Source organism: Phocaeicola paurosaccharolyticus JCM 15092 (assembly GCF_000613805.1).
Lineage (GTDB): Bacteria > Bacteroidota > Bacteroidia > Bacteroidales > Bacteroidaceae > Phocaeicola > Phocaeicola paurosaccharolyticus.
Window position 1 is genome coordinate 1 of sequence record NZ_BAJR01000016.1, and the last position, 57,671, is coordinate 57,671.

A 57,671-nucleotide genomic window follows, 5' to 3' on the forward strand; every position below is an offset into this window, starting at 1 on the left:
CAGGAAGCATCTCACCATTTATATTTTGCATTGTAATACCACAATCACCTATCACCTCCCCTGAACTCTTAAGCACAACTGGCCATAATCCAAATCCATCGTCATCATAACGCTTTATATTGCGATTAATCCAATTAATAGTCTCCTCTTTAGAAAAAGCATGAGGATAATGCTTCATTGTATCAGGATTAGAAAAAATACTGTATACAGCCTTAAAATCATCAATCTCATATCTTTTAAGTCTCAATCGTTCACTTTCAAGAAGAACCATTGGTGTATACTTAATTCCATTGGTTATTCTCTCAGCAGAGATAGGCATAAAACCTAAACGTTTATATATATCAACAGCGTATGGCGATGAGTTTACAGTGAATATCTGTTTCTCATAATCCTCTCTCACTCTATTAAAGATTAATCGACCTATTCCCTTGCGCTGATAAGCAGTTTTTATAAAGAAAAGAGAAATGTGCTGATAATCACGTATAGCAATCATGCCAACTAATTCGGCAACCTCATAAGCTCCATAGAAAGAGAGCTTACTGTTAACTCTATTGGCATCAATAAATGATTTGAACTCATCTATACCCTCTTGTGAGTAAACAGGAGCCTCGTACTCCATAAATACTTCCAAAGCTAGATCAAGGGCGATAGAGATACAATCTGAACTTATCCTCACTACTTCCATAATAGTTTATTATTATTTAAAACAGAAAAAGGCGATACTAAGTATCGCCTTAAAATATCTTCAGAAAATCGTTTTGTTATTTTGCAGGAGCGCTCTGTTGAACTGGTGTCTGAGCAGGAGCTTGTTGAGCAGGTGCTTGTGCAGGAGTTTCAGTTGCTTTAGGAGTCGCAAAACCAGCAGGTGTGTTCAATGGGTTTGTTGTACTCTCCTTAAGAGCCTCATCCATTATAGCAGATGAGCTTGTTTGAGCAGTTGGCACTACATAAGCAGTAGCGATAGAAAGAACTACCAAGAACAAAGCCAAACCCCAAGTCAATTTTTCTATAAAGTCGGTTGTCTTACGTACACCCATTATCTGATTTGAAGAAGCAAAACTAGATGATAATCCGCCACCTTTTGAATTTTGAATCAGAACAACGAAACACATCAAAAGAGATGCTAATACGATTAATCCAATTAATAATAAATACATTTTTATTTTGATTTAGTGTTAATAATCAATTTTTCAAGAAATCTTATTTGGTCGACAAAGTAAACATTTTTTTTTGGATATTTCAAATTTAATTTTTTAATAATTTCAATAGCTTTAGAATACTTTCCTTGTTTAACATATATCTTTGCCAAAGTCTCTGTAAAATAGCTTTCTTCGTCATCATCGTACTCACTTTGAGCACTATCCAAATTATTATCTAAATCATTATCACTATCTACTTCACTTACTATTTCATGAGCTTTATCCTCCTCTACAATGACGCTCTCACTTTCGATTTTGTTATCCTTTCTTACAAAATCGTCAATCAGTTTCTGTCCTCTCATCTCTAACTGTTCTATATCCGAATCTTTTAGCAGTAACGATGTATAGTCAGTAGTCGCCTCGATAGACAACCTTATCTTCTCAACATCTTCCTCATTTGTAGATAAGAATGCATCAATAAGAGACTCTGTTCTGTCTTGTGAAATATTCTCATCTTTATGCTTTATCTCTTTTACAGAATCATCATAATATTTATTGCCTTCAATAATAGAAAAAAGCACTTTTCGCTCGTTCAAATATATAGCAGACTTATGAAGTTCTTCATCAAAATCCTTATCACCCAATATATAAAGATTATTAAGGTATAGTAATCTCAGAGTCTGGAAATAAGGATATCGTATCAATAAACTTCTAATCTCGTACAAGCTCTCTTTGTCAAGAAGCTCCGGATGTTCCATATATTTGTATATACTATTTATCATATCACCAGTTTGCCACTGTTGCATTGAATACCTGATCTACAATTTCCTTAACCATCTGCTTAACCAGCTCATCCTGTACCGATGATAGAGGCTGACTTGAATCATATTCTCTACTAGCCGAGAAAGTTTTCTCGAAATCCTCTGTATGATTTGAATTATTAACGAAACGTACATTTACTGTCATCCTCAATTCAGCCATATTAGAGTAACCATCCGATCCTACTCCTTTGTTTATAGCATCATAATTTGTTATCTCCCCCGAAAGTTGCAGGTCACCATTACGTTTTAACTGTTTCAAACGAGTCTGCTGTACATATATATCCTGAAGTTCTGAATTGAACATACCCTCCATAGGACCATAAACAAAACCTACTGATCTGTTTGCAAAGTTTTCAAAAGAGATGGTTTTTGTCTTGGTATAGTCTATTGAAGATCCATTGAATTTGTAAGATATGGAACACGAAGTGATAACCATTATCAATGTTGCCAATAGCAGTTTTATTTTAAATTGTTTATTCAAGATCATATTCTTTAATTTTTCTGTATAATGTTCGCTCTGATATATTTAAATCTTTCGCAGCTAGTTTTCTTCGTCCGTGATGGCGTTCAAGTGCTTTCTTGATCATCTCTTTTTCTACCTCATCCAAAGAGAGAGATTCCTCTTCTACATACTCGTCAGTATCCTGAATATACTCATTCACAGTTTTTTTAGGAGTGAGATTTATTGTAGGAAGTTGATTAACTGGTGATGGCACAATACTTCTTTCAGGCTCATGATAATAGCCCACAGCATTATTAGGTTTATGCAGAGATGTATCATCTTCCTTTTCTTTCATAAGATGGTTGACCAGTTTTTTCAACTCTGTCACATCACGTCGCATATCGAAAAGAACCTGATATAATATCTCCCTCTCATTATGGAACTGTTGACTATCCATCTTATCCCCATAAATCATAGGCATACCTGATGAATTGGGTACTTTAGGAAGATAATTATTTAGTATATCTAATGATATTTCTCTATTTGGCTCAATTATAGATATCTGCTCTGTTATATTTTTTAACTGACGTACATTACCTGGCCAAGGATAGCTCACTAAAACATGACGTGCATCAGCTGTAAGTTGGATTGATGGCATGTGATATTTTTCTGCAAAATCGGAAGCAAATTTTCTGAAAAGCAACAATATATCACCACCTCTCTCTCTCAATGGTGGCACAAAAATAGGCACTGTATTTAATCTGTAGTATAAATCTTCTCTAAACTTGCCTTTTGCTATTGCATCAGTAAGGTTCACATTTGTAGCAGCAACAATACGTACATCTGTTTTCTGTACCTTAGATGAACCTACCTTAATATACTCTCCACTTTCGAGTACACGTAGCAAGCGAGCCTGTGTTGCAAGAGGTAACTCTCCTACTTCATCCAGAAAAATTGTTCCGCCGTCAGCTTCTGCAAAATATCCGTTTCTGTCGCTTATAGCTCCTGTAAAAGCACCTTTTTCATGACCAAACAGTTCAGAATCAATAGTACCCTCAGGAATTGCACCACAGTTTACTGCAATATATTGGTTATGCTTCCTTCTACTGAAGCTATGAATAATTTTTGGAAAAGTCTCCTTACCAACACCACTCTCACCAGTAATAAGTACCGATAAATCAGTAGGAGAAACCTGAAGTGCTACATCAATAGCTCTGTTAAGTCCTTCATAGTTTCCAATAATTCCAAATCTTAACTTAATATTTTGAATATCTATCTTACTCATAAATAGTACACATTATATGACAAATTTACAAAATAGTAACCATAAGACAAGTAATAATGGCAGAAAAAATAAGGCATACACCGCACTGATGTATGCCTTATAATATGTATAAAAATATTAATCTATTTCTTCGTCAGCTTCATAACCACCCATTTCACGGATAGCATTCTTAAGAATTACATACTGCTGGAAAAGATGATTTATAGGAACCTCATTTTCAGTATAGTCATGCATAGGACTCTTCAAGAAGAAGCTCAAGAATCTCTGTATACCAAAACGTCCTGCTCTTGCTGCAAGGTCACTCAATAATACCAAGTCAAGTAAAAGAGGTGCTGCAAGAATTGAATCACGGCAAAGGAAGTTGATCTTTATCTGCATAGGATAACCCATCCATCCAAAGATGTCAATGTTGTCCCAACCCTCTTTATTATCATTGCGAGGAGGATAGTAGTTAATACGTACTTTGTGATAATAGTCTGTATAGAGATCAGGCTGATCTTCTGGGACAAGGATAGACTCAAGAGTAGAGAGTTTGCTCACCTCTTTTGTGTGGAAGTTTGCTGGCTCATCAAGAACAAGTCCGTCACGATTACCTAAGATATTTGTTGAGAACCAACCAGAAAGACCAAGGCAACGAGTGCCGATAATTGGAGCAAAACCTGATTTAACAAGTGTCTGACCAGTTTTGAAGTCCTTACCTGCTATAGGCATTTTTGTAATTTCTGCCAACTCCCACATAGCTGGTATGTCTACTGTTGTATTAGGAGCACCCATAATGAAAGGAGCACCTTCAGTAAGAGCAGCATATGCATAGCACATAGATGGAGCTACATTTTTTGTGTCGTTTGATTTCATGGCATTCTCTAATGCCTTAAGTGAGCCATGTACTTCTTCGTTTACAGGAACATAAATCTCAGTTGATGCTGCCCAAATAACTACTATACGATCACAGTTGTTCTTCTCCTTGAAGCTTTTGATGTCCTCACGAATCTGCAAAACCATATCCCAACGTGTTTTACAATCCTTTACGTTATTTCCATCAAGACGGTTTGCATAATTGTGATCGAACGCTGCCTTCATTGGGACAATCTGTTCAAGCTCGTCTTTTACAGGATTAATATCCTTTTCTTTGAGAACTTCACAATTAATAGCAGACTCATAAGCATTAGCAGGAAAGACATCCCAGGCTCCAAAAACAATATTCTTAAGATCTGCTAAAGGAACAATCTCACCATAATGTTTGTATTGCTTTTTTACACCTTTACCAACTCTTATCTTATCATATTGAGTCATTGAACCTACAGGTTTTGCCAATCCTTTGCGAGCCATTAGGACACCTGTAATAAAAGTAGAAGTGACAGCGCCTAAGCCAACGCATAGTACGCCCAATTTGCCGGTTGCCGGTCTTACACTAATTTTTTCCATTCGAGTTTTTTTGTTTTTATAGTATTATCTAAATTTTTATTTTAAGACAATATATTCAAAGTTACATCTTCTTTTGAAAACTGCGACAATTTTATTAGTTTTTTTGCTACTTTTGCCCTTAAATTAGAGAAATCGATAAAATGAACGATATTTGTTGCATTGGTCACATAACACTTGACAAGATAGTAACGCCGGAAAAGACAACTTATATGCCTGGAGGAACATCGTATTATTTTTCTCATGGCATAAGCCATTTGAATAATACTCAGCACTATAAGCTTGTCACTTCGATAGCAAACACAGAGATACAGGCGGTAGAGGAGATTAGGTCAAAAGGAATTAATGTAAAAGTTATTCCAACTAATAAGACAGTATATTTTGAAAATATATATGGCCATAATCAGGATGAGCGTACTCAAAGAGTATTGGCAAAAGCTGATCCTTTTACTGTAGAAGGTTTAAAGAATGTTGAGGCTCATATATTCCATCTAGGTAGTTTACTGGCTGATGACTTCTCTCTGGATGTTGTTAAATATCTATCTGGAAAAGGAATTCTTGCAGTAGATGCTCAAGGATATCTTAGAGAAGTTAGAGGCGAGAATGTATATGCTGTTGACTGGACTGATAAGATTGAGGCCCTTAAATATGTTGATATTTTAAAGGTCAACGAACATGAGATGGAAGTTCTCACCGGTTCTGAGGATGTAAAAGAGGCCGCCAAGATTTTGGCAGGATGGGGGGTAAAAGAGGTACTTATAACCCTAGGTAGTCTAGGTTCTGTGGTTTATGCAGAAGGTAAATTCTATGAGATTCCGGCATATCCGCCAAAGAAGGTTGTTGATGCAACAGGATGTGGAGACACATATGCTACGGGGTATCTATACCTTAGAAATCAAGGAGCTCCTTATGATGAAGCCGGTTGCTTTGCTGCAGCAATGTCTACACTAAAGTTAGAACATCACGGGCCTTCTCGGGGACAGAAGAAGATATATGGAAGATTATCAGAAATAGCAATTTTCATCCAAAACAGCTCTAAATTAGAGCTGTTTTTTATTACTGTAAAGGCATAAGCCATAACTACACAAAAACCGAGAAATGGAATCATGAATGAGAATGACATAGATGTATTGTCAGCAACATAGCCCATTAAAAGCGGACCTACTGCTCCACCTATAGGAGTCATCATAAGATATGAAGATGCCTTCTTAGTCAAATTACCTAGGTTTCTCAATGATAGAGCAAAGATTGTAGGAAACATTATTGATTCGAAAATATAAACTCCAATAAGTCCTACCTTAGATATATTACCCAAGTTCAACACAATAGCCAGAGTAGAAACTACAGTCATGATACCACATACAAATAGTACTTTTTGTGCATCTATGCGACTCATTATCCAGCTTCCCGCAAAACGTCCAAGCATAAACAGGCCTAATCCACCGAAAGAGAGTAACACAGAAGCATCTTTTGCATTCATACTGTTATCTTCAACTACATAGTTTATAAAGAAGCTGTTTATAGATATTTCAGCAATTTCATAAGCAAAAAGAGCTGTGATACCGAAAAGAAACATCCTGTCTTTCCATACATTAGTAACCTCTATATGCTTCACATCATCATCATCCTCATGATTAATCTCAGGCAACTTAATCTTAGAGAATATAAAAGCAACTATCAATACTATTGCCCCCATTACTGTATAAGGCAGAGCTATTGATGGTTCTTTATCGCCAGAGAAAAGTAATGCACCTCCAATAAGTGGACCACAGATACAACCCAGACCATTAAAAGATTGAGCAAGATTAAGACGACTGGCAGCAGTAGATTTATGACCAAGTTCAGTCATATATGGATTAGCAGCTGTCTCAAGGAATACAAGTCCACAAGCTATTACAAAGAGTGAAAAGAGGAAGAAGTTAAACGACATCATCCTTTCTCCCGGTATGAATAAAAATGCCCCAAGTGCATATAGTAGCAGACCGGCAACTACCCCTTTTCTGTATCCATGTTTTGTTATGAACAGTCCGGCAGGTATAGCCATGATGAAATATCCAAGGTAGAACATCACCTGTATCATTGCAGAGTGTGTTCTTGTAATTTCTAAATTTTCCTGGAAATGTTTGTTGAGTACATCTAAGATGGAGTGAGCAAATCCCCACAAGAAAAACAGAGATGTAACTAATATAAATGGTAGTAAATATTTACGTGCGACTAAAGAATGATTTTCTTCTTTCATGTTATTTTTCTAATAATATAGCAGATAATTGTTTAAAATCGGTTATTATGAAATCAGGCAAAGAGTTATCAATCTCCTCATTTCCCCATCCTTTACCTTGGAGCCATACAACCTTGCAGCCTACTTTTTTTGCAGGAACAACATCCTTTGAGAATGAGTCGCCTACAACCAAAACCTCATCAACTTTAAGACCTATTGCATCGACTCCCAACTGATATATTGCAGGATCCGGTTTGCGAACTCCTACTACTGATGACTCAACTATAGATTTAAAGTAACTGTCAAGTTTAAAATCCGCAAGGATAGTCTCTATATTTCCATAGAAATTGGAAACTAGAACCAAAGGATAGCGATGCGATAGCTCATCTATAATAGGACGAGTAACCGCAAGCACATCTAGTACAAAACCATAGCATCCTTCAGCTATATTAATTGCCAATTGCTGCAGTTCGATAACATCCATATCAATTATGTGCTCAGTTAGCAGATATTCTAACTCAAGATTTACCTTTATCTTAAGTAAATCGAGGAAATTATGATAAGGCTGGATATATGGATATTTTGCTAAAGCTCTCTCTGCAAATACATAAGCATCACGAAAATCCTGATACTCCACAGGAGCTTTGCACTCCTTATAATATCTCCACAACACCTCAGCCCAATGGATACTGTTTGTATCTATAGTGCCTCCGAAATCAAAAATGATTCCTTTTACTTCTATGTTATTCATTTATTTGAATCTTTATTACCTACACCAGTTCCTACCTTCATCAGAGTAACTCCTATGCATATCCAGACCAATTCGCGCACTCTTGTGATAAGCCCGGTGTATATTCCGAAAGCACCTGGTATAGCTAATCCACCTGTAGCAAGAGCAAAACCTCCTTCACGTGCCCCAAGTTGCATAGGAGAGAAAAAGAACAAATTAGCAAAGAGTGATGTAAATGCCATGATAAGTATACATGATGCAAAGCTTACATCCGAAGTCAATATATTAAGTATGAAATAGACCTCCAGACATCCAAGTATACGAGCTATAAATTCGAATGAAAGAGAGGCATAGAATGTAGATTTTCTCTGTTTATGCAGTTCTGCTATCTGAGAGTCTATTCTTTTTAAAGTATCGTACTTCTTCTCCAAAAAATTTGCTGCCCATCGCTTTACAAAAGGCATTCTACACAATATTCTAAGAGTCTTTACAGTCATTCCATTCCTATATCCCTTTACAAAGAAGTAAATTGCAATAAGACATAATGACCCTATTATGGTAAGCAGTACTCCCATGAAGAGACTGACAGGACAAATCACTATATATAGGAATATCGATGCAAACCAAAAACAGAAATGAGAGAAGATATGCATCATAACATAGAGAATTACTGATGAAGTAGCCTTACTTGCTCCTGTATAAGGAGTAAGTTCCATTATCCTATATGGTTCACCACCCATAAGACCACACGGGGTAGCATAGTTGAGTGCAAAACCGGAGACTGTTAGCTTGTATACTTTCCAAAAAGGAATAGGAGAACCTTTCTCACCATCACGAATAATAAAGTACCAAGAGAAGGTATTTAAAAGATATATTATTACCCACAATGCCAACACTGCCGGCAACCACATTCCTGCTCTCTTCAGGTTATTCCAAAGCTCCTCATACTCCATGTCGAATGTTAGGAACATGATAACTATTGCAGCAATTCCAAAAAGGATGAATATATTTCTATATTTATTTTTCACCTCTGAAATATTTATGATATAATGTGATACTCAATTTTTCATGTTTGAAGTGCATATATACAAAGATAGCACTCATTACAATAATTTCGAATACAAAGTAAAGCCATGGTTCACCAATAAGCATACTTATATATAATGCAATTGCACGAGTATTAAATGTAAGTATGTTAGTATATTTCATCAATGGACGACTACCGGCAAGGAACTCCTCTTTGAAATCTGCAGGAATATTATCTCCATATCCTTTTACCTTTAAATAAAGTTTCTGAAAATAAGGGGTCATCTGTTCCTGCTGACGGGTGTAATTTCCGTAAAAATATAAGAATAACTTCCACCATAAGTTCTTTTTCCATGGCAAAGAAGAAAATATTTCTCTTTGTTGTTTGAAGTTATCCAGTTCACTTCCGGAAGTTCCTTTGAGAAAAAATAGATGTATATTCCTGTAATAGTCAGCAAGTGTGCTCTGCTTGCTATGACAAAGTGTCCCAGCCAAAAAAGCTAAAAGCCATATATATACTCCCCATTTCACATCACCTTCAATAAATGGTATATTCTGGTTCATAAGACGAAGAGAGATAGCAGCATAAATGGTTATGAACCACAAATCTCCGGCAAAGCCATCAAGCATACGTCCCCATCTTGTCTTCTTACCTGTCATACGAGCAAGTTGCCCATCGCAACTATCATAATGATTAGCCCAAATAAGGAAGAATATACCCAATAAGGTATGTTTCATGTCAGGGAAATAGAACATTATACCTGCTGCAACCCCAAGTATTATTGAAAATATAGTAACAACGTTAGGGTGAACATTCAGTTTCTGAAAGAAAAGTGCCCAAACATATCCTATCGGGCGATTAAAATATATATCAAGGAATTCTTCTGTATCCATTGACTTAAATGATGCCTTTAAGCCACTCTTTGTTTTATCATCACTCATCTTACGAATTCTTTATCTCATTTATCTTATGTAAAATGTACTCTGCAATCTTCGCTCCAGCCTCTTCACGACAACGAGCAAAACTAGGCCAGTCATTGAAATCAATAATCTTTATATCACCGTTCTCGGAAACGACACAGTCGCCTCCATAAATAGGGACATTAAGAACTTGCGCAGCCAAATCGCTATATTTCTTCAAATCGGATAGAGAAAACTCAAATCCTTTTGAAACACCATTTATTTTCTCGAGTCCGAACTTACTATGTGAACATGGAGATGGATAGAACCAATAGAAGAAATCAGTATCCTTAACACCATAAAATTTAATCAGATCACCTTGCAGATGCTCGTTTATAACAGCAGAATGAATACCGCGTGAGCGAAAGTCCTCAAATACTCTATCAAACTGAGCTTGGTCCTTTGCATACGACACATCATCTTTTACCATTGCATGAGAATCTCCCCTCTTTATCCAGCAAGGAAAGACATCCTGTAGAATATTCTCGTCTGTACTTACAATAGAACTTTTTGGATGAGGTATATTGTTATCCAGTAATAGCCTTGTCATTTCACTGCGACTACAGTTTTCAATGCCAAAAGCTGAATTGACAACTGTTATACCGCTGTTCTCAAGTTCTTTAAGACGTTTCAAACTACTCTTGTCACGAGCCATATCAAAAATAAAATCGCACTCTATCTCTTCAGCAACAAACTCCTTCTCACTTATAACTCTACTCTTAATTCCATTTTTCTTGAGGTTATTAACTACCTCGGTTAGAATTGCCGCGTCATTATTTATATGATTTGGAGAAAACTCACTTCCTCGCTTACTGCCACCACATTAAGTGGAGTTACCTCTCTCTTATCTTTCTCCATATCTTTAATTTTTCTCTGCTATGAATTGTTCAGCCTTAAAAATATCTTCTGCATGGTCAACATCAATAATCTTTGTAAAAGGCCATGCTTGAAGAGAGAGCCCATGTTCAACAAGGGCACGTTGGAAGTTTCTCATTCTTGATACTCCCTTGTCCATACACTCAGTTAACACATCTATGGCTTTAGGTCCCAAACAATATATTCCTCCAGAGATATATTTGCATCCTCCTTCATTTTTATCGAAGAATCCAGTAATATTCATCTGCTCGTTTGTACAAACGTACAGCGGCTTCTCATCATCAATATAGTCAGTTACTCCCATCATACCATCTGATTCTGACTTTTTGAAATCAGATATATATTTCGCGAACTCTTTCTCCCTGAAAATTGTATCAACAGTTGTAAGACAGAACTTATCCCCTTTAAGATATTTGCTCAATTCAAAGAAGCTGTGCATTGAACTTGGTGTACTCTTAACCAACAGAGTAAATGGCACCTCTATCTTATCACTAAGTTCTTCAAGAAAATTCTTAGTCAATACATTCTCTTCATTAACAATTACAACTATCTCATCAGCACCATTATCTACAAAGATGCGTATAAGTCGTTCAATCATAGCTGTTCCAGCAAGAAGAGTTAATGGCTTTGGCAGTTTTGCACCCTCTTGTGATAATCTCGATCCCTCTCCTGCCGCAATAATAGCAAATTTCATTATTCTATTCTTCTTCTATTGTATCCAACTTAAGTTTATCGCTGTCATCACGCTTTTCGTAATACTGTTTTCTAAGTGGATGAGCAGAAATTTCTTTCTCTATTATTCTATTTCTAAATACATCAAGAGCAATATAGATTGCTTGACGGAATGAGCTTTCAGAAGCTTCTCCGGTTCCGGCAATATCGTATGCTGTACCATGTGCAGGTGAAGTGCGGACAATAGGTAATCCAGCTGTATAGTTGACGCCATCATCCATAGACAACGTTTTGAATGGAGCAAGTCCCTGATCGTGATACATTGCTAATATTCCATCGAAATGAGTATAGTTTCCAGACCCCATAAATCCATCTGCCGGATATGGTCCGAAGCATAAAACACCCTTTTGAGCCATATCTTCTATTGCTGGTTTTATAACCTCTTCTTCTTCATTACCAATAAGTCCATTGTCACCGGCATGAGGATTTAGAGAGAAGAGTGCAATTCTTGGAGCATCTATTCCAAAGTCTACCTTTAAAGATCTATTGAATATATCAAGTTTCTGCTTAATCAAATCTATTGTAATGGTAGAAGAAATATCTCTTACAGGTATATGTCCTGTAACCAGAGCTACTCTAAAATCATCCTTAAGCAAAATCATCAATGACTTTGCACCGTCACCCACTCTGTTCTCTATATACTCAGTATGACCTGGGAAATTAAACTCGTCAGACTGTATAGTATTTTTGTTTATCGGTGCAGTGACTATTACGTCAATCATACCATTTCGATAATCAGCAAGCGCCATCTCAAGGGCATCTAGAGCAGCCTTTCCCGATTCAGTTGTAGGTTTGCCGATTTCAACTTTAAGTTCATCATCGCAACAGTTTATAATATTCAATCTATCATCCTGAATCTCATTAGCCGAAGTTATAATGCTAAAGTTTGTCTCTATGTCCATACTCTTTCTATAGTATGCAGCAACCTTTGGGGAGCCATATATTACAGGTGTACAGAGTTCAAACATAGAAGAGTCCGAAAAAGTTTTCAGAATCACTTCATATCCTATACCATTGATATCACCATGAGTAATACCAACTATTACTTTTTTATTTTCCATTATATAGATTTTATCTATTTTCAGTTATTTGTCTATCTATTCTTCTCTTCTGTGACATTGTCATCCACAGGTATCTCATGTGAAGGCTTTTCATCAGATAATTGAAGTGTATATAGTGAAGCTTCCAACTGGCGCATTATATTTCTCTTAAGCTTCTCAGGAGAATATATAAACCCTTCCACAACAATTATTCTGCCATTAGCTCTATCTACTCGTGCATGAGCTACAAACGGACCACCCATCATGTCATTTTCCATTTGCCATAAGCCACGAGCTTCAAAGCCATAATCACCTTTTACCACTATATCCTTAACATCAACAAAGTCCTTGTCGGTTGCCATGTACATTCCCTCACGTTCACCTGGAATATTAATCTTCATAACAGAGTCACGCTTATTAATAAAATATTCCTTGGTAAAAGTCTTTTTGTCTGTATAAGGGTAAGAATATATTACGAAATTCATATCTCCAGAAGCACGATTGGTAGATGCCCATAGGAAATCCTTGCCAACCTTATATTTATCCAGTTCAACAGGAACCCATACATCAACGTCGAAGAGGCTCTTTATCCTTGCTGATACTGCTTTATTATGTTTTTCTTTGAGGTTATTTATCTGACGATTCATCTCACTCTTTACAAAGAAGTCGATGATAACTTGTGAATTCTTCTGAACATAGTTCTGAAAACTCTCCTCATTTGGTGCCTGAATCCTCATGATAATCTGAGGAGATGAATATACATCTCGTGAGAATTTAAACTTAGGCTGAGAGTAAATATCTTGAATGTCAACAATGATTATATTGCGGAAAATCTTGAAAGTCCTGTCGAAACGATCAGGAGCAACTGTAGATATGCGAAAAGACCTCTCAGATTGAGGAAGTCCCGGAACATCTTTGTCGAGTACATTGAATAAAGCTCTGCCAACCGGTTTTTCCCATTGAGTCTTATCAACAACTACAAGCACTTCGTATGGACGGCCACTTGATGCTGGTGTAAAGAGACTTTTACCATCTTTTTTACACGACATCATAAGCGCCATGACCATAAGTATAGATAAATATAGGCCTACTTTTTTCATATAATCTCTTGTTAATTTTCAGTTATTAATCTCTATTTTCTTTTGATTGTTCAGCAGTAGAGAGCATGCCACAAGCAGCAAAGATATCCTCACCTCGTGATGCTCTGATGGTAGTGAATACTCCATGTTGTGTCATATAATCACGGAAAGCTACTACCCTATCCATCTCAGAAGGAGCAAACTCAGAGTCAGGAATTTCATGGAATCGAATCAAGTTTACTCTACAATCTAATCCCTTCAACAATTTCACAATCTCTTTTGCATAAACAAGCGAATCATTCATTTTGTCAAAGATGATATACTCAAAGGAGAGACGTCTTTGCTTACTGAAGTCATACTTTTTGAGTACCTCTACAATATCTTTTATAGAGAACGCAGTCTCAGCAGGCATCCACTCCTTCCTCTGTGAAGGGATAGGAGAATGCATACTTACAGCAAGATGACATTCACTCTCATTAAGGAATCTTTCAAGTCCTTTTTGCAATCCTACTGTAGACACTGTAATACGCTTAGGACTCCAAGCACAACCATAATCCGATGTCAATATCTCAAGAGACTTGAGAACTTCATCAAGATTATCAAAAGGTTCTCCCATACCCATATATACAACATTTGTAAGTGTATCACTCTCTGGAATTGAGAAAATCTGATTTAAAATCTGATTTGCTGATAGACTTGCAGTATATCCTTGACGTCCGGTCATACAGAACTTACATCCCATTTTACAACCTACTTGAGATGACACACAAAGTGTAGCTCGTTCTTTGTCCGGAATATAAACTGCTTCAATGAAGTGATTTTGTGGAGTTTTAAAGAGATATTTCACCGTTCCATCAATAGACCTCATCTCCTCTACAGGGGCTGACAAGCCCACTTGATAACTCTCATTGAGGGCATCTCTTGTCTTCAATGAAAGATTTGTCATCTCATCTATTGACTTTACCCTCTTTACATATAGCCATGAAGCAATCTGCTTTGCTGCAAACTTAGGCAAACCAAGATTTTCAGCTATTATCTGAAGTTCAGATAAAGTCTTACCAACTAATGATGTTTTAGATGTATCCATTAAAAATTCTATAGAAAATTAGGTACAAATATATATAAAACAGATTAGTTATAAAAAAAATTAACCAATAATAGGTCTAATAACCGCAAGATTTAACCACTCAATATTGAGTTTATTTGTTTCCCATATGACTTTTTTTTTATTTACCTTTGTTTTTCTAAAAAAATATATAAATGGAAGGCATAGTAAATTGTTTCATTTTATACAGCGATAAGACAACTATTGGCATTGCAAATGAGCTACTTAATGAAGTAAGCGTCAATAAAGTATTCATACTGTCGTCACACGATATTATTGATTGCGACTCATTGAAAGGTTGTGAGATTATCAGATGCAATAATCCATTCTCAGGAGAAACTCTTAGAAAAATAGCCCAATTATCAAATACTCCATACTCTCTAATCCAAACCCGAAACGTTCCAATAAGCATTGGGTATAAAGGGATAAAGAGAATGACTGATTACTTACAAGAGAGAAATGCCGGATTTGTATATTCCGATTATTTCGAAATAAAAGAATCTCAGACTAAAAAACATCCTGTTATTGATTATCAGATTGGAAGTGTAAGAGACGATTTCGATTTCGGCTCTCTTATAATGGTTAAGAGCAGTCTGATTGCTGAATGTGTTGAAAAGATGGACGATAATTACGATTATCCATACTCTTCTCTCTACTATTTGAGGCTATATGCATCAAGAGTTTCCAAAATCATCCATATAAATGAATATCTGTATACAGAGCATGAATTGGACAACCGCGCATCAGGTGAAAAACAATTTGACTATGTAAATCCACGAAACCGTGAAGTACAGATAGATATGGAGAGAGTCTTTACAGATTATCTGAATGACATTGACGCAAAACTCTATCCATTCTACCAAGAGGTTGATTTTATAGATGGTGAATTCCCGGTAAAAGCCTCGGTTATAATTCCTGTAAGAAATAGAGAGAGGACTATAAAAGATGCTATTGAGTCGGCTATAAATCAGAATACAGAATTCAGATATAATATTATCATAGTTGATAACCACTCAACGGATAATACTACAGAGATAATTGACTGTTTCAAAAATGATAAAGTAATCCATATCATTCCTGAAAGAAACGACCTTGGAATAGGTGGTTGCTGGGATCTTGCTGTAAACGACAAGAGATGTGGACGATTTGCTGTACAACTTGACAGTGACGACTTATATAGTTCTGAAAACACTCTACAAAAAATAGTTGACTGCTTTTATCAAGAGAAATGTGCCATGGTTATTGGTACATACAATATGACAGATTTCAAGCTGAATACTATTCCTCCAGGTATAATTGATCACAAAGAGTGGAGTGAAGATAACGGAAGAAATAACGCGCTTAGAATAAATGGTCTCGGCGCTCCAAGAGCCTTTCTAACATCACTTCTTCGTAATATCGGTGTTCCAAATGTGAGTTATGGTGAAGATTATGCTTTGGGATTGAGAATTTCCAGAGAGTATAGAATAGGACGAATCTATGAAATACTATACCAATGCAGAAGATGGGAAGGGAACTCCGACTCCGCGCTATCGGTAGAACAGATAAACATCAACAACAGATACAAAGATGGCATTCGTTCACTTGAATTATCTTCAAGAATTGAATTGAATAAAAAGCATCACTCTATAAAAAATAATGATAATCCTGACAAATTTGATATTGACAGTTTCATTAAGAGACAAATGCAACAATGGCCACTTGCTAAGGAGAACCATGAAGCATTATCAATGATTGATGTGAAAGAGTTCACTCTTAACGGATTCAACATATCTGTTGAACATAACCCCAAAAGGATTATCTCCTCTGGAGCAAAGCTTGACAAAGATAGCATAAGTAAAAGAGCTTGCTTTCTTTGTGAAAAGAATCAACCTGAAGAGCAGATGCATTACTATATAAACGGTAATAGACCCTACAATATATGTATCAATCCATATCCTATATCACAAGGGCATATCACTATACCGGCAAAATCACATTCAGACCAATATATTCAGGAAAACGAGTATCGTGATATGCTAGCAATGAGTGAGATAATACCTCAATATGTAATCTTCTACAATGGTCCTCAATGTGGAGCTTCTGCACCTGATCATTTCCATTTCCAAGGTGCACCTCTGAAAGATATCGACTTATGCAGAAATATCCAGGGTTATTCACAAAGAGACAATTTAAAAAGAGTAAAGAATATATATAGAGGCGAAGAGAGAGAAGAGTTCTCGTCACTATTTCTTTGTGAATCATATATTACTCCTCTATTTTTATCTGTAGGCAACTCCATTGACCTAATGGCAAGCACATTTGTGACTTTCCAGAAGGTTGTAAATAAGAATTTGGGCAGAGACATGTTCAACATATTTACATGGAGTAGTACAATAACAAAAGACAACACAAAGAGATATTTTTCTCTTTTAATACCAAGAAGCAAGCACAGACCAAATTGTTACTTCGCCAGTGGAGAGAAAAATATGCTGATAAGTCCGGGAGCTCTTGATATGGCAGGACTAATTATTACTCCAAGAAAAGAGGATTTTGATAAAATAGACTCAGAAGAGATTAAGAATATTATTAATGAAGTTGGAATAGACAACAAAACACTAAAAATAATTATCGATGAACTTAAATAGTTATAACCAAAATAGCATTACAAAATGAAAGAGCCAGATATTAGTATAGGAATAGTTAACGCCCAGAAAATACATTTTTCTTTAAATGGACAATTTTCTGCTAAAGGTGAGACTGTTTGCGGCAACCAAGTAGTGTCATTCAGTGAAGGAGGCATTCTTTGGAACAATACTCTATATAAAGAACTGACTTTTACTCCTCAAGAAGGGAAATCATTTTTTTCTTTATATGATGTTACTATAGGAATTAATTTTCATTGGGAAAGACAGGAGACACAAAGTTTCATGGGTACATTGAAACTTGTTGTCGATGAAGGTAAGATAACAGCTATCAACATATTGCCGGCAGAAGATTACCTTATAAGTGTCATCTCCTCTGAGATGAACGCTACATCTTCTATAGAGTTTCTGAAAGCTCATGCAGTAATATCCAGAAGCTGGCTTTTTGCTCAGATAAAGAAAAGGAAAGCTTTGGAGAAGAAAGACAGCGGATTCTTCTCAATTACTAAGACAGATACTGAATATATCAGATGGTACGACAGAGAAGACCATACCATCTTTGATGTCTGTGCAGATGACCACTGCCAGAGATACCAGGGAATAACTAAGGCATCTAATGAATCGGTAGTAAAAGCTGTTGAACAGACCAGAGGCCAGTTGCTAATGCAGGGAGATGGAATATGTGATGCACGATTCTCTAAATGTTGCGGAGGAATAAGCGAAGAATTCGAATACTGCTGGGAGGATAAGAAATATCCATACCTAGCCGCTATCCGAGATATTAACCATGAGAGCGGAGAAACAATGCCTGATCTTACAAATGAGCAGGAGGCAGAGAAATGGATAAGAAATTCACCAGCTGCATTCTGTAACACACACAACAAAAGGATTATATCACAGATACTGAATAACTACGATCAAGAAACTACCGACTTCTATCGTTGGAAGATGGAATATTCACAGGAGGAAATCTCAGAACTGATACGCGATAATACAAAAGCCGATTACGGAGATATCATTGACCTGATACCTATTGAAAGAGGTAAATCAGGCAGAATCTGCAAACTCAAGATTGTAGGAACTAAGAAGACTCTTATCATAGGAAAAGAGCTTGAGATACGACGTACTCTATCAAAGACTCATCTGTTCAGCTCTGCTTTTGTTGTTGACAAAGGGGAGGCACAGAATGGCATACCAAGCAGCTTCATACTTACAGGTGCCGGATGGGGTCATGGAGTAGGCCTTTGCCAGATTGGCGCTGCAGTAATGGGTGAGAAAGGCTATACATATGATCATATACTGTTACACTATTATAAAGGAGCAGAAATAAAATCACTATATTGATTATAAAATTGATTGATTTTTAAGAGAATTATTTGCTTAACTTTTAAATAAAAAGAGTCCGAAATTTATGATAAATTTCGGACTCTTTCAATATTATAATATCTTATTAAAGTGCTGTAAGCTTAAGTACTCTACTTGAGTATTCGCTGTTTAGAGGAAGCTCAACTCCCTGATTCATAAGTATAGAACCTTTAATCTTCTTTCCATCTAAAAAGACCGGTTTACCGTCAACATTCATCTCAGTAATCATGTATGTCTTATCTGGATTTAGTCCTTTCATTGTAAATCTTGGAATAGACTGATTACAGAAGTGTTCTAGTTTATAAGCAAAGAACACCGCCTGACTCTTGTCTTCAGTAGTATACATAAGTGATGATACACCCTTCTTATCATATGGTGAAATCAGACGATAAAGTTCGCCTTGCTGTACGATAGGACGAATCTGCTTATATCCTTCAATAGCTTTTTTAGAGAACTCTTTCTCCTTATCTGTCATATTCTTAGGCTGTATCTCCATTCCAAGACGTGCTGTCATAGCAACATCAAAACGGAATTTTATAGGAATAATCCTTCCTGTCTGATGGTTTGGCGCAGCGCTTACATGACTTGCCATTGCATTAGATGGGAAGAAATATGAAGTACCCCACTGCATGTATATTCTCTGAAGTGCATCAGTATCATCACTAACCCAAAACTCATCGAAATATGGAAGGACTCCATATGTAGCTCTACCGCCTCCGCTGGCACATGCCTGAATTACAAGATCAGGATATTTAGCACGTATTCTCTCAAGAACTTTTCTCAATCCTCTATGATAATCTATCATAAGATGTGACTGTTTGTCGGCAGTAAGATATGAGGAACCCCAGTTTGCTACACTCATATTAGCATCCCATTTTATATAATATAGATCAGGATTCTCTTTCATCAGGTTATCTACAATACTGAAAATAAAATCCTGTACTTTTGGATTTGACACATCAAGAACTAGCTGGCTTCCTCCTCTACCCGTACGCAGTGGACGGTTACTCTGATGAATTACCCAGTCAGGATGTTTCTCATAAAGTTCACTTACAGTATTTGTCATTTCAGGCTCAATCCATATACCGAATTTTATGCCATGCTTTTTTGCAGCTTCAACAAGTCCCGGGACTCCGTTAGGAAGTTTGTTTTTATCCACACTCCAGTCGCCCAATGAACTTCTGTCATCTTTTCTTGGATACTTTACTCCAAACCATCCATCATCCATAACGAATAATTCACCACCCATAGATGATATATCACCCATCATCTGGTCCATGCCCTTCTCATTGATATCGAAGTATACACCTTCCCAGCTGTTCAGCAGAATATCACGTAACTTCTTTCCATTGTGAAGTTTGTTTTCTACCCTTGCCCATCTGTGGAAGTTACGGCTAACTCCGCTTAAACCTTCATTACTGAATGTAAGAGCAAGTTCAGGAGTTACAAAAGTCTCTTTTGATGTAAGCTTGTATTCCGAATTTTCCTCGTTTATACCAGCCATGAATTGATGCTCTCTGTTATTGTCGGTATCAATACTGAGTTTATAGTTTCCGCTCCAACAAAGGGCCGCACCTATAACTCTTCCGCTATTTTCCTGAGGTTTTCCATCCAATGAAAACATAATCTCACCATGGTCAGTTGTTGAATTTCTTACGCCATCCTTATTCTTTATGACCTTCATTCCTGGAGTCAATTCTTCCTGCACCAGCCTGCCTTCGTCTGCCCAAGAGCCATAAAGATGAGAAAGCCAGACATCTCCTTTTCTTATAGGAAGATATCCAGATGCAAATTTCCTCAGCAGAACCGGCTTTTTCTCATTATTGGTTATTTCACTCCATGTCTCAATAATATCTGTATTATTGTATGCTTTGTAGTTTATCTTAACAATAAATGGATAAACTTTATCCTTCATGGTTACAGTAGTAATAGTAGCATTTGTCTCTTTAGCAGTAGTGACATCGCTAATTTCCAGATCAAGCGACATATTTCCATCAGGATGTGTTACAGAAAGAGCAGGTTCCGTTTGGCAATCTATGCCAAATACAGGATATGCTGCACGATGACTGGCTATTCCACTATCGTAAATCTGAGAAATCTCAGAATTATCGATCTTTTCACCAAAATAAACGATTTTCAACTCTCCACCTTTTGGTGCATTAAGCAGCAGAGATGTATTAGGGGTAGATACTATTATGTCATTATTCCAAGCAAACAGTGATGATGCTGAAAAAAGTAACAGTACCGAAAGAAGTGATTTGATTTTCATCTGCATTAGTATTAAATTAGTTACCACAAAGATAAACAATTTCGTTTTTTAAACATAACATTTGCTTTTTTTATAAATTTGTAAATAAATATAATCCTAAAATAATGATACTGATAGCCGATAGTGGTTCAACAAAAATAGATTGGTGCTTTAAAAGCAGCAAAGAAGATTATAGAATCGTAAATACAAAAGGTATAAATCCGTTCTACCAAAACAAAGAAGAGATAAGTCATACAATAGAAGAGGTATTGAATATGTGCCCCTCACCTGAAAAGATATATTTCTATGGTGCTGGTTGTACAAAGGAGAAATCTTCTATTATTTATGATATATTTTCAACATTAGTTCCATCATGCAAAACAATAGAAGTTGATAGCGACCTGCTTGGAGCAGCTAAAGCAGCATGCGGATTAAAAGCAGGTATAGCCGCTATACTTGGTACAGGATCCAATTCATGTGAATATGATGGTAACAGTATAGTAAAAAATATACCACCATTAGGGTTTATACTTGGAGACGAAGGCAGCGGTGCTGTGTTGGGAAAAAAATTCGTCGCAGATGGAATGAAATCAATACTTTCAAAAGATATATTCGATAAGTTCCTCGATGAGTATGGACTATCTGTCTCTGTAATAATGGATAAGGTGTACAGAGAACCATTTCCTAACAGATTCCTGGCATCTTTATGCCCCTTTCTAAATAAGAACAGAGACAATGAAGAGATACACAATCTGTTGGTTAATAGTTTCAGAGAGTTCTTCAACAGAAACATTAAAAAATATAATTACTCTGAATATGATGTAAATTTTGTAGGTTCAATTGGCTACCACTTTAAAGATGAGGTAAAAGAGGCCGCAGAGATTGAATCAATTAAAACAGGCTCTTTTATAAAGTCGCCTATGGAGGGACTTATTGATTTTTGTTCTTAATGTAAAACTTATTTAAAACTGTTTGAATATGAAGAATTTGAAATTTGAAGCCGTTATATTGGCTGTAGGTTTTGTACTATTAGGCCTTTTTATTAAGTCAGGGCTTAATAATGTATCCGGTAACGACAGAGTTGTGAACGTTAAAGGATTAGCAGAGATGGAAGTTGAAGCCAATAAGGTGATATGGCCGCTCATGTATAAAGATTTGGGAGACAACCTTATCACACTCTACGATAATATAAATTCAAAGAATAAGACTATTGTAGGATTTCTGAATTCTAAAGGCATTACCAATGAAGAGATAACTATCAATGCACCTGAAATTATAGATATGCAGGCAGAAAGATATAACAGCAATCCTGCCCCATACAGATATAATATTACATCTGTAATAACAGTCACATCAAAAAAGGTATCACTTGTCAGGAAACTTATCAGTGAGCAAAGTGAACTTTTGAAACAAGGGATAGCAATTACCGGTGGAGACTATAGATATAATGTAGTTTACGAGTTTACAGGCCTTAACTCCATAAAACCCGGAATGATAGAAGAAGCTACAAAAAATGCCCGCAGTGCAGCAGAGAAATTTGCCAAGGATTCTGAAAGTGAACTTGGTAAAATAAAATCAGCATATCAGGGACAGTTCAGCATTGAAGATAGAGATGCAAACACCCCTTATATAAAGAGAGTAAGAGTCGTAACCACAATAGATTACTCATTGGAGGAATAAATATATTTTTCTCCTGCTTATATTGCACTTTTTTATAATAATTTTCATAAAACTATTTATGATTCAGTTATTTATTGTATCTTTGCGCCCGAAATTGATACAATCAATATAATGTCTAACATAATTAATTTAGTATTAACAATTTATTAATGGAAAATTTAAAGAACATTGCCCCTATTGATGATTTCAACTGGGATGCTTATGAAAATGGTGAAGCTGTAACAAGTGTTAGCCAGGAAGAACTTGAAAAAGCTTATGATGGTACTCTTAACAAGGTAAACGACCGTGAAGTCGTTGACGGTACTGTAATCTCAATGAACAAACGTGAAGTTGTTGTAAACATTGGTTACAAGTCAGACGGTATCATTCCATTGAGCGAATTCCGTTACAATCCAGAACTTGCTATCGGTGATACAGTTGAGGTATACATCGAGAATCAGGAAGACAAAAAAGGACAATTGATCCTTTCACACAAGAAAGCTCGTGCTACCCGTTCTTGGGATAGAGTTAACGCAGCTCTTGAATCAGAAGAAATTATCAAAGGTTTCATTAAGTGTCGTACTAAGGGCGGTATGATCGTTGACGTATTCGGCATCGAGGCATTCCTTCCAGGTTCACAAATTGATGTTAAGCCTATCCGTGACTACGACGTATTCGTAGGAAAAACTATGGAATTCAAGGTTGTTAAGATCAACCAAGAATTCAAAAATGTCGTTGTTTCTCACAAGGCTCTTATCGAAGCTGAGCTTGAACAACAGAAGAAAGACATTATCGGTAAACTTGAAAAAGGACAGGTACTTGAAGGTACTGTTAAAAATATCACATCTTACGGTGTATTCATCGACCTTGGTGGCGTAGATGGTTTGGTACATATCACAGATCTTTCTTGGGGACGTGTTAGCGATCCTAAAGAGGTTGTTGAACTTGACCAAAAACTTAACGTTGTTATCCTTGACTTCGATGATGACAAGAAACGTATCGCACTTGGTTTGAAACAGCTTACTCCACATCCATGGGATGCTCTTGATCCAAACTTGAAAGTTGGTGACACTGTTAAGGGTAAAGTTGTTGTTATGGCTGACTACGGAGCATTCATTGAAATCGCTACTGGTGTAGAAGGTCTTATCCACGTATCTGAAATGTCTTGGTCACAGCACTTACGCGTTGCTCAGGACTTCATGAAAGTTGGTGACGAAGTAGAAGCTGTAATCCTTACACTTGACCGTGACGAACGTAAGATGTCTCTTGGTATCAAACAACTTCGTCAGGATCCATGGGAAACTATCGAAGAGAAATACCCAATCGGTTCTAAGCACACTGCAAAAGTTCGTAACTTCACAAACTTCGGTGTATTTGTAGAGATTGAAGAAGGTGTTGACGGATTAATCCACATCTCTGACCTTTCTTGGACTAAGAAAGTTAAACACCCATCAGAGTTCACTCAGATTGGTGGTGACATTCCAGTAATTGTTCTTGAGATAGACAAAGAGAACCGTCGTTTGAGCCTTGGCCACAAGCAACTTGAAGAAAATCCTTGGGATGTATTCGAAACTGTATTCACAGTAGGTTCAATACACGAAGGAACTATCATCGAAATGCTTGATAAGGGTGCAGTTATCGCTCTTCCTTATGGCGTTGAAGGTTTCGCTACTCCTAAACATCTTGTAAAAGAAGATGGTTCACAGGCTCATTTGGATGAGAAACTTGACTTCAAGGTAATCGAGTTCAACAAAGACGCTAAGAGAATCATCCTTTCTCACAGCCGTATATTCGAAGATGCTGTAAAGGCAGAAAAGAAGGCTGAGAAGAAAGCTTCTTCAAAGAAAACTACTAAGAAAGAAGATTCAGCAAATATCCAGAACCAGGCAGCTTCTACAACTCTTGGTGATATTGATGCACTTGCTGCTTTGAAAGAACAGATGGAAAACGGTAAATAATCAATTTACATATACCAAAACTCAAAAGGATGCATAATATTATGCATCCTTTTTTTTTAATTCACTGATAATTAGGATAAGAATTATTTTATACCTATATTTGCGCAGAACATTAGAGTTATTTTGACTATCCTTTATGTCAGTCTATTCCACTCCCGCCCTATTCGGAATAATCATCCATGAAAAGAAATCATACTAATTCACTTGTTTAATACATCTATTCCTAATAAATGATGTATTCTTGTTGGAAACATAATGGTAGATTATAATATACAGAACATCAATCCCAATACCGGCAATTGATATATAATCAACAGACAGATTTTTTTCGATAAGTCAGTTTAAATACATTATTTTTCACAAGATAAGGATGAAATCGTTAACAAAATGAATGATGCTCATATTTTATGTTCATCTATTCAAAGGAGAAATATATAAATGGCAATAACAACAGGAAAAAGAGAAAGAGAAAAATTAAAGCAACAGAAACGTCTTGAAAAACAGAAAAAAAAAGATGAGCGCCAAAGCAAAGGGTCAGATTCTTTTGAAGATATGATTGCTTATGTAGATGAAAACGGACAACTATCTTCAACACCACCAGACCGTCCTTCAGCAAAGATTGATGCTTCTCAAATTGAGATATCAGTACCAAAACTTGTAGCAGAGGAAGTGGAGCCAGAGAATGGAATAGTAGACTTCTATAATAGCTCTAAGGGATTTGGCTTTATTAAAAGTAGTGACAATAGAAATAAATATTTCTTTCACATATCATCAGCTCCTGAAAATATCAAAGAGGGTGATAAAGTTTCATATGAATTAGAAAAAAATGCGCGCGGAATAAATGCTGTACGTATATCAATAATTAACAAATAATATTTAGAACAAATGAACATTTATGTTTCACATTTAAGCTGGAATACACAGAATGACAGCTTACAAAATTTATTTTCTCAGTTTGGAGAAGTTACTTCTGCAAATATCATTACAGACAGAGAGACTGGTAGATCACGTGGCTTCGGTTTCGTTGAAATGGTTAATGATAACGAAGGACAAGAAGCTATCAACAGCCTTAATGAGACTGAATTCGAAGGGAAAGTAATCAATGTAAGCGTTGCTCGCCAAAGGGAAGAAAGAAGCTCTAATGGTGGTGGCTTCAACAGAAACAACAACGGATATAATAGCAGAAGATATTAATATATAGCTCGCTGTATTATTACGGAACAGTATTGACCTGCTAAATGTTTAAGCATTTAGCAGGTCTTTTTTTGTTAATAGTTTAAATAATGATTCCTTATCAAAAGATATAACATTACTATTCATTAATAATACTTTGAATCGTTGGTTGGTATAAATAAATAATGGCACAATTTATTTATCCAAAGCTTTAGGATATTAATCCTAAAGCTTTGGATAAAGATTTAATCACTAAATAATTCATTATTCATAGTAACATATCATTTATAATATATTAAGTAAGATCATTTGAGATTCTGGATTACGAAATTGTTTATATATTTGCTTAATAAAAACACGCTGGATCCTTTAAAAAACAAAAGCTAATATTATTTGAATCCGGTTTTCATTATATTTGTAATAATTATGGAAAAATTCGAGATAAATATATTAGGATGCGGATCAGCTCTTCCAACTACAAGACATTTTCCATCGAGTCAGGTCATCAACTTCCGAGACAAGTTGTTTATGATAGATTGCGGTGAAGGATCCCAACTTCAGTTCAGAAAATCTAAAATAAAGTTTAGTCGTCTGAATCATATATTTATTTCTCATCTACATGGAGACCACTGTTTCGGCCTTATTGGCTGATATCCACTTTCAGTCTTCTTGGTCGTACAGCAACACTGCATATATACGCTCATAAAGACCTTAAAATGATACTTCAGCCTCAACTGGACTATTTCTGCAAAGGAATGACATACGAAGTAGAGTTTCATGATATAAACACGAACTCTTCTGATGTGATATATGAAGACAGATCTCTGTCTGTATCAACAATTCCACTTAAACATAGGATTCCTACATGTGGTTTCCTCTTCCAGGAGAAGCCTGCATTAAGACATATAAAGAGAGAAATGATTGATAGGTATAGTATACCAATAGCATATATTAATTGTATAAAGAACGGCTATGACTTCATAACAGAAGATGGTGAGACAATACCAAATGACGTTCTTACCTCTGATCCAGAACCAACTAGAAAATATGCATATTGCTCGGATACAAAATACAATCCATCTATTATTGATCAGATAAGAGGATGCAATCTTCTTTTTCATGAAGCAACATTTGCAGAAAGTGATAAGAAGCGTGCAGAAGAGACTTTCCATACAACAACTAAACAGGCAGCATCTATTGCAAATGATGCTAATGTAAAAAGATTGATTATAGGCCATTTCTCTGCAAGATATGAACAGGAAGAGCTTCTGTTAGATGAGGCAAAGACAATATTTGAAGAGACTATCTTAGCAAAAGAAAACTTAAAAATTAATTTATAAATTAAACCAATGATTCTTTTTAATATCTAAACTTAAAATCCAGATATCGACCTAATGGGGAAAAACAAAGAAAAAGAAATAGCACAATTGTTGCAAGAGCCCGATCGACAGAAAGAAGCCTTTGAATGTATTGTAAACGAATATAAAGAACAATTATATTGGCAAATAAGAAGACTTGTCTTCTCGCATGAAGATGCAGATGACGTACTTCAAAATACATTCATAAAGGCATGGATGAACTTAGAATATTTCAGAGGCGATGCAAAAATCTCAACATGGCTATACAGAATAGCTTTTAATGAGAGTATTGCTTTTTTAAATAAACAGAGAGCAACAGAAGCAATATCTATAGATGATGCTGAAACAACTTTGATTAATAAGCTAGAGAGTGACACATACTTTGACGCAGATGAGTCACAGCTTGAGTTTCAAAAAGCTATAAACTCTCTTCCGGAAAAACAGAAGATTATCTTCAATCTGAAATATTTTCAAGAGATGAAATACGATGAGATGTCTGAGATATTGGGGACTACTGTAGGGGCTTTGAAAGCATCTTATCACCATGCAGTAAAAAAAATCGAGAACCTTTTAAAAGATTCTCTTTAAACCTTTTATGAAAATTGTTGTCTAAAGAAAAGAAAGGAACTTAAAGTTATGAAAGAAGAAGATAAATTAATTGAGAAATTTGGTAAGAAAAACCAATTTAAGGTTCCTGAAGGCTATTTTGAGAATTTCACTAATAATCTCATGGATAAGCTTCCACCGAAAGAAATTGGACCTGAACCAAAGATCACTACATGGCAACGAATCAAGCCATGGATTTATATGACTGCAATGTTTTGCGGGTTGATGTTAAGTGTAAAAGTTATATTGGAAAAGCCAGAGAACGAAAATTCAACATTGACAGAAAAAAGTACTGACGAATTTTCGGATGCTGAGTTAGAGATTATGATTGATAATACAATGACCGATGATTATTCGTTGTATACATACATAACTGGAGCAGATAATAATATTTCAAATAAGCAAGAATAAAAAATTATGCAAAAACTATTTACAATCTTTTTCATGGCAATCATTACCCTATGCACTGCAAATGCACAATGGCAGGGTAATAATCTCTCTAAAGAAGATTTCAGAGAGAGACAGCAAAGATATTTTATGGAAAAGAGTGGTATAACTGAAGATGAAGCAAGCAAATTCTTCCCGTTATATTACGAGCTACAGGATAAAAAGGCTGATATCAACAATAAAGTATGGGGAAGAGCCAGAAATATGAGAAATCAGAACTTATCTGAAAAAGAGTGTTCAGACATGATACAAAATTTTGCTGAAGCAAAAATAGCTTCAGACAAGCTTGATTTAGAATACATTCATAAATTTAAAAAAATAATATCTGCTAAGAAACTTCTGAATTTGCAGATAGCAGAGATGAAATTTCATAAGGATATGCTCAAGATAATGCATCGCCCCCCGATGAAGAGAGACTAATTCAGATACAAAAAGCAACATCAATTATGATGTTGCTTTTTGTATTGAATAATCAAATTGGTTTTTTATTCATTCGCCTTTGCCTCATTCCATATCTCATCCATCTCAGAAAGAGACATATCAGTAAGGCTCCTACCCTTTTTAATTGTTTGATCTTCCAGATAGTTGAAACGCTTAATAAATTTCAGATTTGTTCTTTCTAATGCATTATCTGGATTAATTTTATATAAACGGGCAGCATTTATAAGACTAAATAGAACATCTCCGAACTCAGCCTCAGCCTTATCCTTATCCATTTTATATATTTCGGCTTCAAACTCACCTATCTCCTCTTTTACCTTATTCCAGACCTGGCTTCTATCTTCCCAGTCAAATCCAACACTTCTTGCCTTATCTTGAATTCTATATGCTTTGATTAATGAAGGCAAAGAATCCGGAACTCCACTTAAAACTCGTTTATTTCCATCTTTTTCATTCATTTTAAGAAGTTCCCAATTTTTAATCACAGTCTCTGCACTATCGGCTTTAACTTCACCAAAGACATGAGGATGACGATAAATAAGTTTGTCGCATAACTGGTCACAAACATCTTTTATATCAAAATCTCCTGTTTCACTACCAATCTTAGCATAAAAGCAAACATGTAAAAGAACATCCCCTAACTCTTTACAGATATTCTTCTTATCATCTTTCATTATAGCATCACAAAGTTCATATGTCTCCTCAATGGTATTTGGCCTTAGTGACTGGTTAGTTTGTTTTTTATCCCATGGGCATTTCACTCTGAGTTCATCCAATATATCAAGAAAGCGTCCGAAGGCTTCTATCTTTTCTTCTCTTGTATGCATTACAGTATTTTTTTTTAAACAAAAAATATAATATTATTATAAGAAACACTACATTTGTTACAAATATTAAAAATATAAATTTAAATATACTGAATCAAGACACAAGTAAGAAACATCTTTGCTATACAATTAATATTATTATGAATATAATATTTCATATCGCATTTAACTGATAGCTATACCCAAAGCTTCATTATATAATAAAACATTTTCAGACACATCTTTAGTCATATATTTTAACACAGACTAAACAAAATATTAATCAGATTAATCAACAAAAAAAACATAGAAATCATTATTAGACTAATTAAAATTTGTACCATTTCAGCCATCTTATATGCTGCATATTATTTCTTAATCAGAGAAGATTCTCAAGACAAACCTACTGTATACAATATAGACTCAGGAACACCGGAAAGAGTTATAGAATCACCAAAATCTATAGTTGGAATGACCTTCACATCTGATGAGGGTATTGAAGTCTATTTTGAAAAGGATAAACGATGCAAAGTATATGGTACAAATGAAGAGAATGGTTTTAAAATCAAAGGCACTCCAAATTACAATTACAAGAAGAAAAATAAGACTGAAGCTGACCTTAGAGTAAATTTCACTGTATCCAGAGAAAAAGGAAGAGAAATAATAGAAACTGAATATCGATATAATTATGAAATCGATTTCACTAAGCCTTCAGGTGGAAAGGCACATTGTAACTATGTTTTTACCCATAAAATGGGAGCTGGTGACAAAGTAAAATCTTTTGTTGAAGCAGATACACGTCCTACATGGTTTGAACTAAAATAGTTGTTAGTTAATTTGTATAGGTTTATAACTTTTTTCTATATTACTGATTGCAAAATAGACTATTTTCCCGCTACTTTTATTAATTTTGCACCTAATTATGTGATAATAAATTAATAAATGATATAATATAATGGAATTAGCAAGTAAGTATAATCCCACAGATGTTGAGGGAAAATGGTATCAGTACTGGCTGGATAATAAACTATTCAGTTCAAAACCTGATGGTCGTGAACCATATACCATAGTTATCCCTCCTCCAAATGTTACAGGTGTTCTGCACATGGGGCACATGCTTAACAATACTATTCAGGATATTCTTGTACGTCGTGCAAGAATGCAAGGGAAAAATGCTTGCTGGGTACCAGGTACTGACCACGCTTCTATAGCTACTGAAGCAAAGGTAGTAAACAGACTTGCTCAGCAAGGGATAAAGAAGACAGATCTTACACGCGATGAATTTCTTAAACATGCATGGGACTGGACTGATGAACATGGAGGTATTATCCTTAAGCAGTTACGTAGACTAGGTGCTTCTTGTGATTGGGATCGCACAGCATTTACTATGGATGAAGAACGTTCTGAGAGCGTTATAAAAGTCTTTGTTGACCTATTCAACAAAGGACTTATATACCGTGGCGTACGTATGGTAAACTGGGATCCAAAGGCTCTTACAGCTCTTAGCGACGAAGAGGTAATCTACAAAGAAGAGAATAGCAAACTTTTCTATCTTAAATATAAAGTTGAAGGAGACAAAGAAGGACGTTACGCTGTAGTGGCTACTACCCGTCCAGAGACAATCATGGGTGATACAGCTATGTGCATCAATCCTAATGACCCTAAGAACAAATGGTTGAAAGGTAAGAATGTTATCGTTCCATTGGTAGGAAGAGTTATTCCTGTTATAGAAGATGACTATGTAGACATTGAGTTTGGTACTGGATGTCTTAAAGTTACTCCGGCTCATGATGTAAACGACTATATGCTGGGTGAGAAATACAACCTTAAGACCATTGACATCTTTAATGATAATGGAACAATAAGCGAGGCTGCAGGACTTTATGTCGGAATGGACAGATTCGATGTCCGTGAGCAGATTGAGAAAGATCTTGATAAAGCAGGACTACTTGAAAAAGTTGAAGCTTATACAAACAAGGTAGGTTTCTCTGAGAGAACAAATGTTGCAATAGAGCCTAAATTGTCTATGCAGTGGTTCCTAAAGATGGAACATCTTGCAAAACCTGCTTTGGAAGCTGTAATGAATGATGACATAAAATTCTATCCTTCAAAATATAAGAATACATACAATCATTGGATGGAGAACATAAAAGACTGGTGTATTAGCCGTCAGTTATGGTGGGGACATAGAATCCCTGCATATTTCCTTCCAGAGGGTGGATATGTTGTTGCAGAGAATGCTGAGGAGGCTCTACAATTGGCTAAGGATAAGACCGGTAATTCATCTCTTACTATAGATGACTTGCGACAAGATGAAGATTGTCTTGATACCTGGTTCTCATCATGGCTATGGCCTATCTCTCTGTTCGATGGTATAAACAATCCTAATAATGAAGAGATAAAATATTACTACCCTACTAGTGATCTTGTAACAGGTCCGGATATAATATTCTTCTGGGTAGCACGTATGATCATGGCTGGTTACGAATATGAAGCGAGATGCCATTCAAAAATGTATACTTTACAGGCATTGTACGCGACAAACTTGGACGTAAAATGTCTAAATCTCTTGGTAACTCTCCAGATCCATTAGAACTTATTGATAAGTATGGAGCCGACGGAGTTAGAATGGGTATGATGTTAGCAGCTCCTGCAGGTAATGATATCCTCTTCGATGATTCTCTATGTGAACAAGGACGTAACTTCAACAACAAGATATGGAATGCTTTCCGCCTGGTTAAAGGATGGAATGTTGCTGATATTGAACAACCTGAATATGCTGCTCTTGCAACAGAATGGTTCGAAAAACAATTAATTGCTGCAACTGCAGAAATAGAAGACCTATTCTTAAAATATCGTCTTAGCGAAGCTCTTATGGTTGTTTACAAACTATTCTGGGATGAGTTCTCAAGTTGGTATCTGGAAATGATTAAGCCTGCATATGGAGAACCTATTGATAAGAAAACTTATGAAAGTACTCTTCATTTCTTCGATGTGTTACTTAGACAATTGCATCCGTTCATGCCTTTTATCACAGAGGAACTTTGGCAACATATCCTTGACAGAAAAGAGGATGAAAGTATTATGACTGCTCAGGTTGAAAAGTATACAGAGAAGGAGTCTGACGAATCTATTAAATTCATTGCTTCATTCAACAAGATTAAAGAGGTAGTAAGTGGAATACGTACTATAAGACTTCAAAAGAATATTGCTCAGAAAGACTCTCTTGAGTTGCAGGTTATAGCTGCTGATGCTGAGGTCTTGAAATATTCAGAAGTAATCAAGAAACTTTGTAATATATCGTCTATAAGTGTTATTGAACAGAAACCTGAAGGTGCATCATCATTCATGGTAAATACCACTGAATATTTCATTCCATTGGGTGACCTAATTAATGTAGAGGATGAAATAAAGAAACTTGAGACTGAGCTGAAATATCAGGAAGGTTTCTTGATTAGCGTTATGAAGAAGTTAAGTAATGAAAAGTTTGTAAATAATGCTCCTGACAAAGTTATTGAGATGGAGAGAAAGAAACAAGCTGACGCTGAAAGTAAGATTTCAACATTAAAAGAGAGCATTGCTTCTTTGAATAAATAATATTATTTCAATTTAATGATAATAAAAAGGATACCAATTTGGTATCCTTTTTTATTGTTTATATTATACTTATTTATTTACTATAAATGGAGTATAAGGAGGTATCTGAATTGTTGATACAAACTCAGAATAATCAGCAGGGTCAAACTCAACATACATATTAAGTTTCAGATAAGAACCGTTAGCAAGGCCATCTCTATGTTTGTATATCAGCTCTTTCACTAATTCAGCAGGAGATTTGTCACCACTATATGTAATGAATGACCTTGAAGCTTCATCAGCAGAATAGCCCATCTCTTTTACTGTTGTATGCCAAAGGTGTAATTGCTCTTTTTCTTCTCTTGAGAAGAAGTCACTAACAGATACAAAAACATTAGTCTTGAGATAGTCAACCAAATTTGCGAAATCAGAATATAGTAGATTCTTTATATTAGCTCCAGAGCCAACATAAATTTCATCGCTTACTCTAATAACATTACCATTTACTGTTCTGAAATTTGACTTGGTATAGACAAACATATCTTTCAGAGCTGGATCATATTTAGCTGACTCAACAATATCCGATAGATTCCTCACTGCTCTGTTAGTTTCTAGAACAGCAATATCACTATCGTCTGATTCAATACTAGCTAGATTGTTGCCTATAGCAGCAGGAGCATCAGACTTTACATGAACAATAATATCATTGCAATCATTATCACCTAATAATCGTTCATTGTTCATATCTTCAAACCCTACAATAACATTATCATTTGATGTTCTAAAGATTGAGCAATGACTCTTATTATCAGTCTCTTTATTCCATAAAGAGTTTGAGTAGAACTGTGAATTACCTGAAGAGATAACTCCATTATTAAATGAAGAAGTTCTCAAGATAAATCCAATATTAGTACCTGCAGGGAAAATATCAGACATGCTACCTGTTGCAGGATCGCAATACTTCAATTTAATATACTCACCTTTCTTTAATCCATTTAGAAGACTATAAGTTCTTGTTGAAGGGAAAGCGACAATCTCTTTAACATTATCTTTATCAATATTGCTATTATAGCAATAATAGCCTATAGAGTTATTGAAAAGAGATTTATCACTTAAAATGCTCAACCATATCTCTGTATCCTCTTCAACAAAAATAGAAGATTGAGATGTGAACATCTTATTAGCTTTTTTCCATTCAGGAAGAGCCTTGGAAATTGATTTATACTCATTTGATGTTAATTTAAAATCTACTTTATTATCTACATAATCAGGTTTTCCTAAAGAATTCCAACGTCCCAAAGACAAATATGAGAAATTACCTGATCTTGATGCATCATTTCCTGTATTATTAAACTCAAATGGTTTAAGTTCTACTGTACCATTAACTATTGTACCATATAGAATAGCAGGAACTCCAGCACAATCAGAAAGAATATATACCTCCTTTACACCACCAGGAATTTTTCTCAATAACTTGTAATCTCCTTTTTCATCTGTCATTCCTGACATTATAGGAGTGATAGCTGATTTTGTAATAGTTCCATCTGCATTTACAGAATAAGGATTCTCTGAATAAACATCGAAAGTAACATTATAACCTGATGTCACATCGTAATCAATGTCAAAATTGACAGACTGCTCATTATTTGACAATAGAAACTTTTCTATTGTAGCCTTTCCATCATTTTCTCCATTTATTGTCTCATCCTGTGATGAGCATGAAAACAGAAAAAACGAGGCAAATGTAGCACAGATAGCAGCACTAAAAAGTTTTTTGTTTTTCATTGAAGTTAGTTTATAGGATGAATAAAAATAATTCTAGTTCCATTCTTATATGAAGAGTCAACAGCGACACTTCCGCCTAGTTTTATTGATATAAGTTTTACTAATGTAAGTCCTAAGCCAAGACCTTGTCCAAAAACATCTAATTTCTGAAATGACTCAAAAATAATCTTCTGCATCTCTTCTGGTATACCCTTTCCTGTATCTTCTACAGAGAATATGACCTGATTACACACATAATCAATCTTGTAACGTAGATAGATATCTCCTTTCTCAGTAAACTTAACTGAGTTCAATAATAAGTTACTTAAAAGCTGAGACAATCTGATGGCATCGGTTCTAAGATAAAATTCACCTTCAACATCTGGAATAAAATGTAATATTACCCCATCTTTCAAATTGTGTTTCATCTCTTCAATTAGCGAAGAACACGTTGAATTAATATCAACTTGTTCATAATCGAAAGATAGTAAACCTGTTTGAAGTGAAGATGCATCTAAAGTATCATTTATAAGTTTAAGTAGTAAATCAGTATTATATTTAATAATATTGACATACTCTTGAGATGACCCATCCTTATACAAATCTGTTAATAGAGAAGAGAACCCTACAATTGCATTTAAAGGCGTCCTAACTTCATGGTTCATATTTGCCAAGAATATATCTTTATACTTTAATGATTTCTCTACTTTATCTTTCTCAGCAATAAGTTCTTTTTCAGAATCCAATAATCTCCTCTTATCCTCTTTCAACATTTTGTCGGATATTCGAAGTTTATTCCTTATTTTCCTAATTCTGATAATATAGACAAAGCTTACTACTGAAACTGCTAAAAGAATAACTGCCAGCGAAACAACAATCTTTAATTTCAAAGTCCTTGATTCAATCTCTAACTCCTTATTTTTTATCTCTAGCTTATCAACTTCATGAATTGTCCTTAACTGATTAATCTGTTTAGAGAAACTCTCACAGTACATTGAGTCCAGTTCATTAAGTGCAAAATCATAAGCAAATGCAGCTTCTTTGTACTTTCCAGATTCTAATAATATTTTCCCTTTAAGTTGTAATGCTGGTTGATAAATAAAGATAGATGAAGCTTTATCAATATTATTAATCGCTTCAGTATAATTCTTTATTAACTGATAGTATGATGCACAAGTGTAATAAAAGTAATAATAAACATAAGAATCATTTACTTTATCTACATACTTTTTAGCTGATTCAATATATTTTTCTGCATTTTTCGGCTGATTTAAACCCACGTACATTGCTATATAGTAGCAATCAATTAACCAAGCACATCTATCATAAGGAAGACTTTTTTTCTTGCTTTTCCATTCATGCAAAATTTTCTTTGCATCTTCCACGCTCTCTTTAGCCCCATTATAATCTCTTAATTTAAGATCGCTTTCAATTATATACGTAGTAAGTTGAAATTCATAACCATATCTTCTATTATTACTTTTTTTCAACAAAGCAAGTCCTTCATTAAAGGCTTTTATTGCTTCAACATATCTGAAAGTCTCCATATAAATGATTCCGGAATTCTCATAAGATGCTATAAGGCCATCTGTATTGTTTAGCTCTTTAGCATGAAGATAAAGTTTATTGGCATTTTCTATAGCTTCATCATATTTTTGCTCATATACATCAACTGTACACAACAGGTTATAAGAATCAAAATACACTTGATATAGTTTATTTTCAAGCGCTATCTTCTCCAAGATATTAAACCAATATCTAACACTATCGCATTCTGTTCTATTATAGTAATTCTTAATCATATTAGAAAGGATAAAGCCTTGCATGGCTACACTATCTTTCTTCAATGCATAAGAATACATTTTCTTGAGATATACAATTTCATTGGGAGTATTAAACAACTGATTACATCTGTTGGAAATTGAATCTCTATTCAACTCTTTCTGACAATTAAAGACAATAGTCTTTGTACGATTATTTGCATATGATGTCATATGTGCTGACAACACAAATATGATACCTAATATAAAAATATATTTTTATTATACATAGAGTGAATAAGCTAGCTCTATTAACTAAACTATTTTTCCAATAAGTTCTTTAAGAAATCATCTAATTCTTCATCTAAGCCTTTCAAAAGTTCTTCATTTAACAATAACGTATCGTCGTCAACAAGAAATACCTCACATATGGTCTCCTTATCATCATCTACCATTACAAAAGAGAATGGCTTAATTATACACAACTTATCAATACACCCTGTTGATTCAAGGTTTTCTAATTCATTATGTAATATAACTTCAACTTTACTATAAAAATCATCAGCACTATAATCAACCCACTCCTCAATCACAGTTCGCGATAATTCATCATCATCATCATTATATATTATAAGTTCTCCACTCTCTTGCTTTGGCTGAATATGAATATCAGTTATAGCAAAATTGTCAAGATTTATATAATTATTAAGAGCTTCTTGAAAAGAATTCTTTATGTTTTGATAAGATTGAGAGGTAAGTTTCATACTTAATTAATATTTTTTAATGATGGATACATCAAAATTACAAAAAAAATCAAATAAACAATTTTTATTAATTAATTATTTGAATCAAACCTGTTCATTTGAAGCTTTAACTTAGACAATTGATTATCTCTTTCTGACAAAATATTTCTATATGTTTTGATTAGTACACCCAAATCAGAATCTTGTTTTATATTTTCATCTGCTAAATCAAGCCATTTTAAGGCTTCAGGTACATTGTCCTTGATCTCATTGTATAGAGCTATATTGAATGCAGAATAGCTACGCAATTTTCCTTTTTTACTATCATATACAACCTTCCATAGATGAAATGCATTATCCCAATCATTTTCCTTTACAGAAACATCTGCATCTCTCATTTCATATGAACCTCCTACGTAATAATACCTAACAATACTCTTCCAGTGAGGCAATATCATTTCTACCGTCTTTTTTATAGCACTATCGTAAGCATATGAAAAAGCGGCTTGATGATCAATTAAATCAATTACGCTAAAGAACAATGTATCATTCTTTGCTATAGTATATATAGGACCATTCTTCTTAGGTATGTAAAATTTTATTTCCGGCTTTGTTATGAACCTCAATATATCCATAGGATATTCTGAAGACGTTTTTAACTTTTCTATCGTTAAATTCATTTTATCCAGAGATATGATCATCTCCGAATTAAAATCATTAAGCATTTCATTGACAGCTTCTGTAGATAGAGTATTGACATTCTGCTCATCAAACCTATTTGATACAACAGTATCGTATACTATGACATGTTCAAAATAGTTTGCATCTGCAATTCTTTTAGCAATAATCTCTTTTGAAATACTCTGATCACCTACAAGCGAAGAGTTTTTGTCTAATTTGATGGTATCCAAATTATTTTGTGGAATCGTTGAGATAACAGCAACACTCTTTATCTGTTCAGGAAAGCATATTTCCGCAGGTTGCAATTGGTCTAGTGATATTTCTCTTATAGAAATACAACTAGATAATAAAACAATTAATAATAATATTACAATTGTATTTTTATACATAGTCTTTAGCTTTAGTATATACAAATATATATTAATTGTATAAATAACTATACCACGACTTTATAATATTAAAACAAAAATAGCATCATTTAATAAATGATGCTATTTTAAAGTTATAAGATTAGAGATTATAAGTTACTGCCGTGACAATTCTTATACTTCTTTCCACTTCCACAAGGGCAAGGGTCATTTCTTCCTACTGTCTTTTCTGAACGGATTGGTTCACGTCTTACCTCACGTGTATCATGAGAAGCTGCCTCACTTTGATCAAGATCATTCAGATCCTCCTTTTCTTCTCTATATTGATTTCTAGCTGGACGTTGTTCAGGAGCTGCTTCACGCACTTGTTCAGGTTCTTGAACCGGTATCTGTCCTCTCATAAGAACAGCAACAGTATTGTTATTAATTTTGCTTACCATTGAGTCGAATAAGCCAACAGATTCAAGTTTGAAAATCAACAATGGATCTTTCTGTTCGTAGCTAGCATTCTGTACTGAATGTTTCAACTCATCAAGTTCACGCAAGTTTTCTTTCCATGCGTCATCAATTGTATGAAGTAATATTGCTTTCTCGAATGATTTAACAATCTCCTTACCTCCTGATTCATAAGCAGCCTTAAGGTTTACAGAGATATTATACATATGTTTACCATCAGTGATAGGTATCATTATATTTTCATACATATGACCCTGATTTTCATACACTTGCTTAATAACCGGTGTAGCGATCTGTGCCATTCTCTCTGTCTTTCTCTTGAAGTTTGCCATAGCATCCTGAAATGCCAATTCAGATAGTTCTTCCTGATTCTTTGCATGGAACTCGTCTTCTGTAAATGGAGGTTCTATAGCAAGAGTCTGAAGCATTTCCATCTTCACATTTTCGTAATCGCCTAGTTCAACAGAGTAAGCACTGCGGTCCCATATCATGTTGACGATATCCATACCTATACGTTCACCCATAAGAGCATGACGGCGTTTAGTGTAAACCACAACACGTTGTTTATTCATTACATCATCATATTCCAGCAAGCGTTTACGAATACCGAAGTTATTCTCCTCAACTTTCTTCTGAGCACGTTCAATAGAGTTAGAAATCATTTTATGTTCAATCATCTCTCCCTCTTGGAATCCTAATCTATCCATTACTGAAGCAATTCTTTCAGAAGAGAACAGACGCATCAAATCATCTTCAAGAGATACAAAGAATACAGATGAACCCGGGTCACCCTGACGTCCTGCACGACCACGTAACTGACGGTCTACACGGCGGCTTTCATGTCTCTCTGTACCAATAATTGCAAGACCACCTGCAGCCTTAACCTCAGGGCTAAGTTTAATATCGGTACCACGACCAGCCATATTTGTTGCGATAGTAACAATACTCTTTTGACCAGCCTGAGCAACGATGTCGGCCTCTTTTTGGTGCAACTTAGCATTCAAGACATTATGTTCAATCTTACGCATAGCAAGCATCTTGCTAAGCATTTCTGATATTTCAACAGATGTGGTACCAACCAATACTGGTCTTCCCTCATTTACCATCTTCTCTATCTCTTCTATTACTGCTTTGTACTTCTCCCTCTTTGTCTTGTAAACCCTGTCGTTCATATCATTACGTGAGATAGGACGGTTTGTTGGTATTACAACAACATCAAGTTTGTAGATATCCCAGAATTCTCCAGCTTCTGTCTCTGCTGTACCAGTCATACCTGATAACTTATGGTACATACGGAAATAGTTCTGAAGAGTGATTGTAGCGAAAGTCTGAGTAGCAGCTTCAACTTTTACTCTCTCCTTTGCCTCAATAGCTTGGTGCAATCCATCAGAATAACGACGACCTTCCATAATACGTCCGGTCTGCTCATCAACGATTTTAACCTGCCCGTTTATAACTACATACTCATCATCCTTCTCGAACATTGCGTAAGCCTTAAGAAGCTGATTGATTGTATGAACACGTTCAGATTTAATAGCATAATTTGTAAGAAGTTCATCTTTCTTCTCAATCTTCTGTTCTTCAGAAAGAGAATTCTCATTTTCAAGAGCTGAGAGCTGAGAAGTGATATCAGGCAAAACAAATAGAGTTGGATCTTCAGAATTACCGGTAATCAAGTCAATACCTTTATCGGTAAGGTCAACACTATTCAATTTTTCATCTATTACGAAATATAGAGGATCAGTAGCCTCAGGCATACGCTTGTTGTTCTGTTCCATATAAATCTCCTCTGTCTTGAGCATACCGGCCTTAATGCCCTGCTCACTCAAGTATTTAATAAGAGGTTTATTTTTAGGAAGTGCCTTGTGGCTACGGAAAAGAGCTAAGAATCCTTCTTCCTGTTCTTTCTTATCTTCTGAAGCTATAAGACGTTTTGCATCTGCAAGATACTGAGTAGCTAACTTCTTCTGAGCCTCAAACAAACGTTCAACCAATGGGCGGAACTCTTCGAAGAGTTGGTCATCACCCTTTGGCACCGGTCCTGAGATAATCAAAGGAGTACGAGCATCATCAATCAATACAGAGTCTACCTCATCGACAATAGCATAGTTGTGAGGACGCTGAACAAGATCTTTTGGACTTACCGCCATGTTATCACGCAGGTAGTCGAAACCAAATTCATTATTTGTACCGAAAGTGATATCAGCATTGTATGCTTCTCTTCTTGCATCAGAGTTTGGCTGATATTTATCTATACAGTCTACACTTAATCCATGGAACTGATAGAGAGGGCCCATCCATTCAGAGTCACGTTTTGAAAGGTAATCATTTACTGTTACCACGTGTACACCATTTCCTGTAAGGGCATTAAGGAATACCGGCAAAGTAGCAACGAGAGTCTTACCCTCACCTGTTGCCATCTCAGCAATTTTTCCTTTATGTAGAACGACACCACCAAAGAGCTGAACATCATAATGAACCATGTTCCATGTAATTTCATTACCTCCTGCTAGCCAGTGGTTTCTCCAAATTGCTTTATCACCATCGATGGTAAGGAAATCCTTACCTTGACTTGCTAACTTGCGGTCGAAATCAGATGCTGTTACTATAATTTCTTCATTTTCATTAAAACGACGAGCTGTATCTTTTACTATAGCAAATGCCTCTGGAAGTACATCGTCAAGAGCCTTTTCGTACTTATCAAGAACCTCTTTATCTAGTTTATCAATCTGAACAAAAACAGTCTCTCTCTCTTCTAATTCTATAGTCTCAATAGTAGCTTTTAGCTCTTCAATCTTATTGCGTTCTTCTGCAGCCGAGTCAAAGATATATTTTCTCAACTCCTGAGTCTTTGTACGCAATTCATCATTACTTAGCTTACTTATTTCAGGATATACTGCCTTGACTTTATCAACCCATGGCTTTATTTCCTTCATGTCGCGGGTGGCCTTGTTTCCAAACAACATGCCAATTACTTCATTAAATCCCATTGTATATTATTTAATTATTTTCAAAAAGTATTATAAAGCGCAAAAATACAATAAATTAATGATTTATTGCAAATAGAGAAATTTATTCTTTGCGCAAGTCAATTAGCGGAGATGAATTAGAGGCATTGGGGGCTCTTATCCTCATTGAATGAGAAATAGTGGAGGAAATTTTCTCAACTTTTACTGGAGTATTTATTATAGAGGGGTTAACATTCCATCCAAAGAAGAACAATGGAGAGGATGTGTATATATCACGGACTACTTTATAGTCCAAGGAATGTTCTCTTGCAATAGACCATCCTGGCAAAATTTCCAACCAGAAATCAGCCGATGTACCTATATAGAAACTATTTCTTATAATATTCAGTTCAGGATTCCATGCACCCAGATAGATATCTTTTGATGAGTATACATTTTTCACACCACTGAATTCAACAAGGAATTCCGACGCTTTTCTCATCAAATCATCTTTATCGAGTTTTTTCTGTTCGATGAGTTTGTTATTTAGATATATCTCCTGATCGTGATCGGCCTCTACATATTTGCCCTGGCCATAAATTGCACCAAGATAAATGTTCAACAGTGCCGAGCATCTCTTTATATTGAACTCCCCTGTAGGTATTCTGAACTTTATATTATCTGCTGGTTCTGAATCTGAATACCCTGTTGACGTAATGAAAATAAGCGTATTATTGAGACCTACCTTGCTATCTATCATATCAATGAGCTCACCGATACTTTTATCAAGCCTTACATAAGTATCCTGTATCTCCATAGAAGCTTCAGCTACAGATTTGTGATCATAATTACCTGCATAGTATCCCAAAGAGAGGAAATCAGGTATATTATCGCTACCAATCATAGTAGAGTTTAAGCATCTGTTTACAAGCTTATTTACCTCTTCATTAGCAAAAGGACTAGTCTTCAGCCTCCTATATTTATTCTTCTTCTCATCATCAAAATCATATTTGAATGTTATCTGATTATTACCTGATGTTATATTATCATACATAGTAACGGGTAGAGAAGGAGCCCATTCAATATTGCCAATTCTTAAATCAAGTCCCTGATTATCATTATAGTCGGAAACCCATTTGGGAAAATCTGTATAATATGTAGAACCGCTCCATTTTCCTGTCTCGTCATTTATCCAGAAAGCGCCATTAGAAGCATGGCCTCCCATCATTACAGACATTTCTCGGAACGGAGATATTGAATATGTTAAAGACTTTCCATTTGTTGCAGCCATCAGTTCATCGGTGATATTTGAAACCTTAAGTTTCTCAGCCGATGTTGCCTCAGAGGTATAAATACCCATATAGTTCTTATCATCTACACTGCTTGTCAAAGTAAGTGTCTTTCTGTCGAACCATGAATCACCTAAGATTCCGTTGAGTGATGGAGTGGTACCTGTAAATATTGCAGCTGTTGCAGAAGATTTATCAACATTTTTAAAATCAAACTCCACATTAGAGTATAGACGTCCCTCCTTTAGCAATCTCTTAAAGCCCTTCTCTCCATACAAAGAAGAAAAAGCCTGAATATAGTCTGTTCGAAGCTGGTCTACCGTAATACCAACAACTAGTTTGGGTGCTCCTTTTGAGTTGTTTTGAGCACTAAGACTAGTTAGTGATATGACTATTAAAAGTGATGATAAAAAACGTTCTTTCATTTAAATCTTTTTCTATAACATAATATATGTCTCAAGGAACATACAAGTAAAGAGGCCGTCAAAGGTAATATAGTTAAATCAAATTTTTGACTGATAAACGGCATTATCAAAATAAAAAGTGTTAAATAAGCAATATTTATATAGTGAAATAGATCTTTTTTCTTCTTTACAACATTACGTATCATAAATGGAAGATATAAAAGTGGTATAGGATTAAACAGTATCAATATCCAATTTGAATCAACCGTAGGGTGTACTGAAAAGAAGAAAAGAAAAGCCACTATACAACCTGCAACACCTTGCGCAGAAAACATAAAAATATCCCATCCCCAATAGATTTTATTATGTCGCACCTCAAAATATGCAACGCTTATACATAAAATAAGCAGTAAACATGCTGTTGCAAATGGAGAAAGGGGAAAACCTTTTTCAGCCACTTCCGGTTCAACCTCTACAATGTATTTCTCACTCTTAACCAACGTACGAATAGAGTCTCCTGTAGATATCTTTGCACTTTTCAGAGCTTCCAGCAGGTAGAATGGTGAGAACATTTTCTCCCTATCACTTATATCTCTGTCAGCTTCAGATCCCAAGCAAAGATCAATACCAAACTGATCCCACTCATTATTCTTTGTGAACTTATGGATTATAGAGCGGAAAGACTCTTTAGTATTACTTTCAGTGTATATTACTTTCCCATTTATACTCTCTTCTATTTTGTCCCTTGCCCTTGTAGTACAATTATCATAGAAATAATTATATCTATATACCCTATTATTAGGTTCATAGTTTTCATCGAGCAACGTTTTCAACCTATCTTTCTCATCGTATGTCAGATTAAGGTTCTGTTGGTATACAGAAGAACCTCTCATGGCATATTCTGATTCAAAATAGTAGAATGGTATAACGCCTAGTTCATAATCCGTCTCCCCTTTAACAAATCTCATTACAAAGTTGGGAGTTTTGAAGCTAAACATTCCATAATTATATACTAGGTCAATATTCTTGTCAAAGTTTTGATATCTAATTGCGGTATGACCAAAAAGCGAGTATATCTCATTACCTGGATTACATGTAAGTAAACTTATCTCTATACTATCCCTTTTCTCTGATTGTGCAAACAGATTAACACTTAATAAAGCGAATAGAAATATTAGAAAGCATTTTTTCATTTTGTCATTATTAAAGCTCTATATGAAATTGCAACAAAAATAGTTCTATTTTGGAACACGAGCCATACAAAATAGAGCTTTTTTATCCAACTTGTTATTTTTTTATTTTACTTTGTCACTCAAATTGAATCGAGTGGAACTAGTTATTGACATTGGAAATAGTAGTGCAAAACTTGCCGTTTTCGACAAAAATGAAATTGTAGATATATTTTACGATTCAAACAGAGATATTTCACAGCTTGATAATCTATGCAAAAAATATAAAATCACAAAAGGGATAGTATCTTCAGTGGTAAAAATAAGCGACACAATAAATAGACAAATAAACAGTCTTCCTTTTAAAGCCCTTATTTTATCACACTCCACATCAATACCAATTATAAACGACTATAAGTCACCTCAGACTTTAGGGATGGATAGAATAGCTGCCGTTATAGGTGCAGAGGAGATCAAGCCCGAAAGAGATTTGTTGATTATTGATGCTGGAACTTGCATAACTTATGATTTCATAGATTCAAATGGACATTACAAAGGTGGTAATATATCACCAGGAGTTGAGATGAGGTTTAAAGCTCTGAAACACTATACAGATAAATTACCATACATCGACAAAGATGGGAAAACATTGTTAATAGGAGAAGATACTGAAACGGCGATACGCTCTGGCGTTACTTTAGGGGTAGAGCATGAAATCGTTGGGTATATTTCATTGATGCGGAATAAATATCCACAACTTTTGGTTTTTTTAACGGGAGGCAATGATTTTTCTTTTGATACAAAATTAAAAAGTATCATCTTTGTGGACAAATTCTTAGTATTAAAAGGATTAAACAGAATAATACATTATAATGAAGAATTGTAAAAAACTGATTGGCATATTAACAGTATTATCAATCACTCTAACAGCAGTAGGACAAACAAGCACAAATTCTCCATACACCAGATATGGATTCGGTCAATTGGAAAATCAAGGCTTTGGTTTTAGCAAAGGTATGGGTGGCATTGGATACGGTATGCGTAACGGTTCACAAATAAACATATTAAACCCTGCATCATATAGTGCAGTTGACTCATTGACAATGCTATTTGATCTTGGTATTTCATTACAGAACACCAATTTTAAAGAAGGAAGCACTCAAACTAATGCCAAAAATTCTAGTCTTGACTATATAGCTATGCAGTTTAGATTAAGAAAAGATTTAGGCTTTACTATTGGTTTCGTGCCTTTCTCTACTGTAGGATATAACCTTTCAAGTACAAAAGAGATTGATAAAGATGTTGATGGAAACTCTATAAATGCTATCAGTACATACAATGGAACAGGAGGATTGCATCAGGTCTTTGTCGGAGTTGGTTACAAGTTTATGAAGAACTTGTCTGTTGGAGCAAATCTGTCATACCTTTATGGAGATATTGACCACACTATTTCAACAACATTCAATAGTACTTCAGCTTATACAAGTGCTATATTGAATAACATATCTGTAAACGATTATAAGCTTGATTTGGGTCTTCAGTATAGCTATAACTTGAGTAAAGAAGAGAGAGTAAACTTAGGTCTTACCTACTCTTATGGACATAATCTTAACAGTACATTGGATGTGCACAAGCAGGTATATGCCTCTTCATCATCTGCAATTTCAGATAGTTTAGTAACAACAAAAAATGCATTCAGCCTTCCTAGCACATTTGGAGCTGGTTTCACATATGTGAAAGATAATAAGTTAACTATTGGTGCAGACTATACTTTCCAGAAATGGAGTAGTGCAAAATATAATGGCACCTCTGGTTCATATTACTCTGACCTATCTAGAATTTCATTAGGTGCTGAGTATATTCCAAGTATGTACAGCCGCAACTATTTGAATAGAATAAAATATAGAATTGGTGCTTATATGAGCAATTCATATACTAAAGTAAATGGCAATGATGCAGCTAAAGAATATAGTGTAAGCGCCGGTTTTGGATTACCTATTTTCAGAAGCAAATCAATGCTGAATATCTCTGGACAATACATAAAAGTAAGTCCAAAGGTAAAAGGCATGCTTGAAGAAAATTCGTTAAGAGTGAATGTTGGTATAACATTCAATGAAGACTGGTTTAGAAAGTACAAGGTAGATTAAACACACATAGAGATAATAAATAGAGAACAACTAAATTTACATACAATGAGAACAAAATTGATAGCACCGCTGCTCATGCTTTTTATTGGTGTGACAGCATCTATGGCACAGAAAGGTGTCACAGATGGTTCTAGATTCGGGCATGGTCTAGATAGCATTGAGTGCCTAAAGCACATAAGCATCTACACTGAATATGTTAAGACTAATAATTTCAAAGATGCTTACCCTTCTTGGAAGAGTGTATTTAATGATGCACCGGTAGCTCAGGTAAGTACATATACAAATGGAACAAAAATCCTTCGTTGGTTTATTGCAAATGAGAAGGATGCTGCTAAGAAAAAATCCTACTTTAATGAGTTGATGGGTGTTTACGATCAGAGAATTAAATACCTCGACGTACTTAACACTTACGTCAGAAATCCAAATTCAAAAGGTTCAATAATCGCATTAAAAGCTCATGATTACTATACTATGGGCAACCCTGATAATAATGTTGCATATGCAATGTTTAAGGAGTCTATTGAAGCGGAGAAAGATAAATCAGATTACTTTATCCTTCAGGAATTTATGGAGTCGGCTACAAAGAAATTAAAAGCTGATCCAAATCATAAAGAACAGTTTATACAAGATTATCTTTTTGCTTCCTCTACTGCTGATGCTGCACACAAAGCTGCTACCAAGGAGAAAGAGAAAGCAAATCTTAAGCTTACAAAAGATAATATTGATGCATTATTCATCAATAGTGGAGCTGCAAGTTGTAAGAACTTGCAAGCTATCTATGGTCCAAAGGTTGCTCAAAATAAGACAAACCTTGAATACCTGAAACAGGTTCTATCTGTAATGGAAATGCTGGGATGTACAGAAGAACAGGCATACTTTGACGCTGCAGAAGCCGCTAATGCTATTGAACCAACTGCTGCTACAGCAATCGGATGCGGTTATATGTATTATAAGAAAGGGAACTTGGATAAAGCTCTTGAATACTTTGATCAAGCAATAAGCCTTGAGACTAATGTTGAAAAGAAAGCAGATTACGCATATAAAGCAAGTGCTATGTTATTCAGCAAGAAACAGTTGAGCCGTGCTAAACAGTATGCTAACAGATCTATAGCATTAAATCCAAACAATGGTAACCCATACATCCTTATTGCACAACTTTATGCCTCTAGCCCAAACTGGAGCAATGAACCAGCATTAAACAAATGTACATTCTTCGCTGTACTTGATAAATTGTACAAGGCAAAAAGTGTAGATTCAAGTGTTGCTGCAAAAGCTAACGAATTAATCAACACTTATAGCCGTCATACACCAAAAGATTCTGACCTATTCTTTATTGGCTTAAAGAGAGGTGATAAAGTTACAATTGGTGGATGGATAGGCGAAACTACCACTATCAGATAATCATGTTATCAAAAGAAAGATTAAACATTAAGAAAAACAATATCGGCATAACATTCACTATTTTGGTGAATGTTATGCTTGTTTTATTTTCGTCATGTTCAGACAAAGACAAGAACCTTGCAAAAGCAATCTCTGATCGTGACTCATTACCTACCCTACATACTATTGGAGTAAATACATTAATATCCGATTCAGGAATAACAAAATATAAGATTATCACCGAAGACTGGAAAATTTTCTCCAAGAAGGAGCCACCATACTGGGCTTTTGAGAAGGGAGTCTATTTGGAGAAGTTCGATTCTCTATTGAATATAGATGCCAGTATAAAAGCAGATACTGCTTACTACTATGAGAGGCAAAAATTATGGGAACTGAAAGGTAATGTACATATTCAGAACCTAAGAGGCGATAAATTTGATACATCACAACTCTATTGGAGCGAACAGGAGAGAAAAATATATTCTAAAAGGCCTATACGTATTGAACAGAATGACAAAAGCATCATTAATGGTAAGTTTGGATTCGAATCAAACCAAGAACTTACTCAGTATACAATCTTCAACAGTTCAGGTGTATTCACTGTAAAAGACACACCCCCTGACTCAACAAAGACAGATAGTATTAAGTAACATCTATTTTAATGAATATCTTATTTCAAATTCTTATTTCCATAGGCTTTTCCGCTTTTTTCTCCGGCATGGAAATGGCCTTTGTTTCATCTAATAAACTCAGGTTTGAGATGAAGAAGAATGATAATGACTTTACTTCCAAAATAATCTCACTATTTTATAAGAATTCTAATAATTTTATCTCCACAATGCTCGTGGGCAACAATATATCACTTGTTGTATATGGTATATTGATGGCGAAGTTCATACAAGAGAATATCTTGTCGGATACATTAACCAATGAGCCGATGATGCTCCTTACTCAGACTGTTATAGCAACTCTTATTATACTTGTAACGGGAGAGTTCTTACCGAAAACGATATTCAAGATAAATCCAAACTTTACTTTAAGACTTTTCGCACCAATAACTTATCTATTTTACATCATCCTCTTCCCTATAAGTAAGTTATCATCTTCCATTTCAACTCTTATTCTCCGTCTTTTCGGAACAAAAATAAATAAAGAAAAACAGTGAAAAAGCCTTCTCTAAAGTTGATCTAGATTATTTTATACAGAACAGTATAGCCGAAAACGAGGATAATCAAAAGATAGACTCAGAGATAAAGATCTTCCAGAATGCACTAGATTTCTCTAAGATAAAGATAAGAGACTGCATGATTCCAAGACCTGAAATAATCTCAATGGAGAGGAATTGCACACTCGAAGAGCTGAAAGATAGATTCATTGAAAGTGGAAAGAGCAAGATAATTATATACGATAAGAATATTGACAATATTATTGGCTACATACACTCCTCAGAGCTATTCTACGACATCAATGAGTGGAAGGATAGAATAAGAGAGATACCTATTATCCCGGAAACTATGGCAGCCAACAAACTGATGCAGTTATTCATGCAACAGAAAAAATCAATTGCTATCGTTGTCGACGAATTTGGAGGGACATCGGGAATTGTCACCCTTGAGGACTTAGTAGAGGAGATATTCGGAGAAATAGAAGACGAACATGACAGCAAATCTGATATAGCTAAGAAGATTAGTGAGAACGAATATATATTCTCAGGAAGGAGCGAAATTGAGTATCTCAATGACCTGTTCGACCTTGATCTACCCGAGTGTGAAGAGTACAAGACTATAGGCGGATTAATATTAAACGAGTATCAAAGTTTCCCTAAAGCGCACGATATCATCAGTTTAGGAAAGTATAAATTCAAGATTATAAAGACCAGCAATACCCGCATAGAATTGGTTAAAATGAATGTTTTAGAATAGTATATTTTTTACAAAATAAAATAGTAGATAATATCTTTTTTTGTATCTTCGTGCACTAAATCTACGAACATAGAAAAACAAATAAATAAAATAGAGTAATAATGGCAACATTACAAAAAATCAGAAGCAAAGGTCCTTTATTGGTCATAGTTATTGGCTTAGCCCTCTTTGCCTTTATTGCCGGAGATGCATGGAAAGTATTGCAACCACATCAAGGCAAACAAGAAGTTGGAGAAATCAATGGAAAATCAATTTCAGCACAAGATTTTCAGAAGATGGTGGATGAATACTCCGAAGTTATTAAGATGACTCAGGGTGTAAACTCACTTAATGATGATCAACTTTCACAAATTAAAGATCAGGTATGGCAGACTTACGTAAACAACGAGTTGATTTCAAAGGAAGCCGAAAAACTTGGACTTAAAGTTAGCGATGCTGAAATACAGTATATCATCAACCAAGGTACTCACCCATTGTTAATGCAGACTCCTTTCAGAAACCCACAGACTGGTGCTTTTGATAAGGATATGTTGAAGAAGTTCCTCATTGACTATGCAAATCTTGATGCATCAAAAATGCAGCCACAATATGTAGAGTACTATCAGAAACTTGGTGCTTTTTGGAATTTTATTGAAAAGACTCTTAGAGAGTCATTACTTGCTCAGAAATACCAGGGACTTATAAGCAACTCTATCATCTCAAACCCTATTCAGGCTGATGATAACTTTAAGTCTAGAACAGAACAAGCAGATGTTCTCTTAGCTGCTATACCATACTCTTCTATCAGTGATTCTACTATCTCTGTAAGTGATAGTGAAATTAAGGATCGCTACAACGAAAAGAAAGAGATGTTCAAACAGTATACAGAGACACGTAGTATCAAATATGTAGACTTCCAGGTTCTTCCTTCAGATAAAGACCGTAAAGATCTTCTTGATGAGATAACAGAATATGCTACTCAGATAAACACTACAACTGATATGAGCAATTTTGTTCGTTCAACAAACTCTACCGTTCCTTTCTCTGCTGTAGCAGTAAAGAAAGCAACACTTCCTTCTGACATTGCAGCAAGAGTTGATTCTGTAGCATTGAACCAAGTTTACGGTCCATACTTAAATCAGGCAGACAACACATACAACTTATTCAAAGTTATTGCTAAAGAGTCTCTTCCTGATTCAATTCAGATGCGTCAGATTCAGGTAGCTGTTGAAAACGAAGAGAAAACAAAAGTTGTTTCAGACAGTATCATGAATGCATTGAAAGCTAATGGTAACTTTGAAGAGATTGCTAAAAAATATGGTCAGACAGGTGAATCTATCTGGGTATCATCTGATAGTTACGAAGGTGCTAGTCTTGATGCAGAGAATGCAAAATTCTTAAAATCTGTTCTTAATGCTAATGTTAATGAGTACAACAATATAAAAGTTGGTCAGGCTAACATTATAGTTCAGGTTCTGAACAAGAAAGCTTTCCAACCTAAATATCAGGTTGCAGTAGTTAAGCGTCCAATCGAATTCAGCAAAGATACTTACAACAAGGCATACAATAATTTCAGCCACTTCGTTGCACAAAACACAACAGTGGATAAGCTTAGTAAGAATGCTGAAGAGAACGGTTACAAGCTACTTGAACGTAATGATTTAAGCAGCGCTGAACACTATGTTGGTGGTGTAAAGAATACTAAAGAAGCTATGAAATGGATCTTCAGTGCTAAAGAAGGTGAAATTTCTCCACTTTATGAATGTGGTGAAAGCGACCATTTGATGGTTGTAACACTTACAAAGATCAATCCTGAAGGTTACAGAGATTTAGCTCTTGTATCTGATATGCTTAAGTCTGAGATTATCAAAGACAAGAAAGCTGAAAAGATTACTAACGATATCAAGGGTATGGACTTCGATAAAGTTAAGACTCTTCCTAGCGCCGTTAACGACACTGTAAAACATATCACATTCTCTGCTCCTGCATATGTTGCTGTAACAAGAGCTAGTGAACCTGTTTTAGGTGCTTACACAAGCAAGACACAAGTAAACAAGAGCACTGCTCCTATAAAAGGAAATGCAGGTGTATATGTTCTCAAAGTTTACAATAAAGAAAAGAGCGCTGAGAAATTCGATTCTAAGAGCGAGCAAACATCTATAAATGCGATGGCTCAACGTTATGCAAGTAATTTCATTAACGATCTTTACAAGAAAGCTGAAGTAAAAGACAAACGTTATTTGTTCTTCTAAGAGAATAAATATATATTATAAGTAAAGGGGGTATCTAGTATTAGATATCCCCTTTATTAATAATATTTAATTTAAGACTTAACAAGTTATAACGAGCACTTTAATTTGCTTTATTTGAGGAAACAAATTAATACTATGCTTAAACTACTTTTAGCCACTGCCGCAATGATGGGGCTTACCTTTGTTATAGGATTCATTGTGGCTTTTATAATTAAATCAATAGCCTGGTTTGCCGACAATATGGACTACTTTAGCTCTCATAGGGTTGAGCTTGAAAGACTAAAGAAAATGAAACGTATGAGGCTAAAACTCATACAAATTCTTGAAGTTTCAGACAATAAAAAGTTCCACTTAGCCAATGACAAAAGAGATGATTGGAGCAGAGGAATAAATAATGACCACCTTTATGTAAGAGACCCGGGATACTATCATGGCGTCAGCAATGGCGAATCAAAATTTGACTTATTAGACTACTACTATCCCGACACAAAACTGCTTTATCTGAAAAAGCAATCTGAACTTATCGAAAGTCAGAAAAAGAGTATCCGCAAACACAGTTTTAAAAAATAAATCTATCATACTAATGGAAAGCATTGATTTTGGTGTATTGTTCCAAGGCTTTGGAACAATGATGGCTAATGGGTGGCTACTTGCTAGTGCACGTATTTTTCTAGTCCTTTTAGGATTTCTTCTTATTTACTTAGGATGGAAAGGAGTTTTAGAACCTATGGTTATGATACCTATGGGTATGGGTATGATTGCAATCAATTGCGGCACACTCTTTATGCCAGGTGGAGGCCTTGGTAACCTCTTTCTTGACCCTATGCTTACAGACACTGATGAACTTATGAATGTGATGCAGATTGACTTTCTGCAACCGGTGTATACACTCACCTTCAGTAACGGCCTTATAGCCTGCTTGGTATTCATGGGAATCGGAACACTTCTTGATGTTGGTTTCCTGCTTCAGAAACCTTTTGTAAGTATTTTCCTTGCCCTTTGTGCTGAACTTGGAACATTCCTCACTCTACCTATTGCATGTGCTATCGGACTTACCCCACAAGAGGGAGCGTCAATAGCTATGGTTGGTGGAGCAGATGGCCCTATGGTACTGTTCACATCACTTATAATGGCAAAGCATCTCTTTGTACCAATCACTGTAGTGGCATATCTATATTTGGGACTTACTTATGGAGGTTACCCATATTTGGTAAAACTTCTTGTACCTAAAAAATTGAGAGCCATAAAGATGGTAGAGAAGAAAACACCAAAGAATTATAATCCTAAGGTTAAACTTGCTTTTTCTGCAGTTTTATGCGCAGTACTATGCTTCCTCTTCCCAGTTGCTTCTCCCCTATTCTTCTCTCTTTTTGTAGGAGTAGCTGTAAGAGAATCAGGAATGAAACATATTTATGATTTTGTTAGCGGTCCGTTGCTTTACGGATCAACATTCATGTTAGGTCTTCTACTTGGAGTTCTTTGCGATGCAAAGTTACTTCTTGACCCCAAAATATTGAAACTCCTTGTTCTTGGAATAACAGCACTACTCTTATCCGGTATAGGAGGAATAATGGGAGGATATATTATGTACTTTATCAAAAAGAAAAATTTCAATCCTGTTATAGGTATTGCAGCCGTAAGTTGCGTCCCTACTACCGCAAAGGTTGCACAGAAAATTGTCAGCAAAGATAATCCAGATTCATTTATTCTAGGTGATGCACTTGGAGCAAATATATCGGGAGTAATCACCTCGGCAATTATTACCGGTATATATGTCACAATAATACCGCTTCTATAACTCTTAAGATATAAACCAAAAAAGGATGTGCATATGCACATCCTTTTTTATTTATAGTACCATAATAGTTCTGAACTACTTAGATATTAATCTTCATAATTAGTTGTTTTCAGGACGAAGTTGCCTTACTGTCTCAGCAGTTCTCCACATTTCACTATCATGCAAAGCTTTAAGTTCTGCATTAAGTTTAACACGGTAATCAGGTTTAGAGTTACTGTCGATTGAGATCTGTGCTTCGTTACCACATTTTACGCTTGCATATAGTTTCTGCATCACAGGTTTGATAGCATCGTGGAATGGGCCCATCCAGTCTAGTGCACCTCTCTGAGCAGTAGTAGAACAGTTTGCATACATCCAGTCCATACCATTCTTAGCAAATAGAGGCATAAGTGACTGTGTAAGTTCTTCTACAGTCTCGTTGAATGCTTCAGAAGGAGTATGTCCGTTTTCACGCAAAGTCTCGTATTGAGCAAGAAGAAGACCCTGAATAGCTCCCATCAAAGAACCACGTTCACCTGTTAGGTCAGAAGTTGCTTCACGAATAAATGTTGTCTCGAACATATATCCAGAACCAATACCGATTCCTAATGCAAGAGTTTTATCAAGAGCGTGTCCTGTAGCATCCTGATAAACTGCATATGATGAATTCAAACCGCGTCCTTCAAGGAACATTGTACGTAGAGATGTTCCTGAACCCTTTGGTGCAACCATAATAACATCAATATCTGCTGGAGGAACAACGCCTGTGCGATCATTCCAAGTAATAGCAAAGCCATGTGAGAAATATAGAGCCTTACCTGCTGTAAGTTCTGGTTTGATAGTTGGCCATACAGACATAACTGCTGCATCTGAAAGAAGGCACATTATAATAGAACCTTTCTTACAAGCCTCCTCTATAGAGAATAGAGTCTCACCTGGAACAAATCCATCAGCTACTGCCTTGTCAAAAGTCTTACCCTGACGCTGTCCAACGATTACATTAAATCCGTTGTCACGGAGGTTCAATGCCTGACCAGGACCCTGTACACCATAACCTATAACTGCAATAGTCTCATCTTTCAATACTTCGCGTGCTTTTTCCAATGGAAACTCTTCACGTGTTACAACGTTTTCTGTAACACCACCAAAATTCATCTTTGCCATTTTCTAATAGATTTTATTGTTTAAATAAATATAATTTTACTTCTTACTACCGTTTCGGTATCATTTTTTATTATCTCTATATCATACTCATTCTCATTTCTCATCTCCCTATTGAAAGAGAGTTTGTCACCGTAGTAACTTCGGCTACATAAGCCATCTCAAATCTCTTTATTCTCTTCTCTTTGAATAGTTCAATAGGGAATAAGTCGAGGATATGTTCTATATATTTTATGGAGTTTACATGTCCATTTATATCAATATCACTGTACTTAGCTACATAATCGGACAACCTCTCCGGATTATCGAGTTTTATACGTCCTGGTTTATCAATAGGACACTCTTTATCGGATACATAATCCACTATCTTTCCACCATGAAGAGATAGTAGGTCAGCAGGTTTACGACTGGATAAGTCTATCATTGCCCATATAGAGCGAGCATATCCTATCGTTTTACCATCCTCATTAATTATCTCAAAGTTACGATCTGTAAATAGTCTGTATACATTCTCGACCCATGTACTGATAGTAAACTTCTTATACTGATGTGGCATCTCATCCATCTCTATAGCAAGACGTGACAGAACCCATGTATACGAATTCTCATTAAGTTCTGCTATTCCAAATCCTCTGTCGGTAGAATGAAATCCGGCACAATTCAGCAGATGATTACCTAACACTCCCATTGTCAGCGAACCTGTAAAGTCAACATGAAAAGGTTCCGCTACAAATTGGTATGTTCCAACTTTATCACTGTTCATTTTTTTCATTTCTTGTTCGGGCATATTTTTCTTCGCGCATGCTAAGATACTCATTTACCCTTTCAAAACAGCTTGTTGTTATAGCAACTCTTCCTGAACGTACAAACTGAAGTATGCATCCCAGTCCTTTCAGTTCGTCATAGAGTGCTGTAATATCCTCACTCATACCATTTTTCTCGACAATACAGAATACCTCGTTCACCTCAACTATTCTTGCTGAATATTTTCTGATAACCTTTGAAGCCTTTGGATTACTCTGAAAATCAGGTGTAGATACTTTATAAAGAGCAATCTCGTGAAAGTATATCTCATCATCTGTAAAGTAATGTGCCTGAAGAACATCAATTTTCTTATCTATCTGCTTTACAACCTTCTCAATTATATCTTGAGTTGCCAAAGTGGTGATAGTATACTTATGCACACCTTTTATAGAGGAGGCTGAAACATTTAGCGACTCAATATTTATCTGTCTTCTTGTAAATACGGCAGTTATCTGATTAAGAAGACCTGCTATATTCTCTGAGTGGACTATTAATGTATATAGTTTCTTATCCATATTATCTTTGATTAGCATTCCAATAACATCTCGTTTACTGAACCTCCAGGAGGAGTCATAGGCAATACATTTCCCTCTTCTGCCACACAAACCTCCAATATGAATGGGCCATCACTGTTTACCATCTCATCTATAGCACTTAAAAGTTCATCTCTCTCAGCAACTCTTCTTGATGGTATGCCATAAGCCTCACCAATCTTCATATAGTCAGGGTTCATCATAGGTGTAAATGAGTAGCGCCTGTTGAAGAACATAGCCTGCCACTGACGCACATTGCCCAAGTAGTTATTATTCAGAACTATTATTTTTACAGGAGCATTCTGTTCCATAACTGTTCCCAGTTCCTGGATGTTCATCTGTATTCCTCCGTCACCCATAAAAACACACACTTTTCTGTGTGGTGCTCCAAAAGTTGCACCTATAGCTGCAGGAAGTCCGAAACCCATTGTTCCAAGTCCACCCGAAGTTACCATACTTCTGTTTTTTGTAAACTTGAAATATCTGGCAGCCATCATCTGATTCTGCCCTACATCTGTTACAAGAACAGCACTGTTGCCTGTTGCCTGGCTTACTGCCCTAACCACTTCTCCCATATTAAGTGGTCCCGATTCGGGGTTTATCTCTTTCGATACTACCTTTTCGAACTCCTCTTCTCTATATTTATTGAAGCTATTTATCCATTCTGAATGATCACCCTTATTCATCTTATCGATGATTAGAGATAGAGTACGTTTACAGTTTCCTAAAACAGGAACATCAGCCTTTATATTCTTATCAATCTCCGAAGAGTCTATATCAAGATGTATAATCTTTGCCTGTTTTGCATAAGTAGCAAGCTTTCCAGTAACTCTGTCATCAAAACGCATTCCTATGGCAATGATAACATCGCATTCATTTGTTTTTACGTTTGGAGCAAGATTACCATGCATACCCAGCATTCCTTTATTAAGACGATGATCTGATGGAATTACCGACAAACCAAGCAGAGTACAGCCGCAAGGGATATCACCTTTTTC

Annotated in this window: 43 protein-coding genes and 9 pseudogenes (1 of these 52 running past the window's edge); 24 read left to right on the top strand and 28 right to left on the bottom strand. The window is 35.6% G+C overall.

Annotation, left to right across the window (positions count from 1 at the left end):
* From JCM15092_RS16850 to JCM15092_RS07975, 6 genes are all read right to left on the bottom strand, one after another.
* Window positions 1-685, bottom strand: a 685-nt coding sequence (locus JCM15092_RS16850) for a GNAT family N-acetyltransferase (RefSeq protein ID WP_084488499.1), incomplete at its 3' end; no start/stop codon positions are given.
* A gap of 76 nt (window positions 686-761) precedes the next feature.
* The gene (gene secG, locus JCM15092_RS07955; RefSeq protein ID WP_024994202.1) at window positions 762-1,157 is read right to left on the bottom strand and encodes a preprotein translocase subunit SecG; all 396 of its coding nucleotides are present in this window, start codon (window positions 1,155-1,157) and stop codon (window positions 762-764) included.
* 2 nt (window positions 1,158-1,159) lie between these two features.
* A complete protein-coding gene (locus JCM15092_RS07960; protein ID WP_439645904.1) occupies window positions 1,160-1,945 on the bottom strand; it encodes a DUF8458 domain-containing protein in 786 nt (261 codons plus the stop codon).
* Window positions 1,923-2,447 carry an LPS assembly lipoprotein LptE gene (lptE, locus tag JCM15092_RS07965; protein ID WP_024994204.1) on the bottom strand — a complete coding sequence of 175 codons (525 nt, stop codon included), beginning with the start codon at window positions 2,445-2,447 and terminating at the stop codon, window positions 1,923-1,925. The genes JCM15092_RS07960 and lptE overlap by 23 nt, the downstream gene beginning before the upstream one ends.
* Window positions 2,434-3,687 (bottom strand): sigma-54 interaction domain-containing protein, encoded by a 1,254-nt coding sequence (locus JCM15092_RS07970; protein WP_024994205.1) that lies wholly within the window; start codon window positions 3,685-3,687, stop codon window positions 2,434-2,436. The genes lptE and JCM15092_RS07970 overlap by 14 nt, the downstream gene beginning before the upstream one ends.
* A 117-nt stretch (window positions 3,688-3,804) precedes the next feature.
* A complete protein-coding gene (locus JCM15092_RS07975) occupies window positions 3,805-5,112 on the bottom strand; it encodes an inositol-3-phosphate synthase (protein ID WP_024994206.1) in 1,308 nt (435 codons plus the stop codon).
* Window positions 5,113-5,252: 140 nt separating this feature from the next.
* Between JCM15092_RS07975 and JCM15092_RS15425 the strand changes: the two are divergent.
* Window positions 5,253-6,148: pseudogene (locus JCM15092_RS15425) on the top strand (PfkB family carbohydrate kinase).
* 18 nt (window positions 6,149-6,166) lie between these two features.
* Here the strand turns inward: JCM15092_RS15425 and JCM15092_RS15430 are convergent.
* From JCM15092_RS15430 to rlmN, 9 genes and pseudogenes are all read right to left on the bottom strand, one after another.
* Window positions 6,167-7,348, bottom strand: a pseudogene (locus JCM15092_RS15430) (sugar MFS transporter); the annotation flags it as partial.
* Window position 7,349: 1 nt separating this feature from the next.
* On the bottom strand, window positions 7,350-8,078 hold the full coding sequence (locus JCM15092_RS07990; protein WP_024994207.1) for an HAD family hydrolase: 729 nt from the start codon (window positions 8,076-8,078) through the stop codon (window positions 7,350-7,352).
* A complete protein-coding gene (locus JCM15092_RS07995) occupies window positions 8,075-9,085 on the bottom strand; it encodes a lysylphosphatidylglycerol synthase transmembrane domain-containing protein (protein ID WP_024994208.1) in 1,011 nt (336 codons plus the stop codon). Before JCM15092_RS07995 ends, JCM15092_RS07990 begins: the two co-directional genes overlap by 4 nt.
* Window positions 9,075-10,025 (bottom strand): CDP-alcohol phosphatidyltransferase family protein, encoded by a 951-nt coding sequence (locus JCM15092_RS08000; RefSeq protein ID WP_024994209.1) that lies wholly within the window; start codon window positions 10,023-10,025, stop codon window positions 9,075-9,077. The genes JCM15092_RS07995 and JCM15092_RS08000 overlap by 11 nt, the downstream gene beginning before the upstream one ends.
* Before the next feature lies 1 nt (window position 10,026).
* Window positions 10,027-10,824, bottom strand: coding sequence for an ATP-grasp domain-containing protein (locus JCM15092_RS08005; RefSeq protein WP_051532516.1), 798 nt, complete (start codon window positions 10,822-10,824; stop codon window positions 10,027-10,029).
* 81 nt (window positions 10,825-10,905) lie between these two features.
* Window positions 10,906-11,613, bottom strand: a complete 708-nt coding sequence (locus JCM15092_RS08010; protein WP_024994211.1) for a nucleotidyltransferase family protein — start codon at window positions 11,611-11,613, stop codon at window positions 10,906-10,908.
* A 4-nt stretch (window positions 11,614-11,617) separates the two neighbouring features.
* A complete protein-coding gene (pdxA, locus tag JCM15092_RS08015; RefSeq protein ID WP_024994212.1) occupies window positions 11,618-12,712 on the bottom strand; it encodes a 4-hydroxythreonine-4-phosphate dehydrogenase PdxA in 1,095 nt (364 codons plus the stop codon).
* A 32-nt stretch (window positions 12,713-12,744) separates the two neighbouring features.
* Window positions 12,745-13,791 carry a DUF4837 family protein gene (locus tag JCM15092_RS08020; protein ID WP_024994213.1) on the bottom strand — a complete coding sequence of 349 codons (1,047 nt, stop codon included), beginning with the start codon at window positions 13,789-13,791 and terminating at the stop codon, window positions 12,745-12,747.
* A gap of 25 nt (window positions 13,792-13,816) precedes the next feature.
* Window positions 13,817-14,857 carry a dual-specificity RNA methyltransferase RlmN gene (gene rlmN / locus JCM15092_RS08025; RefSeq protein WP_024994214.1) on the bottom strand — a complete coding sequence of 347 codons (1,041 nt, stop codon included), beginning with the start codon at window positions 14,855-14,857 and terminating at the stop codon, window positions 13,817-13,819.
* Between the two features lie 173 nt (window positions 14,858-15,030).
* Here rlmN and JCM15092_RS08030 point away from each other — a divergent pair, with 173 nt between their 5' ends.
* A complete protein-coding gene (locus JCM15092_RS08030) occupies window positions 15,031-17,502 on the top strand; it encodes a DUF4922 domain-containing protein (protein WP_024994215.1) in 2,472 nt (823 codons plus the stop codon).
* A 24-nt stretch (window positions 17,503-17,526) separates the two neighbouring features.
* The gene (locus JCM15092_RS08035) at window positions 17,527-18,843 is read left to right on the top strand and encodes a SpoIID/LytB domain-containing protein (RefSeq protein ID WP_024994216.1); all 1,317 of its coding nucleotides are present in this window, start codon (window positions 17,527-17,529) and stop codon (window positions 18,841-18,843) included.
* 106 nt (window positions 18,844-18,949) lie between these two features.
* Here JCM15092_RS08035 and JCM15092_RS08040 read toward each other — a convergent pair whose 3' ends face one another.
* Window positions 18,950-21,133, bottom strand: a complete 2,184-nt coding sequence (locus JCM15092_RS08040; RefSeq protein ID WP_024994217.1) for an alpha-galactosidase — start codon at window positions 21,131-21,133, stop codon at window positions 18,950-18,952.
* Window positions 21,134-21,237: 104 nt separating this feature from the next.
* On the opposite strand from JCM15092_RS08040, the gene JCM15092_RS08045 reads away from it, so the two are divergent.
* From JCM15092_RS08045 to JCM15092_RS08085, 9 genes and pseudogenes are all read left to right on the top strand, one after another.
* Entirely contained in the window at window positions 21,238-22,062 is an 825-nt protein-coding gene (locus tag JCM15092_RS08045; RefSeq protein WP_024994218.1) for an ATPase, read from the top strand.
* 28 nt (window positions 22,063-22,090) lie between these two features.
* Window positions 22,091-22,792: an SIMPL domain-containing protein gene (locus JCM15092_RS08050; protein WP_024994219.1), complete on the top strand. Its 702-nt coding sequence runs from the start codon at window positions 22,091-22,093 to the stop codon at window positions 22,790-22,792.
* 149 nt (window positions 22,793-22,941) lie between these two features.
* Entirely contained in the window at window positions 22,942-24,729 is a 1,788-nt protein-coding gene (gene rpsA, locus JCM15092_RS08055) for a 30S ribosomal protein S1 (protein ID WP_024994220.1), read from the top strand.
* 438 nt (window positions 24,730-25,167) lie between these two features.
* The gene (locus tag JCM15092_RS08060) at window positions 25,168-25,602 is read left to right on the top strand and encodes a cold-shock protein (RefSeq protein WP_024994221.1); all 435 of its coding nucleotides are present in this window, start codon (window positions 25,168-25,170) and stop codon (window positions 25,600-25,602) included.
* A 12-nt stretch (window positions 25,603-25,614) separates the two neighbouring features.
* Window positions 25,615-25,923: an RNA-binding regulator gene (gene rbp, locus JCM15092_RS08065; RefSeq protein ID WP_024994222.1), complete on the top strand. Its 309-nt coding sequence runs from the start codon at window positions 25,615-25,617 to the stop codon at window positions 25,921-25,923.
* 405 nt (window positions 25,924-26,328) lie between these two features.
* A pseudogene (locus JCM15092_RS15435) lies at window positions 26,329-27,242 on the top strand (ribonuclease Z).
* Between the two features lie 54 nt (window positions 27,243-27,296).
* Window positions 27,297-27,848: an RNA polymerase sigma factor gene (locus JCM15092_RS08075; protein WP_024994223.1), complete on the top strand. Its 552-nt coding sequence runs from the start codon at window positions 27,297-27,299 to the stop codon at window positions 27,846-27,848.
* A 48-nt stretch (window positions 27,849-27,896) separates the two neighbouring features.
* On the top strand, window positions 27,897-28,277 hold the full coding sequence (locus JCM15092_RS08080) for a hypothetical protein (protein WP_024994224.1): 381 nt from the start codon (window positions 27,897-27,899) through the stop codon (window positions 28,275-28,277).
* Between the two features lie 6 nt (window positions 28,278-28,283).
* A complete protein-coding gene (locus JCM15092_RS08085) occupies window positions 28,284-28,733 on the top strand; it encodes a hypothetical protein (RefSeq protein WP_034541766.1) in 450 nt (149 codons plus the stop codon).
* 65 nt (window positions 28,734-28,798) lie between these two features.
* Here the strand turns inward: JCM15092_RS08085 and mazG are convergent, their stop codons facing one another.
* Entirely contained in the window at window positions 28,799-29,581 is a 783-nt protein-coding gene (mazG, locus tag JCM15092_RS08090; protein WP_024994226.1) for a nucleoside triphosphate pyrophosphohydrolase, read from the bottom strand.
* A 450-nt stretch (window positions 29,582-30,031) separates the two neighbouring features.
* Between mazG and JCM15092_RS08095 the strand changes: the two genes are divergently transcribed.
* The 4 genes and pseudogenes from JCM15092_RS08095 to JCM15092_RS18015 form a co-directional block, all read left to right on the top strand.
* Entirely contained in the window at window positions 30,032-30,385 is a 354-nt protein-coding gene (locus JCM15092_RS08095) for a hypothetical protein (protein ID WP_024994227.1), read from the top strand.
* Between the two features lie 130 nt (window positions 30,386-30,515).
* Window positions 30,516-32,000: pseudogene (locus JCM15092_RS18005) on the top strand (valine--tRNA ligase); the annotation flags it as partial.
* 116 nt (window positions 32,001-32,116) lie between these two features.
* A pseudogene (locus JCM15092_RS18010) lies at window positions 32,117-32,170 on the top strand (hypothetical protein); the annotation flags it as partial.
* A 207-nt stretch (window positions 32,171-32,377) separates the two neighbouring features.
* A pseudogene (locus JCM15092_RS18015) lies at window positions 32,378-33,157 on the top strand (class I tRNA ligase family protein); the annotation flags it as partial.
* Window positions 33,158-33,226: 69 nt separating this feature from the next.
* On the opposite strand, the gene JCM15092_RS08105 reads toward JCM15092_RS18015, so the two are convergent.
* The 7 genes from JCM15092_RS08105 to lnb all read right to left on the bottom strand — a co-directional run bounded on the left by JCM15092_RS08105 (window position 33,227) and on the right by lnb (window position 44,742).
* On the bottom strand, window positions 33,227-34,921 hold the full coding sequence (locus tag JCM15092_RS08105; protein ID WP_024994228.1) for a DUF4114 domain-containing protein: 1,695 nt from the start codon (window positions 34,919-34,921) through the stop codon (window positions 33,227-33,229).
* 5 nt (window positions 34,922-34,926) lie between these two features.
* Window positions 34,927-36,747, bottom strand: coding sequence for an ATP-binding protein (locus JCM15092_RS08110; RefSeq protein WP_204367512.1), 1,821 nt, complete (start codon window positions 36,745-36,747; stop codon window positions 34,927-34,929).
* A 233-nt stretch (window positions 36,748-36,980) separates the two neighbouring features.
* Window positions 36,981-37,424, bottom strand: a complete 444-nt coding sequence (locus JCM15092_RS08115; RefSeq protein WP_024994230.1) for a hypothetical protein — start codon at window positions 37,422-37,424, stop codon at window positions 36,981-36,983.
* Window positions 37,425-37,495: 71 nt separating this feature from the next.
* A complete protein-coding gene (locus JCM15092_RS08120; protein ID WP_024994231.1) occupies window positions 37,496-38,473 on the bottom strand; it encodes a DUF6340 family protein in 978 nt (325 codons plus the stop codon).
* 128 nt (window positions 38,474-38,601) lie between these two features.
* Window positions 38,602-41,898 carry a preprotein translocase subunit SecA gene (gene secA, locus JCM15092_RS08125; RefSeq protein ID WP_024994232.1) on the bottom strand — a complete coding sequence of 1,099 codons (3,297 nt, stop codon included), beginning with the start codon at window positions 41,896-41,898 and terminating at the stop codon, window positions 38,602-38,604.
* A gap of 82 nt (window positions 41,899-41,980) precedes the next feature.
* Window positions 41,981-43,570 (bottom strand): alkaline phosphatase family protein, encoded by a 1,590-nt coding sequence (locus JCM15092_RS08130; RefSeq protein ID WP_024994233.1) that lies wholly within the window; start codon window positions 43,568-43,570, stop codon window positions 41,981-41,983.
* Window positions 43,567-44,742, bottom strand: a complete 1,176-nt coding sequence (gene lnb / locus JCM15092_RS08135; protein ID WP_024994234.1) for a lipoprotein N-acyltransferase Lnb — start codon at window positions 44,740-44,742, stop codon at window positions 43,567-43,569. The genes JCM15092_RS08130 and lnb overlap by 4 nt, the downstream gene beginning before the upstream one ends.
* 133 nt (window positions 44,743-44,875) lie before the next feature.
* Between lnb and JCM15092_RS08140 the strand changes: the two genes are divergently transcribed.
* From JCM15092_RS08140 to JCM15092_RS08175, 8 genes and pseudogenes are all read left to right on the top strand, one after another.
* A complete protein-coding gene (locus tag JCM15092_RS08140; RefSeq protein ID WP_024994235.1) occupies window positions 44,876-45,604 on the top strand; it encodes a type III pantothenate kinase in 729 nt (242 codons plus the stop codon).
* A complete protein-coding gene (gene bamG, locus JCM15092_RS08145) occupies window positions 45,591-46,865 on the top strand; it encodes a BamG family beta-barrel-assembly machinery protein (RefSeq protein WP_024994236.1) in 1,275 nt (424 codons plus the stop codon). The genes JCM15092_RS08140 and bamG overlap by 14 nt, the downstream gene beginning before the upstream one ends.
* Window positions 46,866-46,910: 45 nt before the next feature.
* Entirely contained in the window at window positions 46,911-48,266 is a 1,356-nt protein-coding gene (locus JCM15092_RS08150; protein ID WP_024994237.1) for a tetratricopeptide repeat protein, read from the top strand.
* A gap of 2 nt (window positions 48,267-48,268) precedes the next feature.
* Entirely contained in the window at window positions 48,269-48,895 is a 627-nt protein-coding gene (gene lptC / locus JCM15092_RS08155) for an LPS export ABC transporter periplasmic protein LptC (RefSeq protein WP_024994238.1), read from the top strand.
* Window positions 48,896-48,906: 11 nt separating this feature from the next.
* Window positions 48,907-50,167, top strand: a pseudogene (locus JCM15092_RS15445) (hemolysin family protein).
* 101 nt (window positions 50,168-50,268) lie between these two features.
* Entirely contained in the window at window positions 50,269-52,398 is a 2,130-nt protein-coding gene (locus JCM15092_RS08165; RefSeq protein ID WP_024994239.1) for a peptidylprolyl isomerase, read from the top strand.
* A gap of 135 nt (window positions 52,399-52,533) precedes the next feature.
* Complete coding sequence (locus tag JCM15092_RS08170) at window positions 52,534-52,968, top strand: hypothetical protein (protein ID WP_024994240.1); 435 nt, start codon at window positions 52,534-52,536, stop codon at window positions 52,966-52,968.
* 13 nt (window positions 52,969-52,981) lie between these two features.
* The gene (locus tag JCM15092_RS08175) at window positions 52,982-54,196 is read left to right on the top strand and encodes a sodium ion-translocating decarboxylase subunit beta (protein ID WP_024994241.1); all 1,215 of its coding nucleotides are present in this window, start codon (window positions 52,982-52,984) and stop codon (window positions 54,194-54,196) included.
* 99 nt (window positions 54,197-54,295) lie between these two features.
* Here JCM15092_RS08175 and ilvC read toward each other — a convergent pair whose 3' ends face one another.
* From ilvC to ilvB, 4 genes and pseudogenes are all read right to left on the bottom strand, one after another.
* Window positions 54,296-55,339 (bottom strand): ketol-acid reductoisomerase, encoded by a 1,044-nt coding sequence (ilvC, locus tag JCM15092_RS08180; RefSeq protein WP_024994242.1) that lies wholly within the window; start codon window positions 55,337-55,339, stop codon window positions 54,296-54,298.
* Window positions 55,340-55,359: 20 nt separating this feature from the next.
* Window positions 55,360-56,099 (bottom strand): annotated as a pseudogene (locus JCM15092_RS15450) (acyl-[acyl-carrier-protein] thioesterase).
* Entirely contained in the window at window positions 56,089-56,655 is a 567-nt protein-coding gene (gene ilvN / locus JCM15092_RS08190) for an acetolactate synthase small subunit (RefSeq protein WP_024994243.1), read from the bottom strand. Before ilvN ends, JCM15092_RS15450 begins: the two are co-directional and overlap by 11 nt.
* An 11-nt stretch (window positions 56,656-56,666) precedes the next feature.
* Window positions 56,667-57,671, bottom strand: a pseudogene (ilvB, locus tag JCM15092_RS15455) (biosynthetic-type acetolactate synthase large subunit) (it continues 692 nt past the right edge of the window).

What these genes read in the sequence shown, in the direction of transcription:
- secG (WP_024994202.1), bottom strand. Translation starts at nt 1,157, where the DNA reads ATGTATTTATTATTAATTGGATTAATCGTATTAGCATCTCTTTTGATG.
- JCM15092_RS07960 (WP_439645904.1), bottom strand. Translation starts at nt 1,945, where the DNA reads ATGCAACAGTGGCAAACTGGTGATATGATAAATAGTATATACAAATAT.
- lptE (WP_024994204.1), bottom strand. Translation starts at nt 2,447, where the DNA reads ATGATCTTGAATAAACAATTTAAAATAAAACTGCTATTGGCAACATTG.
- JCM15092_RS07970 (WP_024994205.1), bottom strand. Translation starts at nt 3,687, where the DNA reads ATGAGTAAGATAGATATTCAAAATATTAAGTTAAGATTTGGAATTATT.
- JCM15092_RS07975 (WP_024994206.1), bottom strand. Translation starts at nt 5,112, where the DNA reads ATGGAAAAAATTAGTGTAAGACCGGCAACCGGCAAATTGGGCGTACTA.
- JCM15092_RS07990 (WP_024994207.1), bottom strand. Translation starts at nt 8,078, where the DNA reads ATGAATAACATAGAAGTAAAAGGAATCATTTTTGATTTCGGAGGCACT.
- JCM15092_RS08000 (WP_024994209.1), bottom strand. Translation starts at nt 10,025, where the DNA reads ATGAGTGATGATAAAACAAAGAGTGGCTTAAAGGCATCATTTAAGTCA.
- JCM15092_RS08010 (WP_024994211.1), bottom strand. Translation starts at nt 11,613, where the DNA reads ATGAAATTTGCTATTATTGCGGCAGGAGAGGGATCGAGATTATCACAA.
- pdxA (WP_024994212.1), bottom strand. Translation starts at nt 12,712, where the DNA reads ATGGAAAATAAAAAAGTAATAGTTGGTATTACTCATGGTGATATCAAT.
- JCM15092_RS08020 (WP_024994213.1), bottom strand. Translation starts at nt 13,791, where the DNA reads ATGAAAAAAGTAGGCCTATATTTATCTATACTTATGGTCATGGCGCTT.
- rlmN (WP_024994214.1), bottom strand. Translation starts at nt 14,857, where the DNA reads ATGGATACATCTAAAACATCATTAGTTGGTAAGACTTTATCTGAACTT.
- JCM15092_RS08030 (WP_024994215.1), top strand. Translation starts at nt 15,031, where the DNA reads ATGGAAGGCATAGTAAATTGTTTCATTTTATACAGCGATAAGACAACT.
- JCM15092_RS08035 (WP_024994216.1), top strand. Translation starts at nt 17,527, where the DNA reads ATGAAAGAGCCAGATATTAGTATAGGAATAGTTAACGCCCAGAAAATA.
- JCM15092_RS08040 (WP_024994217.1), bottom strand. Translation starts at nt 21,133, where the DNA reads ATGAAAATCAAATCACTTCTTTCGGTACTGTTACTTTTTTCAGCATCA.
- JCM15092_RS08045 (WP_024994218.1), top strand. Translation starts at nt 21,238, where the DNA reads ATGATACTGATAGCCGATAGTGGTTCAACAAAAATAGATTGGTGCTTT.
- JCM15092_RS08050 (WP_024994219.1), top strand. Translation starts at nt 22,091, where the DNA reads ATGAAGAATTTGAAATTTGAAGCCGTTATATTGGCTGTAGGTTTTGTA.
- rpsA (WP_024994220.1), top strand. Translation starts at nt 22,942, where the DNA reads ATGGAAAATTTAAAGAACATTGCCCCTATTGATGATTTCAACTGGGAT.
- JCM15092_RS08060 (WP_024994221.1), top strand. Translation starts at nt 25,168, where the DNA reads ATGGCAATAACAACAGGAAAAAGAGAAAGAGAAAAATTAAAGCAACAG.
- rbp (WP_024994222.1), top strand. Translation starts at nt 25,615, where the DNA reads ATGAACATTTATGTTTCACATTTAAGCTGGAATACACAGAATGACAGC.
- JCM15092_RS08075 (WP_024994223.1), top strand. Translation starts at nt 27,297, where the DNA reads ATGGGGAAAAACAAAGAAAAAGAAATAGCACAATTGTTGCAAGAGCCC.
- JCM15092_RS08080 (WP_024994224.1), top strand. Translation starts at nt 27,897, where the DNA reads ATGAAAGAAGAAGATAAATTAATTGAGAAATTTGGTAAGAAAAACCAA.
- JCM15092_RS08085 (WP_034541766.1), top strand. Translation starts at nt 28,284, where the DNA reads ATGCAAAAACTATTTACAATCTTTTTCATGGCAATCATTACCCTATGC.
- mazG (WP_024994226.1), bottom strand. Translation starts at nt 29,581, where the DNA reads ATGCATACAAGAGAAGAAAAGATAGAAGCCTTCGGACGCTTTCTTGAT.
- JCM15092_RS08095 (WP_024994227.1), top strand. Translation starts at nt 30,032, where the DNA reads ATGACCTTCACATCTGATGAGGGTATTGAAGTCTATTTTGAAAAGGAT.
- JCM15092_RS08105 (WP_024994228.1), bottom strand. Translation starts at nt 34,921, where the DNA reads ATGAAAAACAAAAAACTTTTTAGTGCTGCTATCTGTGCTACATTTGCC.
- JCM15092_RS08115 (WP_024994230.1), bottom strand. Translation starts at nt 37,424, where the DNA reads ATGAAACTTACCTCTCAATCTTATCAAAACATAAAGAATTCTTTTCAA.
- JCM15092_RS08120 (WP_024994231.1), bottom strand. Translation starts at nt 38,473, where the DNA reads ATGTATAAAAATACAATTGTAATATTATTATTAATTGTTTTATTATCT.
- secA (WP_024994232.1), bottom strand. Translation starts at nt 41,898, where the DNA reads ATGGGATTTAATGAAGTAATTGGCATGTTGTTTGGAAACAAGGCCACC.
- JCM15092_RS08130 (WP_024994233.1), bottom strand. Translation starts at nt 43,570, where the DNA reads ATGAAAGAACGTTTTTTATCATCACTTTTAATAGTCATATCACTAACT.
- lnb (WP_024994234.1), bottom strand. Translation starts at nt 44,742, where the DNA reads ATGAAAAAATGCTTTCTAATATTTCTATTCGCTTTATTAAGTGTTAAT.
- bamG (WP_024994236.1), top strand. Translation starts at nt 45,591, where the DNA reads ATGAAGAATTGTAAAAAACTGATTGGCATATTAACAGTATTATCAATC.
- JCM15092_RS08150 (WP_024994237.1), top strand. Translation starts at nt 46,911, where the DNA reads ATGAGAACAAAATTGATAGCACCGCTGCTCATGCTTTTTATTGGTGTG.
- lptC (WP_024994238.1), top strand. Translation starts at nt 48,269, where the DNA reads ATGTTATCAAAAGAAAGATTAAACATTAAGAAAAACAATATCGGCATA.
- JCM15092_RS08165 (WP_024994239.1), top strand. Translation starts at nt 50,269, where the DNA reads ATGGCAACATTACAAAAAATCAGAAGCAAAGGTCCTTTATTGGTCATA.
- JCM15092_RS08170 (WP_024994240.1), top strand. Translation starts at nt 52,534, where the DNA reads ATGCTTAAACTACTTTTAGCCACTGCCGCAATGATGGGGCTTACCTTT.
- JCM15092_RS08175 (WP_024994241.1), top strand. Translation starts at nt 52,982, where the DNA reads ATGGAAAGCATTGATTTTGGTGTATTGTTCCAAGGCTTTGGAACAATG.
- ilvC (WP_024994242.1), bottom strand. Translation starts at nt 55,339, where the DNA reads ATGGCAAAGATGAATTTTGGTGGTGTTACAGAAAACGTTGTAACACGT.
- ilvN (WP_024994243.1), bottom strand. Translation starts at nt 56,655, where the DNA reads ATGGATAAGAAACTATATACATTAATAGTCCACTCAGAGAATATAGCA.